Genomic DNA, 56023 nt, shown 5'->3' with positions numbered 1-56023 from the left:
TTGGCGATCTGCTCGGGGCTCTTGATCTGCACCATGGGGACGGGGGCCTTCCTGGACTGAATAGAGGGGACTTCTTCAACCATAAGGGCGGAGGCGGCGCACCCCACCCCACGCAGCAGCCGCGGCCCCCTCACAGGGAGCCGCGGCCTGAGCTACGTACACGAGCCAGGAACGCTGCTACTCGCCGTCCCCGTCACGCTGAAGCGCCTCCATGGCGCGCGCCGTGACCTCTTCGACCTTGCCGAGAGCGGAGATGGTGACGACCAGTCCCTGCGTCTTGTAGTAGTCGATGATCGGCTCGGTCTGCGTGTGGTAGACCTCGAGGCGCTTGCGGACCGTCTCCTCCGAGTCGTCGTCCCGCTGGTACAGCTCGCCGCCGCAGGCGTCGCAGACGCCCTCCTTCTTCGGCCGGCTGTACGTCACGTGGAAGACGTGGCTGGAGTCCTTGCGGCAGATCCGCCGCCCGGCGATCCGCTTGACGACCTCTTCCTCGGGGACCTCGAGGTCCAGGACGGCGTCCAGCTTCATGCTCTCGGACTGGAGCATCTCGTCGAGCGCCTCGGCCTGGGACACATTGCGCGGGAAGCCGTCGAGCAGGAAGCCACCCTCGGCGTCCGGCTTCTCCATGCGGTCCTTGGCCATCCCGATGGTGACCTCGTCCGGCACCAGGTTGCCCGCGTCCATGTAGGACTTCGCGAGCTTCCCGAGCTCCGTCTGCTGGCTGATGTTGGCGCGGAACAGGTCGCCCGTGGAGATGTGCGGGATCGACAGGTTCTTGGCGAGGAACGCAGCCTGCGTTCCCTTACCGGCACCCGGCGGCCCGACGAGGACGATACGCATCAGCGGAGGAACCCTTCGTAATTGCGCTGCTGGAGCTGGCTCTCGATCTGCTTCACCGTTTCGAGACCGACACCCACGATGATCAGGATGCTGGTCCCGCCGAACGGGAAGTTCTGGTTTGCCCCGAAACCAGCCAACGCCATCGTCGGCACGAGAGCGATCAGACCCAAGTACAGCGAGCCCGGCCAAGTGATCCGGTTGAGTACGTACGAAAGGTACTCAGCGGTCGGTCGGCCAGCCCGGATGCCCGGGATGAAGCCACCATACTTCTTCATGTTGTCCGCGACTTCCTCGGGGTTGAACGAGATGGCCACGTAGAAGAACGCGAAGAAGATGATCAGGAAGAAGTACAGCGTGACGTGCAGCGGAGCGTCCGTGAGCGCGAGGTTCTGCTCGATCCAGGTCTTCCAGCCTGCGTTCCCACCGGCGAACTGCGCGATCAGTGCCGGGATGTAGAGCAGGGACGAGGCAAAGATCACAGGGATGATGCCCGCCTGGTTGACCTTCAGCGGAATGTACGTCGAAGTGCCGCCGTAGGAACGGCGGCCGATCATGCGCTTCGCGTACTGAACGGGGATTCGGCGCTGAGCCTGCTCGACGAAGACCACCAGGCCGATCATGACCAGACCCACGGCGACCACGGTGCCGAACTCGATCCAGCCGCCGGCCAGGGAGCCCTGCTTCTTGATGGCCCACAGCGCGGACGGGAAGGTCGCGGCGATCGAGATGAACATCAGGATCGACATGCCGTTGCCGATGCCGCGGTCGGTGATCAGCTCACCGAGCCACATGACCATGGCCGTACCGGCGGTCATGGTGATGACCATCACGATGGTGGTGAAGATCGAGCGGTCCGGCACGATCTGGTTGGCGACCTGGCAGTTCTGGAAGAGCGCACCACTGCGGGCGGTGGCCACCAGGCCGGTGCCCTGCAGTACGGCGAGCGCCACCGTCAGGTACCGGGTGTACTGCGTGATCTTCGCCGTACCGGCCTGGCCTTCCTTCTTCAAGGCTTCCAGGCGCGGGATCACGACGGTCAGCAGCTGCAGGATGATGCTCGCCGTGATGTACGGCATGATGCCGAGAGCGAAGATCGTGATCTGAAGCAGCGCGCCGCCACTGAACATGTTGACCAGACCGAAAAGGCCCTGGTTGGCGTCCGCCTGGTCGATACAGACCTGTACGGCCCGGTAATCGACGCCGGGAATCGGAATATGGGTACCGACCCGGAAGATCACGATGATGCCGAGCGTGAAGAGCAGCTTCTTGCGCAGGTCGGGCGTCTTGAACGCCCGGGCGAACGCGGTGAGCACGGTGCCTCCTGCGACCCCCGCGCTACTGCGTCAAGGGTGACGGTCTTGAGGATCGACTAATAGGAACGACTTAGCTAACGGTCAACTGCCGCTCAGAGTGCCCCACAAGAAGCACTCCGTAAAAGTGGGCAGTGCAGGCCACCTTACCCGCGGGACCGCCCCCCTTGGAACGACCAACCGGGGATACCCCATTTGTGGGGTATCCCCGGTCGGGATCGCTCAAGTCATCGAGACGCCTGATGGATTCAGACGAGCTCGGTGACGCTGCCGCCGGCGGCGGTGATCTTCTCCTTGGCGGAGCCGGAGACGGCGTCGACCGTCACCTGCAGCGCCACGGAGATCTCACCCTGGCCGAGGACCTTGACGAGGCTGTTCTTGCGAACGGCACCCTTCGCCACCAGGCCTTCGACCGTGACCTCGCCACCCTCGGGGTAGAGCGCGGCCAGCTTGTCGAGGTTCACGACCTGGAACTCGGTCTTGAACGGGTTCTTGAAGCCCTTCAGCTTCGGAAGGCGCATGTGGAGGGGCATCTGCCCACCCTCGAAGCGCTCCGGAACCTGGTAACGAGCCTTCGTACCCTTGGTACCACGACCGGCCGTCTTACCCTTCGACGCCTCACCACGACCCACACGGGTCTTGGCGGTCTTGGCGCCCGGGGCGGGACGGAGGTTGTGGATCTTGAGCGGGTTGTTCTCCGCCATGATCAGTCGACCTCCTCGACCGTCACGAGGTGGCGGACGGTGTGCACCATGCCGCGGAACTCGGGGCGGTCCTCCTTGACGACCTGCGTGTTGATCCCCTTGAGACCAAGGGAACGCAGGGTGTCACGGTGGTTCTGCTTGCTGCCGATGTAGGACTTGACCTGCGTAATCTTGAGCTGCGCCATGATTACGCACCCGCCCCGGCACGTGCACGGAGAAGAGCCGCGGGGGCGACGTCCTCGAGCGGCAGACCACGGCGGGCCGCGACCTCCTCGGGACGCTGCAGGCCCTTGAGGGCCGCCACGGTCGCGTGCACGATGTTGATCGCGTTGTCGGAGCCGAGCGACTTCGACAGGATGTCGTGGATACCGGCGCACTCGAGCACGGCACGCACCGGACCACCGGCGATAACACCGGTACCGGGCGACGCGGGCTTGAGCAGTACGACGCCGGCAGCCTTCTCACCCTGGATCGGGTGCGGGATGGTGCCCTGGATACGGGGGACCTTGAAGAAGTGCTTCTTGGCCTCCTCAACACCCTTGGCGATGGCGGCCGGCACCTCCTTGGCCTTGCCGTAACCGACACCCACGGTGCCGTCACCGTCGCCCACCACGACCAGCGCGGTGAAGCTGAAGCGACGACCACCCTTCACAACCTTGGCGACACGGTTGATCGCGACAACGCGCTCAACGTAAGCGGTCTTCTCGGCGGCAGCTGCGCCGCCGTCACGGCCCTTCCGGTCCCGCCGCTCGCCGCCACCGGCACCGCCACCGCGGCGCTGGGGTCCAGCCATTGGAATTACCTCTCTCTGTTTCCGCTAGCTACGGAAGCGGCTCAGAACTTGAGCCCGGCTTCGCGGGCGGCATCCGCCAGGGCAGCAATGCGCCCGGCGTACTGGTTGCCACCACGGTCGAATACGACAGCCTCGACGCCGGCGGCCTTGGCGCGCTCGGCGACCAGGGCGCCGACCTGCTTGGCCTGCGCGGACTTGTCGCCCTCGCCACCGCGGATCGTGGTGTCCAGGGTGGACGCCGACGCAAGGGTGTGACCCTTGATGTCGTCGATCACCTGGGCCACGATGTGGCGGTTCGAGCGGGTAACGACCAGACGCGGACGCTCCGCCGTTCCGTTGATGTGCTTACGGATCCGGATGTGGCGGCGCTTGATCGCGGCGCGCTTGTAGGCGTCGCCCTTAAGGATCTTCTGTCCGTATGCCATGGCTTACTTACCCGCCTTTCCGACCTTGCGGCGGATGACTTCGCCCTCGTACTTGACGCCCTTGGCCTTGTACGGGTCGGGCTTGCGCAGCTTGCGGATGTTGGCCGCAACCTCGCCGACCTTCTGCTTGTCGATGCCCTCGACCGAGAACCGGGTGGGGGCCTCCACCTTGAAGGTGATGCCCTCGGGGGCCTCGACGGTGATCGGGTGGCTGTAGCCCAGAGCGAACTCCAGGTTCGAACCCTTGGCCGTCACGCGGTAACCGACACCGCTGATCTCGAGCTTCTTCACGTAACCCTGGGTCACGCCGGTGATCATGTTCGCCACCAGCGTGCGGGACAGGCCGTGCAGGGCCTTGTTCTGACGCTCGTCGTTCGGGCGAGTGACGTTCAGGACGCCGTCCTCATCCCTGACGATGTCGATCGGCGCGGCAACGGTGTGGGTCAGTTCGCCCTTGGGGCCCTTGACCGAAACCGTACGGCCGTCGATGGTGACGTCCACGCCGGCGGGAACCGTGATGGGGAGCTTGCCAATACGCGACATAGCTGTTTCCTCCGTTCCCTTCCGCTACCAGACGTAGGCGAGGACTTCCCCACCCACGCCCTTCTTGCCGGCCTGCTTGTCGGTGAGGAGCCCGTGCGACGTGGAGATGATCGCCACGCCCAGGCCGCCGAGCACCTTCGGCAGGTTGGTGGACTTCGCGTACACCCGGAGACCGGGCTTGGAGATCCGCTTGATGCCCGCGATGGAGCGCTCACGGTTCGGGCCGAACTTCAGCTCGAGAACGAGGTTCTTGCCGACCTCGGCGTCCTCGACCTTCCAGCCCGTGATGAAGCCCTCCTGCTGGAGGATCTCCGCGATGTGCGACTTGATCTTCGATGCCGGCATCGTCACGGAGTCGTGGTATGCCGAGTTCGCGTTCCGCAGACGCGTAAGCATGTCTGCGATCGGATCAGTCATGGTCATGAATTGGCCTTCGGCCTCTCTCGCCGGGGTTTCCTGGTGCGCCATCCCTCTCCCCGATCCGAGACGGGACGGGTGCGGCGCGGTGGACCTACGGCGTAGTAAGTCGTACGGGCGACCGTCAGGCGCCCAACCCTCCAAGCCTAAGCCATGGAAGGGAGGGCGCCTGACACGCCCAGTGCTTACCGAGAGCCTCTGGAATCCCTAAAAGCGGGACTACCAGGAGCTCTTGGTCACGCCCGGCAGCTCGCCACGGTGAGCCATCTCACGAAGGCACACGCGGCACAGGCCGAACTTGCGGTACACGGAGTGGGGACGGCCACAGCGCTGGCAGCGCGTGTAGCCACGCACGCCGAACTTGGGCTTGCGAGCAGCCTTCGCGATCAGAGCCTTCTTCGCCATCTCGCTCACGCCTCCTTGAAGGGGAAGCCGAGGTGACGAAGGAGCGCGCGGCCCTCAGCGTCGTTGGTCGCCGTGGTCACCACGGTGATGTCCATACCCCGGGTGCGGTCGATCTTGTCCTGGTCGATCTCGTGGAACATGACCTGCTCGGTGAGACCGAAGGTGTAGTTGCCACGGCCGTCGAACTGCTTGGGGGACAGACCACGGAAGTCGCGGATGCGCGGCAGCGCGAGCGACAGGGTGCGGTCCAGGAACTCCCACATGCGGTCGCCACGGAGCGTGACGTGGGCACCGATCGGCTGGCCCTCACGCAGCTTGAACTGCGCGATGGACTTGCGGGCCTTGGTGACGGCCGGCTTCTGACCGGTGATCGTGGTGAGGTCGCGGATGGCGCCCTCGATCAGCTTGGAGTCGCGGGCGGCGTCGCCCACACCCATGTTGACCACGATCTTGACGAGGCCGGGGATCTGCATGACGTTCTCGTACTTGAACTCGTCACGCAGCTTGCCCGCGATCTCCTCGCGGTACTTCAGCTTCAGACGCGGGCTGGTGGTGGTCGTCATCAGATGTCCTCACCCGTCCGCTTGGCAACGCGGATCTTGTTGCCTTCGTCGTCGAAGCGGTAACCGACACGCGTGACGACCTTGTTGCCGTCCTTCTCAACGACCAGCTGGACGTTGGAGACGTGGACAGGCGCCTCAGTCGTGACGATGCCACCGGCCTGCGAACCCTTGGCGGTGGGGCCGGCCTTGGTGTGCTTCTTGACCCGGTTGACACCCTCGACCAGGACACGGTCCTCGCGGGGGTAGGCCGCGATGACCTTGCCCTGCTTGCCCTTGTCCTTGCCGGTGATGACCTGAACCAGGTCGCCCTTCTTGATCTTCATGCTTACAGCACCTCCGGAGCCAGCGAGATGATCTTCATGAACTTCTTCTCGCGCAGCTCACGCCCGACCGGGCCGAAGATGCGGGTGCCGCGAGGGTCGCCGTCGTTCTTCAGAATGACGGCGGCGTTCTCGTCGAAGCGGATGTACGAGCCGTCCGGACGACGGCGCTCCTTGACGGTGCGAACGATGACCGCCTTGATGACGTCACCCTTCTTCACGTTGCCGCCGGGGATCGCGTCCTTGACGGTGGCGACGATGACGTCACCGATGCCCGCGTAGCGGCGACCGGAGCCACCGAGCACACGGATGCAAAGGATCTCCTTCGCACCAGTGTTGTCGGCGACACGCAGTCGCGACTCCTGCTGGATCACGTCTATCTCCTGTTTGTCTGCCGGTTCCCGGCAGGGGCCGCTTCACTGGGAGGCGAGCCCCTGCCGAGCCTGGCGGAACTGACCTGCGGGTTTGCCCGCAGGAAATTACTTGGCCTTCTCGAGGATCTCGACGATGCGCCAGCGCTTGGTCGCCGACAGCGGACGCGTCTCCATCAGGAGGACGCGGTCGCCGACGCCGGCAGCGTTCTGCTCGTCGTGCGCCTTGAGCTTGTTCGTACGGCGGATGACCTTGCCGTACAGCGCGTGCTTGACGCGGTCCTCGACGGCGACGACGACGGTCTTGTCCATCTTGTCGCTGACGACGAGACCCTCACGGGTCTTGCGGAAGCCGCGGGCCTCTGCAGTCTGCTCAGTCACGTTGCTCTCACTCATCAGGCGCTCTCCACCGTCTCGATGCCCAGCTCGCGCTCACGCATCAGGGTGTAGATCCGCGCGATGTCCTTACGGACGGCCTTCAGCCGACCGTGGTTCTCGAGCTGACCAGTCGCCGCCTGGAAGCGGAGGTTGAACAGCTCTTCCTTGGCTTCGCGGAGCTTCGCCAGAAGCTCCTCGTCACCCAGTTCGCGCAGCTCGGACGCCTTGGTACCGGCCGACATCACGCTTCACCTGCCTCGCGCTTGACGATCCGGCACTTCATCGGCAGCTTGTGGGCGGCGCGAGTCAGGGCCTCACGGGCGATCTTCTCGTTGGGGTACGACAGCTCGAACATCACGCGTCCGGGCTTGACGTTGGCGATCCACCACTCCGGGGAACCCTTACCGGAACCCATGCGGGTCTCGGCAGGCTTCTTGGTGAGGGGACGGTCCGGGTAGATGTTGATCCAGACCTTGCCACCACGCTTGATGTGACGCGTCATGGCGATACGAGCGGCCTCGATCTGACGGTTCGTCACGTACGCCGGGGTCAGCGCCTGGATGCCGTACTCGCCGAACGCAACCTGCGTGCCGCCCTTGGCAGCGCCGCTGCGCTTCGGGTGGTGCTGCTTGCGGTGCTTGACCCTACGGGGGATCAGCATTTCGGTCAGGCCTCCGTTCCGGTGCTCTCAGCCGGAGCGGACGCCTGGGCCTCGGCCTTGGGGGCCTCGGCGCCGGCAGCCTGCTGCGGCTTACGACCGCGCCGCTCGCCACCGCGGCCACCACGGGCCGGGCGGTCGGAGCCGCCACCGCGAGCCGGGCGGTTACCCGCACGGGCGGCAGCGTTCTCGGCGCGGACCTCGGCGATGTTCTTGACGTCGCCCTTGTAGATCCAGACCTTCACACCGATGCGGCCGAAGGTCGTCTTGGCCTCGAAGAAGCCGTAGTCCACGTTCGCGCGGAGCGTGTGCAGGGGCACACGGCCCTCGCGGTAGAACTCCGAGCGGGACATCTCGGCGCCACCGAGGCGGCCGCCGCACTGGATCTTGATGCCCTTGGCGCCGGCCTTCATGGCGGACTGCATGCTCTTACGCATGGCCCGACGGAAGGAGACGCGGGAGGAGAGCTGCTCGGCAACGGCCTGTGCGACCAGCTGAGCGTCGGTCTCGGGGTTCTTGACCTCGAGGATGTTCAGCTGGACCTGCTTGCCCGTGAGCTTCTCGAGGTCACCGCGGATGCGGTCGGCCTCGGCGCCACGGCGGCCGATGACGATGCCCGGACGAGCGGTGTGGATGTCCACACGCACGCGGTCACGGGTGCGCTCGATCTCAACCTTCGAGATACCGGCGCGCTCCATGCCGGACGTCATCATCCGACGGATGGCGACGTCTTCCTTGACGTAGTCCTTGTACAGCTTGTCGGCGTACCACCGGGACTTGAAGTCCGTGGTGACACCGAGCCGGAACCCGTGCGGGTTTACCTTCTGGCCCATTACCGGGTTCCTTCCTTGCTGCTGACGACCACAGTGATGTGGCTGGTCCGCTTGCGGATCCGGTAGGCACGGCCCTGGGCACGCGGACGGAACCGCTTCAGGGTCGGGCCCTCGTCGACGTACGCCTCGCTGATGACCAGCGAGGAGGCGTCCGGGTGGTCGTAGTTGTGCGCGGCGTTGGCGATGGCGCTGTCGAGCACCTTGCCGACCGGCACTGAGGCTGCCTGCGGAGCGAATCGCAGAACAGCCTGAGCCTCCGTGGCATCCATGCCACGGATAAGGTCCACCACGCGGCGGGCCTTCATGGGCGTAACGCGGATGTACCGCGCCTGGGCCCTGGCTTCCATGGTTGTCCCTCTCAGTTACTTACGTGTCTGAATGCGATCCGCTACTAGCGGCGCTTCGACTTCCGGTCGTCCTTGACGTGACCCCGGAAGGTGCGCGTCGGCGAGAACTCGCCGAGCTTGTGGCCGACCATCGACTCGGTGACGAACACCGGGATGTGGGTCTTGCCGTTGTGCACCGCGAGCGTGTGGCCGAGCATGGCCGGCACGATCATGGAGCGACGGGACCAGGTCTTGATGACGTTCTTGGTGCCTGCTTCGTTCTGCGTTTCCACCTTCTTGATCAGGTGGTCGTCGACGAAGGGCCCCTTCTTGAGACTGCGCGGCATCTAAACCCGCTCCTAGCGCTTCTTGTTCGTCTTGCGGCGGCGGACGATGTACTTGTTGCTCGCCTTCTTCGGAGCACGAGTACGACCCTCCTTCTGACCCCAGGGGCTGACCGGGTGGCGACCACCGGAGGTCTTGCCCTCACCACCACCGTGGGGGTGGTCAACCGGGTTCATCGCCACACCGCGAACGGTCGGGCGAACGCCCAGCCAGCGCTTACGGCCGGCCTTGCCCCAGTTGATGTTGCTCTGCTCGGCGTTGCCGACCTCGCCGACGGTGGCGCGGCAGCGCACGTCGACCAGGCGGATCTCACCGGAGGGCATGCGGAGGTGGGCCATCGAGCCCTCCTTCGCGAGCAGCTGCACGGAGGCACCGGCGGAGCGGGCGAACTTGGCGCCGCCACCGGGACGGAGCTCGATCGCGTGGATCGTGGTACCGACCGGGATGTTGCGGAGCGCCAGGTTGTTGCCCGGCTTGATGTCGGCCCCGGGACCGTTCTCCACGCGGTCACCCTGCTGCAGGTTGCGCGGGGCGAGGATGTAGCGCTTCTCGCCGTCGGCGTAGTGCAGCAGCGCGATGCGCGCGGTGCGGTTGGGGTCGTACTCGATGTGCGCGACCTTCGCCGGCACGCCGTCCTTGTCGTGACGACGGAAGTCGATCACGCGGTAGGCGCGCTTGTGGCCACCACCCTGGTGGCGGACGGTCACACGACCGGAGTTGTTACGGCCACCCTTGCTGTGCAGGGGGCGGACCAACGACTTCTCCGGCGTGGACCGCGTGACCTCGACGAAGTCGGCGACGCTGGAGCCACGACGGCCCGGCGTAGTCGGCTTGTACTTGCGGATTCCCATTTCTCAGTCCTCGTCCGATATCGGACGATCCGGACCGCCCTCAGGCGGTCGGACCGCCGAAGATGTCGATACGGTCGCCCTCAGCGAGGGTCACGATCGCGCGCTTGGTGGACGCACGCTGGCCGAAGCCCGTGCGGGTCCGCTTGCGCTTGCCCTGGCGGTTGATCGTGTTGACTCCGGTGACCTTGACCTCGAAGACCGTCTCGACGGCCTGCTTGATCTGGGTCTTGTTGCTGCCCGGGGCGACGACGAACGTGTACTTGTTGTCGTCGAGGAGCGCGTAGCTCTTCTCGGACACGACCGGCTTGATCAGGATGTCACGGAGGTCCGTGAACGCCTTGCTCGCCGGCGTGACGACGGTGTTCTTGCCCTCGGTGGCGTGGCGACGCGCCTTGGCGACGCGAGCGGCCTTGGCCTTCTTCGCGGCCTTCGAGGCAATGGCGGGGTGACGGATGGCCATCAGACCTCGCTCCCTTCGGTGTCATTGGCCTTCGGGCCCGACACGAAGGACTCGAACGCGGACTGGGTGAAGACCACGTCGTCCGAGACGAGAACGTCGTACGTGTTCAGCTGGCCCGGCTCCAGGATGTGGACCTGGGGCAGGTTGCGGGCGGACAGCCACGCGGCCTCGTCGGCGCGCTCGACGACCAGGAGCAGGTTCTTGCGCTCCGAGATCTTGCCGAACAGGCTCTTGGCGGCCTTCGTGGACGGGTTGTCGCCCTCGATCACGCCGGAGACGACGTGGATGCGGTTGTTGCGGGCCCGGTCGGTGAGGGCGTGGCGCAGGGCCGCGGCCTTCATCTTCTTCGGGGTCCGCTGCGAGTAGTCACGCGGCACGGGACCGTGCACGACGCCACCACCGGCGAACTGCGGCGCGCGGGTCGAACCCTGACGGGCGCGACCGGTGCCCTTCTGGCGGTAAGGCTTCTTGCCACCACCACGGACTTCACCGCGGGTCTTGGTCTTGTGCGTGCCCTGACGGGCAGCGGCCAGCTGCGCGACGACGACCTGGTGGAGCAGCGGAACGCTGATCTTCTCTACGTCGAAGATCTCCGCGGGGAGCTCGACGGACCCGGCCTTGTCGCCCGCCGGCGAAAGGATGTCAACAGTGCTCATCGGTTACCTCAGGCCCCCTTGGCCGCAGTGCGGACCAGGACGAGGCCGCCGTTCGGACCGGGAACCGCGCCCTTGATGAGCAGCAGACCCTTCTCCGCGTCAACGGCGTGGACGGTCAGGTTCTGGGTGGTGACCCGCTCGTTGCCCATGCGACCCGCCATGCGGAGGCCCTTGAACACACGGCCCGGGGTGGCGCAGCCACCGATGGAACCGGGAGAGCGGTGCTTGCGCTGGGTGCCGTGTCCGGCGCCGAGGCCCTTGAAGTTGTGACGCTTCATGACACCGGCGAAGCCCTTGCCCTTGCTCTTGCCGGTGACGTCGACCTTCACGCCGGCCTCGAACACCTCGGCGGTGACTTCCTGGCCGAGGGTGTACTCGCTGGCGTCAGCGGTACGGATCTCGACGAGGTGGCGGCGGGGGGTCACGTCGGCCTTGGCGAAGTGACCCTTGAGGGGCTTGTTCACCTTGCGCGGGTCGATCTCGCCGAAGGCGATCTGGACCGACTCGTAGCCGTCGACGTCGTTCGTACGGACCTGGGTGACGACATTGGGGCCGGCCTTGACGACGGTGACCGGAACAACACGGTTGTTCGCGTCCCACACCTGCGTCATGCCGAGCTTCTCGCCCAGGATGCCCTTGATCTGCTTAGCCATTCTCAGATCACCGGCCCTCAGAGCTTGATCTCGATGTCGACACCGGCCGGGAGGTCGAGTCGCATCAGAGAGTCAACGGTCTTGGGAGTCGGGTCGAGGATGTCGATCAGGCGCTTGTGCGTGCGCATCTCGAAGTGCTCGCGCGAGTCCTTGTACTTGTGCGGCGACTTGATGACGCAGTACACGTTCTTCTCAGTGGGCAGCGGCACCGGGCCTGCGACCGACGCACCAGTGCGGGTCACCGTCTCGACGATCTTCTTCGCCGAGGAGTCGATGACCTCGTGGTCGTAGGCCTTGAGCCGGATGCGGATCTTCTGTCCCGCCATGGCTACTCAGTAGTCCTGTCTCTCTTACGCTCTGGAACCCGGAGTTCCCTTGACCTCCTCCGACCCACGCGGTCGGGCGTGTCGCGCTCCCGCTGACACAGATGCCCCTTGATCGAACATCCCTGCGTGGGAACACGGCCCTTCCGGAACCGCAAGCCGGGAGCTAGGAGGCCCACCGGGCGCCTGGCCGTTGTCGCGCTCACACTTCCCGGAAGATTCCCGTACGTCCGCCCCAGCGCTGCCTTACGGCAGTTAGGGCGACGAGTACTGTGGGACTCGCTTCCGGTCCTCCCGGCGGGAGGCGCGCAGCATCAACACTCGACCGAGCAACTCGGACAGTCTGCCATATGGGGCAGGGGACTGGCCAATCGAGCCGGAGAGAATACCCCGAGGGTGACGTAGGTCAAACCCGGGCCGCCGGGGCCCGGGACCGGCGGGGTGCGCGGCGGCTGATGCGGTGGCGGATGCGGTGGCGGAGAGACGGGCTGACGGGCCCGCAACCGCAGCGGACCCGTCAGTCACACCAGCATCGGACCACCCGCGTCCGCGTCAGCTCTCCGCTCCCCCCGGACGGGGTCCGGCGAGCTGACCCGTCAGCGGCTCGGAAGGCTTCTGCGGGGCGAGCAGGTGGAGCGCATCCCGGAGCAGCGTGCTTGAGGTCTGCTCGGTGTAGGGGAAGTAGACGACCTCCACCCCCACGCTCGCGAATTCGGTTTCGAGCCTCGTCCAGACGTCCGTGCCGAGCCAGTCGTCACCCTTGAAGATGACGTCGAAACCGACTTCCTTCCAGATCCCCATCTTGTCGTCCACCGTCGCGACGAAGGTCTCGTCCACGTAGCGCACACTGCGGACGATCTGCAGTCGCTCGGCGAGCGGTACCACGGGCGGCCTGCCCTTCAGGCGCACCACGAGGTCGTCCGAGCACACGCCGGCGACGAGCCGGTCGCAGTGCCCGCGGGCCCGGCGCAGGACATTCAGATGGCCCACGTGGAAGAGGTCGAAGACCCCTGGCGCGTAGCCGCGACGTGCCCTCATCGACGCCTTTCCTTCGAAGCCTTCGTGGCCTTCGTGGTGTTGTCGGCGACCGCCGTGACCGTGAGCGCCTGCGATCCGAGCGCGGTGTTCCGGCCGTCGGTGACGGCGATCGTGTACCGGTGGCGCGAACCGGGCGTGACGGTGTCCGTGTACTTCATCGTGGGGCGGTTCCACTCCTGGGACCGGCCCGTCCGCGTGGCCACGAGCCGGCCGTCCCGGTGGATGAGGTACTTCAGCTCCGCGTCGTCCCGGTCCCATGCGGCACGCCAGGTGAGCGTGACCCGGCCGGCGCTGCGGACCGAGGCCGTGAGCCTGGGCGGGTTCTCCGGAGTTCCCCGGTCGGGACCGGCCCCGAATCGCGTCAGGCTCTGCTGCGGACGGTTGTTGACGGTGGTGAACTCGCCGCCCGCCCACAGGATGCCGCCGGCCATCGCCATGGCCCGGGGACCGTTCTGCTCGCCGATCCCCTCGTTCGTGTCGGGGAACCAGTGCAGGATGTGGCGGTTGCGGGTCGACTGGGCCAGGAAGTGCTGGCGGTTGTGGTGCTCCGGGAAACCGCCCGGGGTGGCACTGCAGTTGTGGGCGTGGGACCCGCTGTAGAGAACGCCGTTGTGCAGGGCGAGCGCCTGGGTGGCGCCCAGGCAGGTGTCACGCCACACCAGCTTGCCGGTGCGGAGGCTGGCGGCGATACGGCCGTCGAAAATGCCCGTACCGCTACCCTCGGCCGCCACATAGAACTTCGTCTTGTCGCGGACCAGCGCCTTCACGACCGACCGGGCCGGCAGCCAGTCCGTGTACTGGGCCACCGTCTTCCCCGTGCGGGGGTGCAGGGCGACCAGCGAGGCCTCCAGGTCCTCGTTGACCAACTGGAAGTCGCCTCCGACGATGATCTTGCCGTACTCGGGCGCGGCGCTGATGGCGCGTACCGGAGCCTCGATCTCCGCCTTGAACGGCAGCAGCGCGCCTCGGCGGGTGAACGCCGCGATGCGCTCCCTCTCCCGGCCGTTGACGGCCGTGAAGTCGCCTCCGAGATAGACCGCGCTCTTCGTGACGTCGATGGCCCGCACGGTCGACGACAGGCGCGGGCGGAAGTCCTTGCGCAGCGAGCAGCCGGCCGTGTTGAGCGCGACCGCATGGGACGCCCTGGCCCTGCCCGCGTTGGCGAACGAGCCGCCGACGTAGAGCGTCTTGCCGTCCGCGGTCGCCTTGAGCGCCCGTACGGTGTTTCCGGCGCCGGTGAAGCGGTGGGCGCACGACAGCAGTCTGCCGGTGACGGCGTCGAAGGCCGCGAAGTTCTTGCGTGCGACCTCCCTCTGGCCGGGCTTGGCGCCCGGAGGCCGGACCTTGTTGAAGGTCCCGCCGACGTACACGACGCCGCGTGCGTACTCGATCGACCAGACGATGCCGTCGGTCTGCCAGGTCGCCAAGGGGTCGGCGGTCAGGGTCTTTTCGGCGCTGTCGGCCACCGAGGCCGAAGCGGTGATGAGCGAGGCAGCCGCGAGGAGGGCCGCGACCGAAGCCGCGGTGGCTCCCCGCTTCGTGCTTTTTCTCAGGCGCATGGAACATCCCGGGTTGCAGCAAGGACGGGTGGAAGAAGGGGAGATGGAGCGGCGGTCTCGGTCCCGAGACGGCCTCATGGGGTGCGTTCGCGCAGCACACCGGCGAGTTCACGCACTCCCAAAGGTGTACTAAATCGCCACAAACCTATACCAAATGCGCACAATCCTACGGTGATTGCGACGGCAAGTCCGACGGCCGTGTCACCTGCCAGCAGCCGCGCGGTGACGACAACCGGCGCGGTGAGGCACAGGGCGACGGCAGTCGCCAGCAGGTATCCGCCGTCGATGAAGGTGAAGCCGGGGTGCCGCCGCACCAGCACGGCCGCGACGACGTTCTCCACGACGGCCGCCGCCCCCCAGGACAGGGCCGCGCCGAGGACGCCGAGACGGGGAATGGCGAGGAACCCAACCGTCAGCTGCACCGCGAACGCGACGCCGGTGACCGCCAGATGCCAGGTGCTCTTGCCCGCCATGAGCAGCACCGTCTGGGCGTTTCCCACCCCGACGTTGACCGCCGAGGCGAGACAGAGCAGCACCAGCGCGCCCGCCCCCTGATCGAACTCGGGTCCGAACAGCGACAGAACGGTGCCCGGGAAACTCGTGAGCAGGGCCAGCAGCGGCCAGGAGAACAGCACGATCCAGCGCGTCGAGACGCGGTGCAGATGGGAGGCCTGCGCGAGGTCGCCCAGGGCGAGAAGACGGCTGATCTCGGGTGCGACGGCCAGCCGGATGGCCAGCTGGAGCAGCGTTGCCGCGATGACCACGCGGCCGACGGCGGTGTAGATGCCCGCCTCTTCGCTCGTCGCCAGGGAGGACAGCAGGACGACGCCCAGCCAGACCGCGCTGATGTCGAAGACGGACGAGACGGCCCGGGGCGCGGCGAACGCCCAGAACCCGCGCCGGGTGGCGGTCTCCCGTACGACGGTCTGCCGTACGGGGACATGCCCTGTACTCCGGCGGCGGCACCTGCGCAGGGCGAGACCGGCGATGAGGAAACCGGCCAGCGAGGGCACGAGCCAGGCGGCGGCCAGGCTCAGCACGCCCGGGGCCAGCAGCAGGACCGGTACGGCGATCAGTACGCGCAGGACCGGCTTCCCGATCTGCTCGACGCCGACGTACGGGATCACGGTGCCGTGGCCCTGGGTGGCGCCCAGCAGGATCAGGGTGACCGTGGCCAGGGGGAGGAACACGGCGAACAGCCGGACCAGGGTCACCGCGTCGCCCGGGGCGAGACTCGGCAGCAGCGCGGTGGCCGCCCCGGGCGACAGGAACAGCAGTGCGGCGGCGGTGGTGCTCGCCAGGGCTCCGGGCACGACCGCGCTGCGCAGCAGTGCGCCCACCTTGCGGCCCCCGGTGATGGCCAGGTCACCGGGGACGAAGCGCACCAGCCCGGTGTCGGCGCCGAGCTTGCAGGCGTGGCACAGGATGGTGAAGGCCGCGACGCAGGTGAACACCGCGCCCGCCCCGTAGGCCCCGAGCCCGCGGGTGACCAGGGCGACCAGGACGTAGCCGAAGACCGCGTTGACCGTCGAGCCCAGGAAACCCCACCATCCACCGCGTGCGGTGGCGGCGACCCCGGACCGGACGGTCGACCCGCCGGTGGCCGGGGCAGTCGTGCCGGAGGTGCTCACCGGGAGGTGGTGAGCGTGTCGTCCCGCAGGGGCGCGGTCGGCTTCGCCGTGGCGCCGTCGGCCGGGGCGGACGGTGGCGTGGACGCGTTCCGCTCCCGCAGCCGGCGCAGCGGGTCGCTGTCCAGGACCCGGCGGAGCAAGCCGGACCGGGTGCCGTCGTGGAGCGCCGCGCCCACGAGATGACCGCCCAGGCAGCTGACCAGCTCGTGAACGCGCTTGAGGTCGTCGCGCCTGAGGTCGTCCAGCGCGCCCACCACGAGAACGCCGTCCACGCACGGGGCGAGCACCAGGCCGTCGCCGTGTTCCAGCAGGGGCGGGCTCAGGAAGAGCGTCGACCCGCCGGAATCGGCATCCGGCACGGCACGCGCCGCCGGGACCGCCGGCCCGTCGTCGCCGGTGGTGCCGCGGCTGTGGGGGCAGAGCGTGAACCGCCCGGCCGTGCCCGCGTCGACGACCACTGCGCCCTCGGGTACGTCGTCCGACGTGGGGTCGCCGGCCGACAGGGGCAGACGGGCCCACAGGCCAGGAGTGTGCGCGGTGGCGTCCACCAGTCGTACGTCGTCACCGGACTCGGCGAGGGCGGCGGCGAGATTCACGGCGACGGCCTCGGCACCTCGCTGCTGCCTCGGCGCCACGATCATGAGCCTGCCCAGGGACGTACGGCCGTCACTGTCCCGCAGCCGCAGGCCCAGGGCGCGGTACGCCTCCGCGCGGCTGCCGTCCGCCCGGCCGACCTCCAGCAGGTCCCCCCCGGCGCCGGGGGCCGGGAGGATGCCCAGCACGGGAGCGTGCAGCGCCTCCTGGACCTCGGCGGCCGAGCGGGCCCGCGGCTCCAGGGCGGATCGCAGCCAGGCGAGCACGACCCCGAGGATGAGACCGCCGAGCAGGCCGGCCCCGATGAGCCAGCCCGGACCGGGGCCCGCGGGCCGCGCCGGCGGCTCGGCTCTGCGGACGATGTCGCCGGCGAAGGGGTCGTAGGTCCTGACGTCCGAGATCTTCTTGCGCAGGATGCCGACCTGCTCCCGCATCCCCGCGGCGCCGGCGACGGGCGGGTCGCCCTTCTTCGTGGCGAGCCGCTCGGTCAGCTCGGCGATCTGCCGCTCCAGTCCGGCGGCCATCCGGGCAGCCATGGCCTCGGAGCGGTCCTGGCGATCGGCGAGATAGGCCTGGGCGAACGCGTTGGTGACGCGAGCCGCACGCTGCGCGGTGCCCGCCGTGTACTCGAACCGCAGGACCTGGGTGTCCGGGAGGTCCGTCACGCGCAGGTCCGCCAGCAGCGCGTCGGCGCCCGGCCTGTGCCGCAGTTCCTTCGCCGCCCGGGCCGCGACGGTCGCGCTGAGCGCGATCTGCCGCTCCGTGCCCATGCTCACCTGGCTGTCCGCGCCCACGCCGATCGTGCTGAAGGGGTCGGACCTGGGGCGTACGAGCACCTCGCCGGTGGCGGTGTAACTGCCCGCGCGCAGCAGGACCAACAGCAGTCCGCCGAGCAGCCCCAGGACCACGCCCAGCACGATGGTCGCGCGGTACCTCAGCAGCAGGCGCACCTGGTCGCGCAGCTCGTCGGGGTCGTCGTACCGATCGTCGAAACCGGCGGGGCTGGTCACGGGTGCCTCCTGTGGCCGGGGATGAGTGCGTGGCCCGCGGTGGCGGGTGGCCGCACCGGGGCCGGGAGCCGGGAGGGCCCGGCGGCCCGGGTGAGGAAGAGCGGAACGATCAGGAGCAGCGCGAGGGGCGCGATGATCGCCATGAGGCTGCCGCGCAGGAAGATCAACTGGTAGAAGGCGAAGGCGGGGACCAGCAGAACCGCCAGGGTGCGCTGCCGGTCCCGCAGCCGTGCCCTGATGTCGTCCACCCGCCGTCCGGCCGCTCCCAGCACGCAGAAGACCGCGACGACGCACAGCGGACCGCCCCACAGGTAACTCTCGATCCACAGCGGCGCGGAGAGGTTGTGGAAGTCGTAGCCCGCGTACTCGGCGAATTCGATACCGGTGGCCTGTGGTTTTCCGGGCCACATGGTGCGAGGGATCACGACCAGGACGACGCCGAGCAGGGCCGACGGCGAGAAGCCGTTTTCCTGCACATAGTCGATGCCGGTCTGCATTTGCTGAAATGCGTCGTAGTCCATGGTGGTGCTGAACTGCTCCGCGAGTCCCACGACTTGCAGCGCTTCCCGTTCGTCGTAACGGAAGTAGTCGCTGTACGGGAAAGCGAACAGCACCACGGCCGTGATGGCCATGGCGATACCGCGAAAGGCCCGTGGGGTGTTGAACCGGTGCCATGAGAAAAGCAGCACCAGAAGGACGGTCCCGGCCCAGAAACGCGGCCTGCTGATGGGGTTGTTGACGATCACGTTGAGCGCGAGCAGGGCCGGGAGCAGCATCCGACGGACCGTCCGCAGCAGCCGGTCGCCGTTGGCCCGGCGGGGCAGGTGGACCAGGGCCACCAGGGACCAGAAGGCCGGGACGGCGAGGCACCAGACGCGCAGCGCGTGCGCGGTGTCCGACTGGGTGTCCGACTGCCACAGAGCCTGTCTGCTGGTGAAGTAGGCCCGCAGGCCGCCTTCCTGCCCGGGGATCAGCACGGCCGCGAGCAGCAGCGACAGACCGCACAGCAGCAGCACGGGCAGCGGCGAGAGCGTGCGGGACAGCAGCGGTTCCAGTACGGCCGACCTGCCGCCCTTGCGCCCGGCGGCCAGGGCCGCCCCCGCGGTGTAGGCGAGCAGACCGAGTTCCGTCAGCACGGCGGCGGCGAAAGCGGTCGTCTCATCGCTGCGGTAGCCGAGCGGGTAGGTGTCGGTGGCGAGCATGGCGAGCGGCGCCAGACCGAGCCATACGTAGGAGAAGAGCCAGAATCCGAACGCGACCAGGCGCACCGACGTATCGGTGAGTACCCGGGCCAGCCCGACCCCGGTATGCACCGCCACGACGCACTGCACGGCGAGTGCCGTCCCGAATCGTGTGTCGATGGCCTGGAGAATCAGCGCGGGCAGGAAGGCGACGAAAAAGAAGGTCCAGCAGCACACCGCTGCCACGGAACGCTGTTCACCGCCTCGCACCTGCACCCCCGATCGAGCGAGCAAACGGAATGGACCGACACCGGTAGATTTATAGCCCAAAGGCCAGGCCGATCCCCCGCATTTGGCAGGGCGTTTCACATGACGTGAATTAATATGAAGGCACCATAGTCACGGGCCGACGCGGCTTGCCGTCCGCAGAATTTCCTCGAATTGCGAAGCACACCCCTCCAGGGCGAACTCCCGCTCGGCCAGCGCCCGGCTCTCCTTGCCCAGCGACTCCGCCCGCGCCGGGTCGTTCAGTACCTCCCGGACCCATGCGGCCGCCTCGGACAGCGAGGACTCCTCGGGGGCGAACACCGGCGAGCCGGCCTGCCGGAGCAGCTTCGCCGCCAGGTTGTCCGCCGGCATCAGGCCCAGCACCGGGCGTCCGGCGCACAGGTAGGACAGCGTCTTGGAGGGGACCGAGAACTCTCCCGCGTCCGCCGTCAGCAGCACGACCAGCACATCGCCCGCGCCCAGCACCTCGGGCAGCCGCTCGTAGGGCTGGAAGGGCAACAGGGTCAGGTCGACACCGCGGGCGGCGGCGGCCTGCTTGATGACCGGGACGGCCGGACCGTCGTTGACGACGACGAGGCGGACCCGTTCGCCCTGCTCGCGCAGTGTCTCGGCCAGCCGCACCAGCAGGACGGGGTTGTGCTTGAGGCCGATCGTGCCCGAGTACAGAAGGGTCCTGACGCCGGTGAGGCCGTGCTCCTGCGACCACGCGTTGCCGCGGGCCACGGGGAGGATCTCGTCCAGCGGCGCCCAGTTGGGAATGACGGTCGCCTTGTCCGCGGTGCCCCACTCCCGGTGGACCCGCACGAAGGAGTCGGCGATCACGACGATCGCCGAGGCTCGTCGCGCCGACCACTTCTCGCCCTGCTCGAAGACCCGGGCGGCGACGCCCATCAGCCTCGACACCCCGGCGGCGGCGAAGCTCTTCAGCGCGACCGCGGTGACGTCCTGGTGCCACAGCACCCATGGGATGCGCAGTGCCTTCAGTGCCGACGCGGCCACGACCAGGGTCGGGACCGGCAGGTTCGCCAGCATCGCCACGTCCGGCTGCTCGCGCCGTACCTGCCGTGCCAGCTCCAGACCCAGCCGTGTCTCCTTGAAGAGGCGTCGGACGTAGGCACCCTTGTCCAGGACGACGCGGTCGCCGATGGTGACGAAGCGGAGGCGGGCGACGGTGTCCTCGTCGAGGTTGCCCTTTCCGGAGACGTAGGCCGAGCAGGTCGAGTGGACGACGTCATGACCGCGGTACGCCAGCTCACGGCTGAGCTGGGCCTGGAACGGGTGCCCGCTGTAGTCGTGGACGAGGATCCTCATGTACTGCTCTCCCGGCCGGTTCGAGGGATCAGGAACGAGCGCGCTTGACCTGGTCGAAGACCCAGGCGTAGGTCTTCTCGAGCCCGTCCGCCAGCGGGATCGACGGCTCCCAGCCGTACAGTTCGCGGATCATGCCGTTGTCGGAGTTGCGGCCCCGTACGCCCTGCGGCGCGTCCAGCCGGTAGGCGCGCTCGCAGCGGATGCCCGCGATCTCCTCGACGATGTCGACCAGTTGGTTGATGGTGACCAGCTCGGAGGAGCCGAGGTTGACCGGGACGTTGCCGGTGCCGTTCATGAGCATCCGCGTGCCGTGCAGGCAGTCGTCGATGTACATGAAGGAGCGGGTCTGGCGACCGTCGCCCCAGATGTCGATCCGGTGCTCACCGGAGATGACCGCCTCGGCGATCTTGCGGCACACGGCCGCCGGGGCCTTCTCGCGGCCTCCGGTCCAGGTGCCCGCCGGGCCGTACACGTTGTGGTAGCGCGCGACACGGCAGGTGAACCCGTAGTCCTCCTCGAAGTGGCGGCACATGCGCTCCGAGAAGAGCTTCTCCCAGCCGTAGCCGTCCTCGGGCTGCGCCGGGTAGGCGTCCTCCTCCTTGAGGGCGGTGACCTTCGGGTCGTTCTGTTTGCCGGCGGCGTACACACAGGCGGACGAGGAGTAGAAATAGCGCTCCACGCCGGCCTCATGCGCGGCCTTGAGCATGTGGGTGCTGGTGAGCACCGACATCATGCAGGCGGCCTTGTGGTTCTCGATGAATCCCATGCCGCCCATGTCGGCGGCCAGCATGTACACCTGGCGGGCATTCCGGACTGCGGCGCGGGCGCTTTCCAGGACCGACAGATCGGCGACGACGTTCTCGGCGCCGGAATGCACCTGCTGCCATTCGTGCGGCGGCTTGATGTCGACACACCGCACCGTCAGACCCCGGGACAAAAGGTCGGCCGCGAGATGACCACCGATGAATCCCCCGCCACCCGCGACAACGACATCCACCTGCTTGCTCATGGCAGCTCCTCCTGGAAAGCCGGAATCCGAATGGCAGACTTATCACTGTTTACACCTTTTCATGTGATATGCCGCGCGTTTCCGCATCACAAGGTGCCCGATACCTCCGTCCGAGTTCGCATCAGGAGAGCTCCCGCAGCCACTTGACAAAAAACGCCGGAAGCAGCACGACATGGGCCGCGAGCAGGGCAACGTACAGCGTGAGGAACAGCTTCTGGCTCCCCAGGAACACGAAAATCAGGCAGCACAGCCCGTAATCCACGGGCAACAGGGCCATGCCACGAACACCGGAAGCCGGGGCCGGCGGCCCGGTGGGCGGTTTCACCCTTCGCCTTCTCAGCTGTTCTGTGAGAATCCCTCCGAAGAACAGCAGGACAGCGGCGAACTGGAAGATGACCGGGAGCAGCAGCGCGGGCTGCGCCAGGTCGAAGAAGCGGTAGAAGGAAATCAGCACCGCCGCGTGAATACCCAGGATTTTCGCGCAGTCCACCACATGGTCCAGCCACTCCCCGGAAAGGCTGGACGACCGGTGCAGCCTGGCCAGCTGACCGTCCGCGGAATCGAGCGCGAACCCGAGAAGCAGCGCGAGTGCGACGCACTGTCCCAACACATGGGAAGGCGGGCGGAGAGCAATCGCGAAAACGGCTGCGAAGGTGACCAGCGCGCTGACGGCCGTCACATGGTTGGGCGAGAGTCCGATACGGTACGCCGCTGCCGCGAGCAGTCTCCCGGCCGGCCGGTTGACGAACCGTGTGTAGAAGGAAACCCCCTGGGCGGGTTTCTGCACCGTCGAGAGCTGCTGCAGCGTGCTGGAGAATTCCATTACCTGACCTCGTGCGTGAACGGGCGACGGGAGGAGCAACCGCGTACCGAATTCTCGGAGTCGTCCGCGCGCGAGCTAATCCCGAGAGGGGGCGTGACACACGCCCCGATAGATCGCCTCCAGGCGATCCGTCACCGCATGAATCGAGAACGCCTCCCGGACGGCGCGATGCCCCGCCTCCACGAGGGCGTCCCGCTGCGCGTCGTCGGCCAGCACACCGCACACCGCGTCGGCCAGCTGTTCCGGACTGCCGTCGGTGACCATCGCCGCGCCCCGGCGAGCCAGCTCGTCCGCGATGCCGCAGCTGTCCGTGCACACCACGGGGGTGCCCGCGGAGAGGGCCTCCATCACGGTCATCGGGAACGGTTCGTCGACGCTGGGCAGCACGTAGACCGCCGCCCTCGCATACGCCCGTACTGCCTCCGGGTGCCGCAGCGCCCCGCCGTAGGAGACGGTGCCCTGCAGCCCATGGGCGGCGATCAGCCGGCGTACCGTCGGCAGCATGCCCTCGTCCGCCCCGTGAATGATGAACCGGGCTTCGGGCATCCGCCGGTGCACCAGAGCCGCCATCTCGACGAACGCCTCGGGGCGCTTGCGCGGGTGCAGTCTGGCGAGGAAGAGCACCTCCCGCTCGCACCGCGGGTGCTCCGCCGCTCCCCCGGGCTCGGGACGCACGCCGTTGGGCAAGGTCATCAGCGGTGGACCGTCGGCACCGATGACCTCGGCGACGGCCCTGCGCTCGTGCTCGGTGAGAACCAGGCAGCCTTGCGCCCGCCGCAGCAGCGGCACGTAGAGGCGGTCGAAGAGCCTGGCGACGGCCGCGCGCCGGGGCTGCACCATGCCATGCGTCTGCGCGAAGAACTTCTTGCGGCGCAGCGCGGCGACGGCGAGCGCCGCGAGGGAGACAAGGTCGCGCCCCGCGTGCACATGAACCACGTCGGCCCTGCCCATCGACACCCACAGGTCCCTGACCAGCAGCGGATGCATGAGCCCGGTGAAACGCCCCGGGAGCAGCGAGCGCGCCGGACGCGTCCGCAGCGGCACCGAGCCGAGCCGTTTCGGCGCCGAGGACCTGCCGCGCCACAGCGACACCAGCGTGACCTCATGGCCACGGGCGGCGCACTCCTCGAGATGCCCGGCGGCCACGCTCGTGGGACCGCCGTACGCTCCGTCGTCGCTCACGAGCGTCACCACATGGACGACCCTCATGCCGCTGCCCCACGGGTGATGACGTCACCGGGAGCGACGTCCCGGTGGGCGACCGCCGAGGCACCGACCACCGCGGCCCGGCCGACGGTCACGCCGCGCAGTACGACGGCCCGGGCCGCGACCCACGATCCGGGCTCCAGACGGATCGGCCCGTTGTCGAACTCCATGGTGGGACTGCGGTGTTGATGGCTTCCGGTGCACAGGAACGCGTCCTGCGAGACACACACATCGCTGCCGATGGTGATCGGCTGCAGGTTCAGCAACCAGGCACCCTCACCGATCCATACGTCGTCGCCGACAGCCAGCCGCCAGGGCCAGTGCACCCGGACACCGTGCCGGATCAGCACCCGCCGCCCGATCCGCGCACCGAACACCCGCAGCACCGCCGGCCGCCAGCGGGCCGGGAACCACCACTTGCGGAACACGAGATGCAGTACGGCGAACCACGCAGCCTGGACCAGCCAGGGCCGCCCCTTGTCGTAGCCCGCCCCGGTGAAACCCCGCAGGGAACGCTCGACGGCGGCCCTGTGGTCGGGCCCGCCTGAGAGGGTGCCCGAATCAGGCGGCGCAGCGGTCTCTGACATGGCGGACCCTTCCCAGAATGGGGAGAAACTGTATTTAGGTGTATTTACTATGACCGCATTTCAAATAACCAGCACATACTTGCGTGTTGCCGACGGCCTCGACCCGCCTGGCGCACACAGCAAAGAGGCCCGTACGACAGAAGTCGTACGGGCCCCTTCAGGAGCTCGCGCTGGAGCTACCAGGTCAAACCAACAAGACTACTTGTTGATCTTGGTGACCTGGCCGGCGCCGACCGTCCGGCCACCCTCACGGATGGCGAACTTCAGGCCCTCTTCCATGGCGACGGGCTGGATGAGCTCCACCTTCATCTCGGTGTTGTCACCCGGCATGACCATCTCGGTGCCCTCGGGGAGGGTCACAACGCCGGTCACGTCCGTCGTACGGAAGTAGAACTGCGGACGGTAGTTGTTGAAGAACGGCGTGTGGCGGCCACCCTCGTCCTTGGACAGGATGTAGGCCTGGGCCTCGAACTCGGTGTGCGGCGTGACCGAACCGGGCTTGATGATGACCTGGCCGCGCTCGACGTCCTCGCGCTTGATGCCGCGGAGCAGCAGACCGACGTTCTCACCGGCCTGGCCCTCGTCGAGCAGCTTGCGGAACATCTCGATGCCGGTGACCGTGGTGGTGGTCTTCTCCTGCTTGATGCCCACGATGTCGACGGTCTCGTTGACCTTCAGGACACCACGCTCGATACGGCCGGTGACGACCGTACCGCGACCGGTGATCGTGAAGACGTCCTCGATCGGCATCAGGAACGGCTTGTCGACGTCACGCTCGGGCTGCGGGATGTTCTCGTCCACGGCCTTCATGAGCTCGAGGACGGTGTTGCCCCACTCCTTGTCGCCCTCAAGGGCCTTGAGCGCCGAGACCTTGACGACCGGCAGGTCGTCGCCCGGGAACTCGTACTCGGAGAGCAGCTCACGAACCTCGAGCTCGACGAGCTCCAGGATCTCCTCGTCGTCCACCATGTCGGCCTTGTTCAGGGCGACGACGATGTACGGAACGCCGACCTGGCGGGCCAGGAGCACGTGCTCCTTGGTCTGCGGCATCGGGCCGTCGGTGGCGGCGACCACGAGGATGGCGCCGTCCATCTGGGCAGCACCGGTGATCATGTTCTTGATGTAGTCCGCGTGACCGGGGCAGTCGACGTGGGCGTAGTGACGCGTCTCGGTCTGGTACTCGACGTGCGCGATGGAGATGGTGATACCGCGCTGGCGCTCCTCGGGAGCCTTGTCGATCTGGTCGAAGGCCGAGGCCTCGTTCAGGTCCGGGTACGCGTCGTGCAGCACCTTGGTAATGGCGGCCGTAAGGGTCGTCTTACCGTGGTCGATGTGACCGATGGTGCCGATGTTGACGTGGGGCTTAGTCCGCTCGAACTTCGCCTTCGCCACGGGGTCCTCCTGTGGAGTGGTTCTGAACGCCTTGCTTCATCGGCGCCAGGTGATCTTTGCTGGAAAGCCCGGGCCTCGGGGCAAACATCCGCGTTTGCGGGTGTTTGCCCCTCAAGGCTCCGGAGTCAAGCCTAAAGCGTGTGAACGCGGTGCGTTACTCGCCCTTGGCCTTCGCGATGATCTCCTCGGCGACGTTCCGCGGAACCTCGGCGTAGGAGTCGAACTGCATGGAGTAGCTGGCACGGCCGGACGTCTTGCTGCGCAGGTCGCCGACGTAACCGAACATCTCCGAGAGGGGCACGAGGCCCTTCACGACGCGAGCACCCGCCCGCTCCTCCATGGCCTGGATCTGGCCACGGCGGGAGTTGATGTCGCCGATGACCTCGCCCATGTAGTCCTCGGGCGTGGTGACCTCGACGGCCATCATCGGCTCGAGGAGCACGGGGCTGGCCTTGCGCGCGGCCTCCTTGAAGGCCTGCGAACCGGCGATCTTGAAGGCGAGCTCCGAGGAGTCGACCTCGTGGTAGCCACCGTCGATGAGGGTGACGCGCACGCCGGTCATCTCGTAACCGGCGAGGATGCCGAACTGCATGGCCTCCTGCGCACCGGCGTCGACCGAAGGGATGTACTCCTTCGGGATACGACCACCGGTCACCTTGTTCACGAACTCGTACGAGGCGTCGCCGCCCTCGATCGGCTCGATCGCGATCTGCACCTTGGCGAACTGGCCGGTACCACCAGTCTGCTTCTTGTGCGTGTAGTCGACGCGCTCGACGGCCTTGCGGATCGTCTCGCGGTAGGCGACCTGCGGCTTGCCGACGTTGGCCTCGACCTTGAACTCACGGCGCATACGGTCGACCAGCACCTCGAGGTGCAGCTCGCCCATACCACCGATGATGGTCTGGCCGGTCTCCTCGTCCGAGTGGACCTGGAAGGACGGGTCCTCCTCGGCCAGGCGCTGGATCGCGACGCCCAGCTTCTCCTGGTCGCCCTTGGACTTGGGCTCGATGGCGACCTGGATGACCGGCGCCGGGAAGTCCATGGACTCCAGGATGACCGGGTTCTTGTCGTCGGACAGCGTCTCACCGGTGGTGGTCTGCTTCAGGCCCATGACGGCGATGATGTCGCCGGCGCCCACCGAGTCGATCTCCTCACGCTTGTTCGCGTGCATGCGGTAGATCTTGCCGATGCGCTCCTTCTTGCCCTTGACGGAGTTCAGCACGGCGGTGCCGGACTCCAGGCGGCCCGAGTAAACCCGGACGAAGGTGAGCTTGCCGAGGTGCGGGTCGCTCATGATCTTGAACGCCAGCGCGGACAGCGGCTCGTCGTCGGACGGCTTGCGCTTGACGACCAGCTCGGGGTCCTTCACGTCGTGGCCCTCGATGGCCTCGACGTCGAGCGGGGTCGGCAGGTAGCGCACGACCGCGTCGAGCAGGGGCTGGACGCCCTTGTTCTTGAACGCGGTGCCACAGAACACCGGGGTGACCGTGGTGTCGCTGGACTTGCCGGACGCGATGGTGATGCGACGGATCGCGGCGTACAGCTGCTCCTCGGTGGGCTCCTGGCCCTCCAGGTACAGCTCCATGATCTCTTCGTCGTTCTCGGCGACGCCCTCGATCAGCTTGCCGCGGTACTCCTCGGCAGCCTCGGTGTGCGTGGCCGGGATGTCGACGACGTCGTACATCTCGCCCTTGGCGGCCTCGGCGGACCACACGAGCGCCTTCATGCGGACCAGGTCCACAACGCCCTTGAAGTCGGCCTCGGCACCGATCGGAAGCTGCATGACGAGCGGCTGGGCGCCCAGGCGGTCCGAGATCATGTCCACGCAGCGGTGGAACTCGGCGCCGGTACGGTCCAGCTTGTTGACGAAGCAGATACGGGGCACGCCGTAACGGTCGGCCTGACGCCACACCGTCTCGGACTGCGGCTCGACACCGGCGACACCGTCGAACACCGTCACGGCACCGTCGAGCACACGCAGGGAGCGCTCCACCTCAACGGTGAAGTCGACGTGCCCCGGGGTGTCGATGATGTTGATGGTGTAGTCGTTGTCCTCGAGCGGCCAGTGACAGGTGGTCGCAGCAGACGTGATCGTGATGCCACGCTCCTGCTCCTGCTCCATCCAGTCCATGGTGGCAGCGCCGTCGTGGACCTCACCGATCTTGTAAGACACACCGGTGTAGAACAGGATCCGCTCGGTGGTGGTCGTCTTGCCCGCGTCGATGTGGGCCATGATCCCAATGTTGCGGACCTTGGCCAGGTCAAGTGAAGTGGTAGCCATAAGGCTTCAGTCTTCTCTCGGTCTCGATGTGGGTAGCGACTACCAGCGGTAGTGCGCGAAGGCCTTGTTGGACTCGGCCATCTTGTGCGTGTCCTCGCGCTTCTTGACGGCCGCACCGAGGCCGTTCGAAGCGTCGAGAAGCTCGTTGAGCAGACGCTCGGTCATGGTCTTCTCGCGACGGGCGCGGGAGTAGCCGACGAGCCAGCGCAGCGCGAGCGTGTTGGCACGACCGGGCTTGACCTCGATCGGAACCTGGTACGTCGCACCACCGACACGGCGGGACTTGACCTCGAGGGTCGGCTTGATGTTCTCCAGCGCGCGCTTCAGCGTGATGATCGGGTCGTTGCCCGTCTTCTCACGCAGACCTTCCATGGCGCCGTAGACGATGCGCTCGGCGGTGGAGCGCTTGCCGTTCAGCAGCACCTTGTTGATGAGCGACGTCACCAGAGGAGAACCGTAGACCGGGTCGATGATGACCGGGCGCTTCGGGGCGGGGCCCTTACGAGGCATTTCTACTTCTCCTTCTTGGCGCCGTAGCGGGAACGGGCCTGCTTGCGGTTCTTGACACCCTGGGTGTCGAGGGAGCCACGGATGATCTTGTAGCGAACACCCGGCAGGTCCTTCACACGGCCGCCGCGCACGAGCACGATGGAGTGCTCCTGCAGGTTGTGTCCCTCACCCGGAATGTAAGCGGTGACCTCGATCCCGCTGGTCAGACGCACACGCGCGACCTTACGCAGGGCCGAGTTCGGCTTCTTCGGGGTGGTCGTGAACACACGCGTGCAGACGCCACGACGCTGAGGGGAACCCTCAAGTGCGGGCGTCTTGTTCTTCTCGACCTTGTCCTGCCGGCCCTTACGGACCAGCTGCTGGATCGTAGGCACTACTTCTCCGGTTTCTGTGTGCCGAATGGTGAAGCTAACCTGGAACGTCGCCGACCCACGCGGTCGGGTGTGTCGAATCCGGCGGACTCCCGCCGCAAGGCGAAAACAGCACAGATTACGGTGGCCGCTCACAGCTCGCGATGCGGGTGAAGGCACGCACGAGAGCCAGGGCACACCCCAGGCACAAGGTCTGAGCGTACCTACCTCATTCGCTGCGGTCAAAACAAATGGGCCTCGCCCGCATCGCCATACGGCCGATGTCAAGACCGTACGCCGTGTTTGATCTTCGAATCGGCGATCCTGGCATGTCAGCGCCACATCACAGGATCGACGGGACGAGCGCCCTCAGCCGTCATGCGGACACGGCGGCAGCGACGATCATCAGCGTCAGCATGGCCGCCCAGGCCGCGGTCGACAGCCACCCCAGCACCAGGCCGGTGAGGGCGAGCGCGTCGCCGCCCTCGCCGGTTCGGCGGATCTCGGCGCGTGCGGCGTGCCCCAGGGCGACGGCCGGAATGCCGGTCAGGCCGAAGCTCACGAGGCACAGCACCCCGCAGACCGCCGAACCGACAGCCTTGCCGTTCGTCGGCGGCCGGGGCGTCGCCAGGAACGTCGGTGGTACGGGCATCACGGGCGCCGGGTGCGGCATGGGGCCCTGGGGCAGGTCGGCGACGAGCAGGGCCAGCTCCCCCACCGTACGGGCCGTGTAGGCCCGCGAGACCCGCTGCTCGAACTCGGGCTGCTCCAGCCGCCCCTCGCCGTAGCCGGCTCTGAGCACGTCCACGGCGCGCTCACGGTCGGCGTGCGAGGCGAGCATCGACGGCGCGCTCGGGCCCGTCCATGGCTGCGGGGCACCGGCGCCGGACCACGGCTGCGGCGCGCTGCTGCCCTTCCATGGCTGCCACGGCTGCCCCGGCTGCCACGACGGATGCGTCATGGAGCACCTCCCCCGTTGTGGTCGGAGTCCCTCCATGATGCGCCGAACCGGCAGCGAGGGCATCGGGGTCTGCCCGGAGAAAACCCGGAGACTGCCGAGACGGCCCGGAAACAAGCCACACACGCCGAAGGGCGGCCACCCCGGAAGGTGACCGCCCTCGACTGTGCCTGACTCAGGCTGCTCGCTTACTGGTTGTACGGACCGTAGTCGTAGTCCTCCAGCGGAACGGCCTGGCCGGAGCCGGTGCCGAACGGCGAGTAGTCGATGTCGTCGTAGCCGACGGCCGAGTACATCGCGGCCTTGGCCTCCTCGGTCGGCTCGACCCGGATGTTGCGGTAGCGGGACAGACCCGTACCGGCCGGGATGAGCTTACCGATGATGACGTTCTCCTTGAGGCCGATGAGGCTGTCGGACTTGGCGTTGATCGCCGCGTCCGTCAGAACTCGGGTCGTCTCCTGGAAGGAGGCGGCCGACAGCCAGGATTCCGTCGCCAGCGAGGCCTTGGTGATACCCATCAGCTGCGGACGACCGGAGGCCGGGTGACCGCCCTCCTGGACCACACGACGGTTCTCGGTCTCGAACTTCGACCGCTCGACCAGCTCGCCGGGCAGCAGCTCGGCGTCGCCGGACTCGATGATCGTCACGCGGCGCAGCATCTGCCGGATGATGATCTCGATGTGCTTGTCGTGGATCGACACACCCTGCGAGTTGTAGACCTTCTGGACCTCGCCGACCAGGTGGACCTGGACGGCACGCTGACCCAGGATGCGCAGCACGTCGTGCGGGTTGGTGGCACCCACGGTGAGCTTCTGGCCCACCTCGACGTGCTCGCCCTCGCTGACCAGGAGTCGGGCACGCTTCGAGATCGGGAACGCCGTCTCGTCGCTGCCGTCGTCCGGGGTGACGACGAGCTTCTTGGTCTTCTCGGTCTCCTCGATCCGGACGCGGCCGGTGGCCTCGGAGATCGGGGCGACACCCTTCGGGGTACGGGCCTCGAAGAGCTCGACGACACGCGGCAGACCCTGGGTGATGTCGTCACCGGCCACACCACCGGTGTGGAAGGTACGCATCGTCAGCTGGGTACCGGGCTCACCGATGGACTGGGCGGCGATGATGCCGACCGCCTCACCGATGTCGACCAGCTTGCCGGTGGCGAGCGAGCGGCCGTAGCACATGGCGCAGGTGCCGACGGCGGACTCACAGGTCAGGACCGAGCGGGTCTTGACCTCCTCGATGCCGGCCTTGACCAGCTGGTCGATGAGGACGTCACCGAGGTCGACGCCCGCGGGGGCGAGCACCTTGCCGTCGACGACGATGTCCTCGGCGAGGCAGCGCGCGTACACGCTGGTCTCGGCGTTGTCCGCCTTGCGCAGCACGCCGTCCGCGCCGCGCTCGGCGATGGCCAGCTTGAGGCCACGCTCCGTGCCGCAGTCCTCCTCGCGAATGATGACGTCCTGGGAGACGTCGACCAGACGACGGGTGAGGTAACCCGAGTCGGCGGTACGAAGGGCGGTGTCCGCCAGACCCTTACGGGCACCGTGCGTGGAGATGAAGTACTCCAGCACGGACAGGCCCTCACGGAACGAGGCCTTGATCGGACGCGGGATCGTCTCGTTCTTCGCGTTCGACACCAGACCACGCATACCGGCAATCTGACGCATCTGCATCATGTTGCCTCGTGCACCCGAGTTCACCATCATGAAGATCGGGTTGGTCTTCGGGAAGTTGTCGTTCATCGCCTCGGCAACCTCGTTGGTCGCCTTGGTCCAGATCGCGATGAGCTCCTGCGTGCGCTCGTCCTTGGTGATCAGACCGCGCTCGTACTGCTTCTGGACCTTCTCGTCCTGCGCCTCGTAGCCCTTGACGATCTCCTTCTTCGCCTCGGGAACGACGACGTCGGAGATGGCGACGGTGACGCCGGAACGGGTGGCCCAGTAGAAGCCGGACGCCTTCAGGTTGTCGAGCGTCGCCGCCACGATGACCTTCGGGTAGCGCTCGGCGAGGTCGTTGACGATCTCGGAGAGCTGCTTCTTGCCGACCTCGTAGTCGACGAACGGGTAGTCCTCGGGCAGCAGCTCGTTGAAGAGCGCACGGCCGAGCGTGGTCTTCAGACGGAAGCTGTCACCCTGCTGCCACTCCGGCTCGCCCTCTTCCTGGGCGGGCGGCGTCCAGCCACGCGGCGGGATGGTGCCCACCGGGAAGCGGATGTCGATCTTCGACTGGAGCGAGAGCTCGCCGGCGTCGAAGGCCATGATCGCCTCGGCCACGGACGAGAAGCCGCGGTCCGCGCCCTTCACGTTCCGCATCTCGCTGTCGGTGGTGAGGAAGAACAGACCGAGGACCATGTCCTGGGTCGGCATCGTCACCGGACGGCCGTCGGCGGGCTTGAGGATGTTGTTCGAGGACAGCATCAGGATGCGCGCCTCGGCCTGCGCCTCCGCGGACAGCGGCAGGTGCACGGCCATCTGGTCACCGTCGAAGTCCGCGTTGAACGCGGTGCAGACGAGCGGGTGGATCTGGATGGCCTTGCCCTCGACCAGCTGCGGCTCGAAGGCCTGGATGCCGAGGCGGTGCAGGGTGGGAGCACGGTTCAGCAGAACCGGGTGCTCGGCGATGACCTCTTCGAGGACGTCGTACACGACCGTACGGCCGCGCTCCACCATGCGCTTGGCGCTCTTGATGTTCTGCGCGTGGTTCAGGTCGACCAGGCGCTTCATCACGAACGGCTTGAAGAGCTCCAGCGCCATCGCCTTGGGCAGACCGCACTGGTGCAGCTTCAGCTGCGGACCGACGACGATCACGGAACGCGCGGAGTAGTCCACACGCTTACCGAGCAGGTTCTGACGGAATCGACCCTGCTTACCCTTCAGCATGTCGCTGAGGGACTTCAGCGGACGGTTACCGGGACCGGTGACCGGGCGACCACGACGACCGTTGTCGAACAGCGCGTCGACGGCCTCCTGGAGCATGCGCTTCTCGTTGTTCACGATGATCTCGGGCGCACCGAGGTCGAGAAGGCGCTTCAGTCGGTTGTTCCGGTTGATCACACGGCGGTACAGGTCGTTCAGGTCGGAGGTCGCGAAGCGGCCACCGTCCAGCTGCACCATCGGGCGAAGGTCCGGCGGGATGACCGGCACGCAGTCGAGCACCATGCCCTTGGGGCTGTTGCTGGTCTGCAGGAACGCGGAGACGACCTTCAGGCGCTTGAGCGCACGGGTCTTCTTCTGGCCCTTGCCGGTACGGATGATCTCGCGGAGCTTCTCGGCTTCCTCGTCGAGGTCGAAGGACTCCAGGCGCTTCTGCAGCGCCGCGGCACCCATCGAGCCGTCGAAGTACGTGCCGAAGCGGTCACGCAGCTCGCGGTAGAGCAGCTCGTCGCCCTCGAGGTCCTGGACCTTGAGGTTCTTGAACCGCGTCCACACCTCGTCGAGACGGTCGATCTCGCGCTGCGCACGGTCACGCAGCTGCTTCATCTCGCGCTCGGCACCCTCGCGCACCTTGCGGCGCACGTCGGCCTTGGCGCCCTCGGCCTCCAGCTCGGCCAGGTCGGTCTCGAGCTTCTTGGCGCGGGCCTCCAGGTCGGCGTCGCGACGGTTCTCGACCTGCTGACGCTCCACGGAGACGTGCGCCTCCAGGGAGGGCAGGTCGCGGGTGCGGCGCTCCTCGTCGACGTACGTGATCATGTACGCCGCGAAGTAGATGACCTTCTCGAGGTCCTTGGGAGCCAGGTCGAGCAGGTAGCCCAACCGGCTCGGGACACCCTTGAAGTACCAGATGTGGGTGACAGGCGCGGCCAGCTCGATGTGGCCCATCCGCTCACGGCGCACCTTGGCGCGAGTCACCTCGACGCCGCAGCGCTCACAGATGATGCCCTTGAAGCGGACACGCTTGTACTTGCCGCAGTAGCACTCCCAGTCCCGGGTCGGACCGAAGATCTTCTCGCAGAAGAGTCCGTCCTTTTCGGGCTTGAGGGTGCGGTAGTTGATGGTCTCGGGCTTCTTGACCTCGCCGTGGCTCCACTGACGGATGTCGTCAGCGGTGGCCAGACCGATCCGGAGCTCATCGAAGAAGTTGACGTCGAGCACTATGCGTCAATCCCTCTCAGGGTTGTAAGTCTTGGGGTCTGAAACGGGGGCCTGGGGGTCGGCGGAGCCCTGTGGGTAAGGGCCCCGCCGGACTCCCGTCAGACCTCTTCGACGCTGCTCGGCTCGCGCCGGGACAGGTCGATGCCGAGCTCCTCCGCAGCGCGGAAGACGTCCTCGTCGGTGTCACGCATCTCGATGGACATACCGTCGCTGGACAGCACCTCCACGTTCAGGCAGAGCGACTGCATCTCCTTGATGAGCACCTTGAAGGACTCGGGGATGCCGGGCTCGGGGATGTTCTCGCCCTTGACGATGGCCTCGTAGACCTTCACGCGGCCGGTGACGTCGTCGGACTTGATGGTCAGCAGCTCCTGGAGGGCGTACGCGGCGCCGTATGCCTCCAGCGCCCACACCTCCATCTCACCGAAGCGCTGGCCACCGAACTGGGCCTTACCACCCAGCGGCTGCTGGGTGATCATGCTGTACGGGCCGGTCGAACGGGCGTGCAGCTTGTCGTCGACCAGGTGGTGCAGCTTCAGGATGTACATGTAGCCGACCGAGATCGGCTCCGGGAACGGCTCACCCGAGCGGCCGTCGAACAGCGGGGCCTTACCGGTCGGGAGCACCATGCGCTCGCCGTCGCGGTTCGGGATCGTGTGCTCGAGCAGACCGGCGAGCTCGTCCTCACGCGCACCGTCGAAGACCGGGGTCGCGACGTTGGTGCCGGGGGCGACGGAGTCGGCGCCGATCACCTGGAGGCGCTGCGCCCACTCCTCCGCGAGGCCGGAGACGTCCCAGCCGCGGCTGGCGAGCCAGCCGAGGTGGATCTCCAGGACCTGTCCCGGGTTCATTCGGGACGGCACACCCAGCGGGTTGAGGATGATGTCGACCGGAGTCCCGTCCTCGAGGAACGGCATGTCCTCGATGGGCAGGATCTTGGAGATGACACCCTTGTTGCCGTGTCGGCCGGCGAGCTTGTCACCGTCGGTGATCTTGCGCTTCTGCGCCACGTACACGCGCACCAGCTGGTTCACACCGGGGGGAAGCTCGTCGCCCTCCTCGCGGTCGAAGACGCGGACGCCGATGACCTTGCCGGTCTCGCCGTGCGGCACCTTCAGCGAGGTGTCACGGACCTCACGGGCCTTCTCACCGAAGATCGCGCGCAGCAGGCGCTCCTCCGGCGTCAGCTCGGTCTCACCCTTGGGCGTGACCTTGCCGACGAGGATGTCACCGGCGATGACCTCGGCACCGATACGGATGATGCCGCGCTCGTCGAGGTCGGCGAGGACCTCCTCGGAGACGTTCGGGATGTCCCGGGTGATCTCCTCGGGGCCGAGCTTGGTGTCACGGGCGTCGACCTCGTGCTCCTCGATGTGGATCGAGGAGAGGACGTCGTCCTGCACGAGGCGCTGCGACAGGATGATCGCGTCCTCGTAGTTGTGACCCTCCCACGGCATGAACGCCACGAGCAGGTTCTTGCCCAGCGCCATCTCGCCGTTCTGGGTGGCGGGACCGTCGGCGAGCACCTGGCCCGTGATGATCCGGTCGCCCTCGTTGACGATGACCTTCTGGTTGACCGAGGTGCCCTGGTTGGACCGGGAGAACTTGGCCAGGCGGTACGTGATGTACGTGCCGTCGTCGTTGGCGGTGGTGATGTAGTCCGCGGAGACCTCCTGGACCACACCGTCCTTCTCGGCCTTGACCACGTCGCCGGCGTCGACCGCGGAGCGGTACTCCATGCCGGTGCCGACGAGCGGGGACTCGGACTTGATCAGCGGCACGGCCTGACGCATCATGTTCGCGCCCATGAGGGCACGGTTGGCGTCGTCGTGCTCGAGGAACGGGATCATGGCGGTCGCGACCGACACCATCTGGCGCGGCGAGACGTCCATGTAGTCCACGTCGTCACCCGCGACGTAGTCGACCTCACCACCACGGCGACGGACGAGGACGCGGTTCTCGGCGAACCGCATGTCGTCCGAGAGCGTGGCGTTGGCCTGCGCGATGACGAAGCGGTCCTCTTCGTCGGCCGTCAGGTAGTCGACCTCGTCGGTGACGACACCGTCGGTGACCCGGCGGTACGGCGTCTCGACGAAACCGAACGCGTTGACGCGGCCGTACGAGGCCAGCGAACCGATCAGACCGATGTTCGGGCCTTCGGGAGTCTCGATCGGGCACATACGGCCGTAGTGAGACGGGTGCACGTCACGGACCTCGAAGCCGGCCCGCTCACGGGAGAGACCACCCGGGCCAAGAGCCGACAGACGGCGCTTGTGGGTGAGACCCGACAGCGGGTTGTTCTGGTCCATGAACTGCGACAGCTGGCTGGTGCCGAAGAACTCCTTGATGGAGGCGACGACCGGCCGGATGTTGATCAGGGTCTGCGGCGTGATCGCCTCGACGTCCTGGGTCGTCATGCGCTCGCGGACGACTCGCTCCATACGCGCCAGACCCGTACGGACCTGGTTCTGGATGAGCTCGCCGACGCTGCGCAGACGACGGTTGCCGAAGTGGTCGATGTCGTCGGTCTCGACGACGATCGTGCCGCCGCTGTCCCCGGTGGTCTCGGTCTCGCCGGCGTGCAGCTTCACCAGGTACTTGATCGTCGAGATGATGTCCTCGACGGTCAGGATGCCCGCGTCCAGCGGAGCGTCCGCACCCAGCTTCTTGTTGACCTTGTAGCGGCCGACCTTGGCGAGGTCGTAACGCTTCGGGTTGAAGTACAGGTTCTCCAGAAGCGTCTGCGCGGCCTCACGCGTGGGGGGCTCGCCCGGACGCAGCTTGCGGTAGATGTCGAGCAGCGCGTCGTCCTGGCCCTGGGTGTGGTCCTTCTCCAGGGTGGCGCGCATGGACTCGTACTCGCCGAACTCCTCGAGGATCTGCTCGGTCGTCCAACCGAGAGCCTTGAGCAGAACGGTCACGGACTGCTTGCGCTTGCGGTCGATGCGCACACCGACCATGTCGCGCTTGTCGATCTCCATCTCCAGCCAGGCACCCCGGGACGGGATGATCTTGGCGGAGAAGATGTCCTTGTCGGACGTCTTGTCGATGGAGGAGTCGAAGTAGACACCCGGCGAACGGACCAGCTGGGACACCACGACACGCTCGGTGCCGTTGATGACGAAGGTGCCCTTGTTCGTCATGAGCGGGAAGTCGCCCATGAAGACGGTCTGGGACTTGATCTCGCCGGTCTCGTTGTTGGTGAACTCGGCCGTGACGAAGAGCGGAGCCGCGTACGTGAAGTCGCGCTCCTTGCACTCGTCGATGCTGTTCTTCGGCGGCTCGAAACGGTGGTCGCGGAACGTCAGCGACATCGACCCGGAGAAGTCCTCGATCGGGGAGATCTCCTCGAAGATCTCCTCCAGACCGGACTTGGTGGGGACGTCCTGACCGGACTCCAGAGCCGCCTCGACCCGACTCTGCCAGGCGGTGTTGCCGAGCAGCCAGTCAAAGCTCTCGGTCTGCAGCGCGAGCAGGTTGGGAACCTCGAGGGGCTCCTTGATCTTTGCAAAGGAGATGCGCAGCGGGGCGGTGCTTGCGCCGTTGTTCGTATTCGCGGTCGAGGCAGTGCGCGAGGCGGCCAAGAGGGGGTCCTTCCGAGGGCTCGGACTCACTACGCGCGTACCGGCCCCTCACAGGGACACAGAGACAGGCGTTTCCTTCTCCGACCAAAGAATGGCCAGGTCAGGGAGGTCCGGTCATCGGTGCTCAAGCGAGGGCATGCCCCTGGTGACGGGCAGGGGACAGCTAACAGGCAGCGCAAAGGGTCAGTGTAGCCACTTGGCACACTGATGTCCAGTGCGGGTTTTTCGCGACCCTCGTTGTTCTCAACGCCCTCGTTCTCAACGCCCTCGGCATGCTCGCCCTCAACGCACGTTGATACTGCCCTCTTCGCCGCCGATCCATGCCTCGGATTCGGATCCTTGTGACGACGCGTCCTGAGAATTGCGCGCTGCGTGCGGTTCGTCAAGGCCCCCATGCCCCACGCTGAGGCGCCCAGGGACACGACGAAGATCACCATACCCCTCGCCGTAGCGGGCGCAAGGCAACCGTGGCCGCGCCCCCAGGAACGCCGAAGAGCGACCACCCGAATGGATGATCGCTCTTCGGTGCGACTGCGTTACAGCCCCGGAGGACTGTCTTTCAGCAAGCGCGAAGGTCGTGGTCGACCAGTAGGACCGGGAAGGTCTTACTTGACCTCGACGGAGGCGCCGGCGCCCTTGAGGGACTCGGCGGCCTTCTCGGCGGCGTCCTTGGCGACCTTCTCGAGAACGGGCTTCGGGGCGCCGTCCACGAGGTCCTTGGCCTCCTTCAGACCCAGGGAGGTCAGCTCACGCACGACCTTGATGACCTGGATCTTCTTGTCGCCGGCGCCGGTGAGGATGACGTCGAACTCGTCCTTCTCCTCGACGGCCTCGGCGGCGGCGCCACCAGCGGCACCACCGGCGACGACGACCGGCGCGGCAGCGGCGGCGGTGACGTCGAACTTCTCCTCGAACGCCTTCACGAACTCGGAGAGCTCGATGAGGGTCATCTCCTCGAACTGCGCGAGCAGGTCTTCCTGGCTGAGCTTCGCCATGATGGCGGTCCTTCCACTAAATCGGCAGGTGCCGGATGTACTGGGTGTGGCGGGCGTACGTCGGCCCGCTGTGGCCTCCGCGTTCAGGCAGCGGGTGCCAGTGTGCGAGCCGAGTTACTCGGCACCGCCCTGCTCGTCCTGCTTGGCACGGAGCGCGTCCACGGTGCGGACGAGCTTCGACGGCAGCGCCTGGAAGACAGAGGCAGCCTGGGACTGCTTGCCCTTCATGGCACCGGCCAGCTTGGAGAGCAGAACCTCGCGGGACTCGAGGTCCGCAAGCTTCTTGATGTCGTCGGCGGACAGCGCCTTGCCGTCAAGGACACCGCCCTTGATGACGAGGTTGGGGTTGTCCTTGGCGAAGTCGCGCAGACCCTTCGCCGCCTCGACCGGGTCGCCGGTCACGAAGGCGACGGCCGACGAACCCGTGAAGAGGTCGTCGATCGTGTTGATCCCGGCCTCATTGGCCGCAATCTTGGTCAGCGTGTTCTTCGCCACACGGTAGTTAGCGTTCTCACCGAGTGAACGACGCAGCTGCTGCAGCTGCGCCACGGTGAGACCGGTGTACGCGGTAACGACGGCGCCGTTGGAGTTGCGGAACTTGTCCCGCATCTCCTCGACGGCATCGACCTTGTCTGGCCTCGCCATGAGCCTCGGCCTCCTTCCGGGTGATTCGGACCGCGCGGACCCGAAGGAGGACTGGGGAAAACGAAACGCCCCGGCGCAGGCGCACGGGGCGGACTCGACCGGCGGCACATACGGGACGTACGCACTCCGGGAGTTCTTCCACAGTCACCTGCGCGGGTCGCCCGCAATTTTCAGCGGATCCTTCGGCCACCGCACCCTCTCGCGAGCGCACGGCAACGACCAGCGGTCTTTGGCTTCTGTAGGAGAGTACGGGACGGAATCGCCGTCAGGCAAATCCGTCCCTACGGTGCTCAGCTCCCGTTCTCCTTCAGGGGCTTGCGCAGGTCCGCGGTGTCGTCGGCGCGTGGCGCCCTGACCGTCACCGCCTTGCCGTGGTCGAGGAAGGTGAAGGTGAGGTCGAGCGTGCCGTGGCGCCCGAAGCCCTGGGTGCGGAGCCGCTTGATGTGGTCGTCGCCGTCGATCCACACATCGAGGGTGAGCTCGTCCACGCCCAGGTTCCCGTACTGGTCGAGGCTGTTCTCGCGCCCCTCCCGGGCGGTCTTGTCCTTCACCTCGCTCAGGGAGGCGCGGAGTTCGTCGACGGTCGCCGTCCCCGAGTAGCGCGTGGTGCCCGCGCCGTCGACCTTCTCGGAGCCGATCTGCTTCACGTCATCGGCGGCTGTCAGGAAGGCGGCTTCCCGGGCCGGGTTGCGGCTGACCTGGTCGCGCAGGCCGCCGACGTCCATGCGCAGACCGCCGTGCGTGGTGAACTCGGCCTTCGGGCCGTAGCTGACCCAGTGCCGGCCGCCCATCTCCTTGACCATGTCGTCGGTCGCGCTGCCGTACAGCACCCCGTCGACCAACCTCAGCTCGGACTCGCCCTGCTGATCGCCACTCAGATTGGCCGTCCTGAGGCGCGCCGCCACCGGCTGCGTCGTACGGACGGTCGCCTCGTCCGCTATTCGCCCTCGCTCGGGAAACTGGCCGGTGACCCGATAGCTGAGGGATGTGACGCCCTCGGACTTCTCCACGGCCCGCGCGACGGCGCCGGCGGCCGATGAGCCCGCGGACGACTCCGAGTCGACTCCCGTCCCGCAGCCGGCCAGCAGCACCGCGGCAAGGCCGACGCCCACCGCCGAGCGCGGCACGAAGGCGCGCACGCCAAGCCGCGTTGATTCCCCCATTGGTTCCCCCAAGGAACGGTCTTCGAATTCACGGCTCATGTGTCGGAGCCAAAAGCCGGCAGTCAGCGGCGCTCGGAGTTCTTCAGCAGCTCCTTGAGGTCCGCTGTGTCCCCCGCCGCAGGTCTCTCGACCTCGGTCTTCACTCCGTAGTCGCTGTAGTACGCGGTCTGGGTCATCGCTCCCGTGGCCGTCCGGCCCTTCTCGACCTTTTTGACCAGCAGGTCCCGGTCGTCGACCCATATGTCGACGGTATGCTCCGCGACGCCTTGCCCCTTTACCGTGCCGGAGTAGTGCCTGGTGTGCTCGCCGCTCACCGTCTCCTCGCCGACCTTGCGTGCGTCCGTGGAGGACAGCAGCAGCTTCACGGACGTATGCGGCGCGGTCCCCCGCATCTGGTCCGCGAGAGCGGCTCCGGAGCTGCCGGCGAGGTCGTCCAGGTCTTCGTAGGCGTACTTGATCCAGTGCTTGCCGTCGGTCTTCTCGGCGAACTTGTCGCCCATGCGCGCGTAGTAGGCGTCGGGGAGGTAGCGGGCCTCCATCGACGTGGTGCCGAGGCGGCGCATCGCCTCTGCCGTCGTGCCGCCGGTGTAGGTGATCGTCAGAGTGCCGGTGAGGCCGTCGCTCCAGGCGAGGGTGCCGTCGGCCTTCATGGACAGCGAGGAGCCCATGGTGGTCGTGGACCTGACGCGGGCGGACTCGGCCTGTCCGGTGGACCGCTCGACGGTGCGCAGGGCTGCCGTCACGGCGCGGGCGGGCGCGGTGCGGTCCGCCTCGCCGGGGCCGTCGGAAGACGTACAGGCGGGCAGGGCCGTCAGCGCGGTCAGCAGCGCGACCCACAACGCCGGCCGGCGCGCCCTCGTGCTCGTCATTCGTCCCCCCTGTGCGAATCCCGTGAATGCACGTTAACCCAGGGCACTGACAAACAGAGGAGACAAACGGGAAGACAGGTACGGGCCCCGCACCCGGGAAGGGTGCGGGGCCCGTCTCGAGCCTGGTGAGCCGTTGGCTCAGACCGCGGCCGGGTCCTCCTCGACGAGGAGGTTGCGGGTGCGGTTCGGGTCGACCGGAACGCCGGGGCCCATCGTGGTGGTGATGGCGGCCTTCTTGATGTAGCGACCCTTGGCGGCGGACGGCTTCAGACGGAGGATCTCCTCCAGCGCGGCGCCGTAGTTCTCCACCAGCTTGGTGTCGTCGAAGGACGCCTTGCCGATGATGAAGTGCAGGTTCGAGTGCTTGTCGACGCGGAACTCGATCTTGCCGCCCTTGATCTCGGTGACGGCCTTGGCAACGTCGGGGGTGACGGTGCCGGTCTTCGGGTTCGGCATCAGACCACGCGGACCGAGCACGCGGCCGAGGCGGCCGACCTTGCCCATGAGGTCCGGGGTGGCGACGACGGCGTCGAAGTCCAGACGGCCCTTCGACACCTCGTCGATGAGCTCGTCGGAGCCGACGATGTCGGCGCCCGCGGCAGTCGCGGCCTCGGCACGGTCACCGGTCGCGAAGACCAGGACCCGGGCGGTCTTACCGGTGCCGTGCGGAAGGTTCACGGTGCCACGGACCATCTGGTCGGCCTTGCGCGGGTCGACACCCAGACGGAAGGCGACCTCGACGGTGCCGTCGAACTTGGTCGCGGACGTCTCCTTGGCGAGACGGACGGCCTCGAGCGGGGCGTAGAGCTTGTCCCGGTCGATCTTGGCGTCCGCAGCGCGGAGAGTCTTGCTGCGCTTGCTCACTACTGCTCCTGGGTTTCTTAGGAGTTGTGGTCCGGGCCGAGCAGGCCCTGCCACTCACTTCTGCTGGGAAGGTGGGGATCAGCCCTCGACCGTGATGCCCATGGAACGGGCGGTGCCGGCGATGATCTTCGCGGCGGCGTCCAGGTCGTTGGCGTTGAGGTCGGGCATCTTCGTGGTGGCGATCTCGCGGACCTGCGCCTCGGTGATCTTGGCGACCTTGGTCTTGTGCGGCTCGCCGGAGCCCTTCTCAACACCCGCAGCCTTGAGGATCATCTTGGCGGCCGGCGGAGTCTTGGTGATGAAGGTGAAGGAACGGTCCTCGTAGACCGTGATCTCCACCGGGATGACCCAACCGCGCTGCGACTCGGTCGCGGCGTTGTAGGCCTTGCAGAACTCCATGATGTTGACGCCGTGCTGACCCAGCGCGGGGCCGACCGGCGGAGCCGGGTTGGCCGCGCCGGCCTGGATCTGGAGCTTGATGAGCCCCGTGACCTTCTTCTTCTTGGGAGGCATGTGCTCTCTCTCCGGGTCTTAGTGAGAGTGTTCAGCCATCCAGTCCGGATCATCCGGATGGAGGCATACCGCACTACGATAACGGGTATCCATGCGCGGCCAAAAACCGAGCAGGTCAGAGCAGCTACGAGAGCCGATCTGACCTGCTCGGAAGCGGTGTGTCCAGAAGGGACCGAAGCAGCCCGTAAGGGGCTAGTTCTTCTGGAAGTGGTGACCCGATTCTGTCACGTGCGGCGGGCCACTGTAGCTGGCTTCCTGACCTGCACGGATGCCGGTGCTAGTTGTCATCATCTGTCAGCCTCGGTTCACCTCGAACAGCCCAGAGACGGCCCGGCCACCACTGCACACGAAACGCAGCATTCCTACTACAGCGGCTCCCCAGCGAAGCTAGCGTGCTCCAAGTGTCGAGGACTCAGCCTGTCAGGCTTTCGGACCCTGCTGCCCTAGGGTCTGCCCTCTTGGCCGGCGCCGTGACGCTGGCCCTAGGAGAAGGTAGATATGACCTCTTCGACTTAGGGATCGGTCTCTCCCTGGCCTGCCTGCTTGCCGGGTACTACAGACCATCCCGGCTCTCTTCGTGGAGTTTGCGAGGCTCCTGCGACTGGGCCACTCAAGCCATCGCCTTCGGCGCCATAGCTGGGCTTCTGGCTGCCATGATCTGCTCCTGGTCGATCCAAAAGAAGGTCGGGACACCGGCGGAGTGTTCAGCGCCCTGGAAGGACGGCTCGTACGGGATGCCCCTCCCGTACGTGGAAGTCGAGATCGACAACTGCGCAGGAGAAGCTGCCGATCACTACGTCCTGCTGGTGTGGCTGGTGATCGGAGTGTTTTCCCTGTTCGTACACCTCTACTTCACCCGTCCAATTCCCTCAGACACGAGCCTGGCCCCCGACGGCGTCACAGATCCGGCTCCGGTCCCTGGCCCCAGTCCGGCTCCTGACAGAACCGCTGACCCCACTCCAGACACGGGCACGTCATCCGTTCCGTGACAGCCAGTGCTATGCGCCCGTCCCACGACCGGACTAGGTCGGCGGAACGGCTTTGGGCTGGAGCTGCTTTGGGGCGAGTGATCATGGCCCCTTAAGCTTCCGGCGAGTCGGGCAGTCTGTGGACCTGCCCGTTAAAGCACGACGTTGGGGCCATGATCTTAGAGGCTCGCCCCAAAGTGGCTGCCTAAAGCCGTGGAGCCGACCGCCCCAGCCACGACGTGTTCTGACCTCGTGCCGCTGGCCAACCCTCACCAGGGCGCGCGTCGGCGCAGCCCGCGCGAAGCGGGCCGAAGGCAGGAGCGTCGCGCGGAGCGGAGCCGGGAAGCGCGCCCGGCGGAGCGGAGCGCAGCCGGGGCTTGATGAGGTAGGGAAACCTGTAACCGGCTCTGGCTGCTCACTCTTCTAAAACTGACGATCATCGTTGACACCTGGGTCTCTGATCACTAGGAGATCCACATGTCGAAGACACCCCCGCTCGATCGTGAGGCAAAGCGGCGCCTGGCGGTCATACGCCATGTCGAAGAGGTCAGCGGCAACGTCGCGGGGAGGCACCTCACGAGCGATGCTGGGGACTTCGATGCGGGCCACCTTGCCCTGCTTCTTGGCTTCGAGCCTGAAGGGGATAAGGCCCGTCTCGCGGTTCTTCAGTGAGTAGCGGTCGCTGCCAAACCGGAAGAGTCGCTGTGGTTCTCGCACGAACACACCGCGCCCATGGCGGGCTGTCACCAAGCCTTGCTCAGCAAGGAGTCGGATCGCCTCGGCTTCGACCGCTGGCAGGAACAGGTCCGCCGTACCGGCGGCTGCGCGCACCCGATCCGCCTCCAGGGCCAGACCGTCACCCGCGACGCGAAGACCGGGGACGTCCTGTACTCGTACAGCACCGAGCAGGAGCCGGGCGGCACGCTCCGGGTCGCCTGCGGAAACCGCCGGGCCTCCCGCTGCCCGGCCTGCGCCTGGACGTACGCGGGGGACACCTACCACCTGATCCGTGCCGGGATCACCGGCGACGTGAACAAGGGCGTGTCTCCGGTCGTGCGGGATCACCCCCGGGTCTTCGCCACGCTCACCGCCCCGTCGTTCGGGCCCATGCACAACCGGCCTGAGTCCGGCCGCTGCCGGTGCGGGAGCTCCCACGCCGACGATGATCCGGCGCTCGGTACGGCGCTCGCTCCGGACCGGTACGACTACGCCGGGGCGGTGCTGTTCAACAACTTCGCCGGTGATCTGTGGCGCCGGTTCACGATCTACCTCCGGCGGGAGATCGCCGCTCGCGCGGGCCTGACCCAGTCGGCCATGAAGGAGGTGTGCCGGGTCTCCTTCGGCAAGGTCGCCGAGTTCCAGAAGCGCGGCTCTGTGCACTTCCACGCCGTGGTGCGCCTGGACGGTCCCGACGGGCCGGACACGCCTCCGCCAGCGTGGGCCACTGTCGCGCTCCTGGACGACGCGATCAAGGCGGCTGCCGGACGGGTGTCCGTGCCAGTGCCTGCCTCCGGCGACTTCCCTGCCCGCACGCTGCGGTGGGGCACCCAGGTCGACGTGCAACCGATCGGCGCCCTCGGTCACGAGGAACTGACCGAACAGGCAGTGGCCTCGTACGTGGCCAAGTACGCCACCAAGGCAGCCGAGACCACCGGCACCGTGGACCGCCGCATCGGGGAACTGGCCGAACTCGACAAGCTGTCCCTGCCCGACCACACACGACGACTCATTGAAGCCTGCTGGGACCCCGACGACGCCTACCCGGAACGCATGCTGGCCCGCTGGGCTCACATGCTCGGCTTCCGCGGGCACTTCTCCACCAAGTCCCGCAGCTACTCCACCACCCTGGGCGCCCTGCGCCAGGTGCGCGCCGACTACCGGGCCCGACAGGAACGCCGTGAGCGTGGGCTCTCCAAGGACCTCGACGACTCGGAGGGCTCCACGCTCGTGCTCGCCCACTGGACCTACGCCGGACAAGGCCACACGCCGGGCGAGTCCTGGCTGGCCGCATCGATCGCAGATCCGACTGAACCGAGAGATCGCACGAGAAGCCCTCGCCGACCTGGACGACTGGGAGGTGTGCGCATGAAGCGGTCACTTCCCATTCAGTACCTCACCCCCGAAGACCTCGTGGTCATGCTGCGGCTGCCGAGCGTCGACACCGTGTACCAGTGGCGCCGCAAGGGCACCGGGCCTCGCGGCTTCCGCGTCGGCCGGCACCTCCGCTTCGACCCCGAGGACGTACAGGCCTGGGTCGAGTCCCTGATGGAAGGGGCCGCCTGATGGCCGGACACATCCAAGACCGCTGGTACAAGACCGAGACCGGACCGAACGGCAAAACGGTCAAGGTCAAAACCGAGCGCTACGGCACGGGCATGCGCTACCGCGCTCGCTACATCGGCCCGGACGGTTCCGAGAAGTCCAAGAGCTTCCCTGATCGACAGAAGCGGTTGGCCGAGACGTGGCTTAGCCACATCGAGGCCGACATGGCGCGCGGGCAGTACATCGATCCCAAGGCCGGAAAGATCACGTTCAAGCAGTACGCCGACGACTGGGTTGCCTCACAGACAACTGATCCGGCTACCCGCGTCGCGGTCGAGAGTCGACTGCGGCTTCATGCCTTCCCATATCTGGGCACTCGGCCGCTGGCTTCCTTCCAGCCTTCGCATATCCGCGCTTGGGCTCGGCTCCTGGAGGACACGGGAGCCGCCAGCTCGTACCGACGCGTGATCTTCGGGAACGTGTCTGCCGTGCTATCGGCCGCCGTGGATGACGGCTACCTCGCTCGCAACCCGTGCCGTGCTGGCTCGGTCCGACCGCCCAAGCCGTCCCCTGGAAGGGTCACACCCTGGACGCCTGATCGGGTCTTCGCGGTTCGAGCCGGGATGCCTGATCGACTCGGGGCCATGATCGACGTCGGCGCGGGCTGTGGCCTTCGACAGGGCGAGATCTTCGGGCTCGCCGTGGATGACGTGGATGCGCTGGCCGGTGTGCTACATGTCACCCAACAGGTGAAGCTGGTGAACGGTCACCTGATCTTCGCACCGCCCAAGAACAACAAGCTGCGTGACGTTCCCCTCCCCGACGCAGTGGCGGCTGTACTCGCAACGCACATGACTGCCATCCCGCCGGTTGAGGTCACGTTGCCTTGGCTGCGCTCGGACGGACCGTCGGTGACCAAACTCCTGTACTTCACCACTCAGGAGGGCGGCGCGCTCCGCCGGAACGACTTCAACGCCCACGTTTGGAAACCCGCGTTGGCTGCGGCCGGTGTGATCCCGGCGCCTGGTCCTGGCGAGCGGTACAAGGAAGCCCGCGAAGACGGCATGCACGCGCTCAGGCACTTCTACGCCTCGGTGCTCCTGGATGCCGGAGAGAGCGTCAAGGCCGTGAGCACCTACCTGGGACATGGCGATCCCGGGTTCACCCTCCGGACGTACACGCACCTGATGCCGACCAGCGAGACCCGGACTCGCAAGGCCGTGGATGCGGTCTACCGCAAGGCCCGGGGCGTCCGACGGCCCAGTGACGGCCCGCTGGACACGAGAGAGCCCCTGCCCAACGGGAAACCGCTGGTCAGGGGCTCTTTCGGATGATCGTTGACCTAGTTCTTCTGGATCTGGTCGAAGCTGAGCTCGACCGGGGTCTCGCGGCCGAAGATCTCGACGAGGCCCTTGACCTTCTTCGAGTCGGCGTTGATCTCGTTGATCGTGGCCTGCAGCGTGGCGAACGGGCCGTCGGTGACGGTGACCGAGTCGCCGACCTCGAAGTCCAGCACCTGGACCTCGACCTTGCGCTGCGGAGCGGGCTTGCCCTCGGCCTCGGCGGCCTCGCGGGCGGCCTTCTCCTCGGCCTCCGGGGCGAGCATCTTGACGATCTCGTCCAGGGTCAGCGGGTACGGGTCGTAGGCGTTGCCCACGAAGCCGGTGACGCCGGGGGTGTTGCGGACGACGCCCCAGGACTCGTTGGTCAGGTCCATGCGGACCAGGACGTAGCCCGGCAGCTTGTTCTGCTTGATCGTCTTGCGGTCGCCGTTCTTGATCTGGACGACCTCTTCCTGCGGCACCTCGGCCTGGAAGATGTAGTCCTCGACGTTCAGCGAGACGGCGCGCTGCTCCAGGTTGGTCTTCACGCGGTTCTCGTAGCCGGCGTAGGTGTGGATCACGTACCACTCGCCGGGCAGCGTGCGGAGCTCCTCGCGCAGGGCGGCGACGGGGTCGACGGGCTCGGCCTCCTCCTCGGGGGCCTCTTCCTCGTCCTCGACGTGCAGCGCGGCTTCCTCGGCGGGCTCGCCCGCCTCGGCATCGGCAGCCTCGACCTCGTCCAGGTCCTCGTCCGCGCCCTCGACGATGTCGAGCTCGTCTTCCACGGACTCGTCCGGCTCGACGGCGTCGTTCAGGTTCTGGTCAGACACGGTGGCTGCTTCTTCCTGGATACATAGGGGTGGAACATGCGAAAGGGGCGCCGGTAACCACGGCGCCCTTCGCTCTTGGCTCAGCCGAAGACGTACTTGGCGGCGTTGTCGAGCCCATAGTCAATCACGGTCACGAGACCGATCATGATGACGACGAAGATGATCACCACTGTGGTGTACGTCGTCAGCTGGTTACGCGTCGGCCAGACAACCTTGCGGAGTTCCGCGACGATCTGGCGGTAGAAGAGCGCGAGTCGCTTCAGCGGGCCCTTCTTGGCGCGCTTACCACCCTTGCGAGTCTTCTTGGACTCAGGCGCCTCGTCCTGGGCATCAGGCATGTCGATGGAGCCCACGGCGTCCGTCACTCGTCCTCACCTGATTCCGGGTCGTGGCCGTGCCGCGCCCGGTCTGAGCCGCACGGCGGTGCATTGCTGTACGTACATGCGCACACATCCTGGCGAAGGTGTGTGTAGCAGGGCCGGAGGGACTTGAACCCCCAACCGCTGGTTTTGGAGACCAGTGCTCTACCAATTGAGCTACGACCCTTTGTGTCTGTCCACCAACGTACCGCATCCGGACGGGTGCTCGGTGTACACCCTGCGACTGCGGACCGCTGAAGGCCAACGAGGTGAGAGTGTACGTGGTCCTGGGCGCGCCGTCGAACAGAAAGTGCCCGTGGGAGGCTTGGTCGGCGAAAGATCGGCCGAAGATCACCGGCCGCCGAACACAAGATCCGCTGGCCGAGGCCGCGATCCGCACGGTTGTTCAACTGATGTTCAGTCCGTGAAACCCCCGTGCCGGGCGCGTTTCCTGTCTGAAACGATGGGCCCATGAGCCCTGCAACCCCTCCGACCGAGCGCCGGGTCTCCACCCGAGTCGGCGCGATCTCCGAGTCCGCCACCCTCGCCGTGGACGCCAAGGCCAAGGCCCTCAAGGCCGCCGGGCGTCCGGTGATCGGCTTCGGCGCCGGTGAGCCCGACTTCCCGACCCCGGACTACATCGTCGAGGCCGCCATCGAGGCCTGCAAGAACCCGAAGTACCACCGCTACACCCCCGCCGGCGGTCTGCCCGAGCTGAAGGCCGCGATCGCCGCGAAGACGCTGCGCGACTCCGGCTACGAGCCCGACGTGTCGCAGATCCTGATCACCAACGGTGGCAAGCAGGCCATCTACGAGGCCTTCGCCGCGATCCTCGACCCGGGCGACGAGGTCATCGTCCCGGCCCCGTACTGGACGACGTACCCGGAGTCGATCCGTCTCGCGGGCGGCGTCCCGGTCGACGTCGTCGCCGACGAGACGACCGGCTACCGCGTCTCCGTGGAGCAGCTGGAGGCGGCCCGTACGGAGAAGACGAAGGTCGTCCTCTTCGTGTCGCCGTCCAATCCGACGGGCGCGGTCTACAGCGAGGCCGAGACCGAGGCCATCGGCCGCTGGGCCGTCGAGCACGGCCTGTGGGTGCTGACGGACGAGATCTACGAGCACCTGGTCTACGGCGACACGGTGTCCGTGTCGCTGCCCGCGGTCCTGCCGGAGCTGCGCGACAAGTGCATCGTGGTCAACGGTGTCGCCAAGACGTACGCCATGACGGGCTGGCGGGTCGGCTGGATCATCGGCCCGAAGGACGTGGTGAAGGCCGCGACCAACCTGCAGTCGCACGCCACGTCGAACGTCTCGAACGTCGCCCAGGTCGCCGCGCTGGCCGCGGTGTCCGGTGACCTGGACGCGGTCGCGAAGATGCGGGAGGCCTTCGACCGCCGCCGCAAGACGATCGTGCGGATGCTCAACGAGATCGACGGCGTGCTCTGCCCGGAGCCCGAGGGTGCCTTCTACGCGTACCCGTCGGTCAAGGCCCTGCTCGGCAAGGAGATCCGCGGCAAGCGCCCGCAGGACACGGTCGAGCTGGCCGCGCTGATCCTGGAGGAGGCCGAGGTCGCGGTGGTGCCGGGCGAGGCCTTCGGCACGCCGGGGTATCTGCGCCTGTCGTACGCGCTCGGGGACGAGGACCTCGTCGAGGGCGTGAGCCGCATCCAGAAGCTGCTGGCGGAGGCCAGGGACTGACGTCCGCCTTCCGTTCTCATGGGTCGCCTCCGGTTTTCCGGAGGCGACCCATTTTTCGTGGGTGACCCATTTGTTTGTGCGAGCAAGACCACTAAAGGGGAAACCGCTACCGGGACGGCGGACACGTACGGCAGGATCCTGGAATGGAGCGTGTACGTGATGTCTCTGAACTGCCGAAAGCCCATCTGCACCTGCACTTCACCGGCTCGATGCGGCCGGCGACCCTGCTGGAACTGGCCGACAAGTACGGCGTGCGCCTGCCCGAGGCGCTGACCGACGCGCTGACGCGTGGGGAGTCGCCGAAACTGCGGGCGACGGACGAGCGGGGCTGGTTCCGCTTCCAGCGCCTGTACGACGCCGCCCGCTCGTGCCTGCGGCAGCCGGAGGACATCCAGCGGCTGGTCAGAGAGGCCGCGGAGGAGGACGTCAGGGACGGTTCCGGCTGGCTGGAGATCCAGGTCGACCCGACGTCGTACGCGCCCCGGCTGGGCGGTCTGATTCCGACGCTGGAGATCATCCTGGACGCGGTGGAGGCGGCCGCGCGGGACACGGGGATCGGGATGCGCGTCCTGGTCGCCGCGAACCGGATGAAGCACCCCCTGGACGCCCGCACGCTGGCGCGGCTCGCGGTGCGGTACGCCGACCGGGGCGTGGTCGGCTTCGGGCTGTCGAACGACGAGCGCCGGGGCATGGCGCGGGACTTCGACCGTGCCTTCCACATCGCCCGTGAGGGCGGCCTGCTGTCGGCTCCGCACGGCGGCGAGCTGACCGGCCCGTCCTCGGTCCGTGACTGCCTGGACGACCTCGACGCGAACCGGATCGGCCACGGGGTGCGCGCCGCCGAGGACCCGCGGCTGCTGAAGCGCCTCGCCGACAGGGGCGTGACGTGCGAGGTCTGCCCCGCGTCGAACGTCGCCCTCGGCGTCTACGAGAAGCCGGAGGACATCCCGCTGCGGACGCTGTACGAGGCCGGGGTTCCGATGGCTCTGGGCGCCGACGACCCCCTGCTCTTCGGCTCGCGTCTGGCCGCCCAGTACGACATCGCCCGCCGGCACCATGCCTTCACGGACGAGGAACTGGCGGAACTGGCGCGGCAGTCGGTGCGAGGGTCGGCGGCGCCGGACGAGGTGAAGGCGAAGCTGTTGGCCGGGGTGGACGACTGGCTCGCCTAGGGCGCTCGTCCACGGCCGTTATCAGTCGGCGATACCGGCCAGCAGCGTGCGGGCCAGCCGGGCGGCGAACTCGTCCACCGGCGGCCGTACGGCCTCCTTCGTCGCGTCATAGGCGAACGCCCGCTGTGCGCAGGCTCCCATCAGCAGCGACGCCGCCGCGAACGTGTCCGTGTCCGTGCTGACCCGGCCCAGTTCCTGCTCGGCCCGCAGGTAGGTGTCGAGTTCCTGGATCGGCACGTGCGGGCCCGACCCCATCTGCCGGATGGCGTCGTCGTGCCGCCGCTTGAGCTCGGTCTGCGCGTACAGCGACGCGGCGATCGGGAAGCTCTGTTCGTAGAACAGAGCCGCCTGGCGGGCGATCTCGGTGAGGTTCTCCTCGAGGGAGCGTCGGCCCGGCTCGGCGGCGAGGCTGCTGAGCAGGGGGCGCAGTGGGGGCAGGCGCTCGGTGAGCACCCGGATGAACAGCTCTTCCTTGCTGTCGAAGTGCTTGTAGAGCGCCGCCTCGGAACATCCGGCCGCCCGCGCGATCTCCTTCGTCGTCGCCCGAGCCAGCCCGACCGTGAGCATCAGCTCGTGGGCGGCGTCGAGGAGCCGGACCCGGGTCGGCTTGTTCTCCATGGCTTGTCCAATCGCCCTTGACGGGTGGGTGAGTACTTACTCACTCTAGAGGTGTGCAGGGGTGAGTGAATACTCACCCACCTGCCGGGGCGACCCTGCCCCGCAATCCAACGACCTGTCTCATGCGTACGGGAGCTCTCATGAAACTCACCGTTTTCGGCGCCACCGGCGGTATCGGCAAGGAGATCGTCCGCCAGGCCCTGGACGCCGGTCACGAGGTCACGGCCGTCGTACGGGACCCCGCGCGTCTCCCCCTCACCGGTGACCGTCTGGAGGTGTTCCGAGCAGATCTCACCGACCCCGGTACGCTGCGGCCCGCCGTCGCCGGACGGGATGCCGTGCTGTCCGGCCTCGGGGCCCGCGGGCGCAAGGATGCGGGCGTCGCGGCACGGCTGACCCGGACGGTGCTTGCGGCCCTGGAGGCCGAGGAGGTGCGGCGGCTGCTCGTGGTCAGCGCCGCGCCGGTCGGACCCGCGCCGGAGGGGGACGGGGTCCTGGACCGTGCCGTTCTCGGTGTCGTGTCGGCGGTCCTCAAGGACATATACGCCGACCTGCGGGAGATGGAGGCCGAGGTGGCCGCCAGCGGCACGGACTGGACGGTCGTACGGCCGCCGCGCCTCCAGGACAAGCCGCTCACCGGCAGGTACCGGACGGTGGTTGGCGGGTTCCCGGGCAAGGGGCGCTTCGTCGGGCGGGCGGATGTGGCGCACGCGATGCTGGGGATGGTGGGGGATCCGGCGACGGTGAAGCAGGGGGTGGGGGTGGCCTACTGAGGGCCCGGCTACGGCAGCATCCGGGGGCTAGAGACTGACTCCGACCGTCACCGGCTCGTTGACCAGCGTGACGCCGAAGGCCTCGCGCACTCCGGCTACGACCTCGCGGGCGAGCGCGAGGAGGTCCTCGGTGGTCGCTGCGCCGCGGTTGGTGAGGGCGAGGGTGTGCTTGGTGGAGATGCGGGCGGGGCCGGTGCCGTAGCCCTTGGTGAAGCCTGCCTTGTCGATGAGCCATGCCGCGGAGGTCTTGGTGTGCCCCTCCCCCGCCGGGTACGCGGGCGGCTCCACGTCGGCGCCGAGGTGCTGGCGCACGCGCGCGTGAAAGGCCGTGAACTGCTCGTCGGTGAGGATCGGGTTGGTGAAGAAGGAGCCGGCCGACCAGGTGTCGTGGTCCTCGGCGTCCAGGACCATGCCCTTCCCGGTACGCAGCTTCAGCACGGTCTCGCGTGCGGCGGCGAGAGGTACGCGGTCGCCGGGCTCGACGCCGAGGACGCGGGCGGTCTCGGCGTACTTGATGGGGGCGGAGAGGCCTTCGGCGTTCTCCAGCTGGAAGCGGACGCGCAGCACGACGTAGCGGTCTGGGTCGGCCTTGAAGCGGCTGTGGCGGTAGGAGAAGGCGCAGTCGGCGTTCGGGAGGACGACGGTCCGGCCTGCCTGCCGGTCGTACGCGATCACCTCGGTGATCGTCGAGGAGACCTCCTGGCCGTACGCGCCGACGTTCTGGATCGGCGTGGCGCCTGCGGAGCCGGGGATCCCGGCGAGGCACTCGATACCGGCGAGGCCGGCTTCCACGGTGCGGGCGACGGCGTCGGTCCAGACTTCACCGGCGGCCAGCTCGAGCGTGGTGCCGTCCAGCTCGAAGCCCTTCGTGGCGATGACGAGCGCGGTGCCGTCGAAGCCCTTGTCCCCGATGACCAGGTTCGATCCACCGCCGATGATCAACAGCGGGGTGCCGTCGGCGTCGGCTTCGCGCACGACGTCGATCACTTCGGCGTCGGTGGTGGCGGTGACCAGCCGGGTGGCGGGGCCGCCCAGGCGGAAGGTGGTGAGGGGGGCGAGGGGGGCGTCGTGGAGTTCCTGCACGGGCTCAAGAGTACGAGACGGTGGGGGCGGGGGTGCCTGCGGCGGCCTGTGGCTGTCCGGTGGGGGTTCGCGTAGCGCCTGCTGTTTCGTTGTGGGTCGGGGCCGAGCCGGGGGGTGTCCGTCCTCGGACCGGCGGTTGGGGTCGGGCAGGGAGGGCTCCGTTCCTTGACGCCGGCCACTGCGGGCGGACACCCCCCGGCACGTCCCCTTACCGCCGTGGGCGGGTGCGGCGCCGCGGGGGTACGCGCCTTCTTATGCGCCGGTCCCGGCATTCCAGCCCGTCCGGCGATTGAGGACGAGGCCGTTCAGGCCGATGGGGGGGTCCAGGGGGCGCAGCCCCCTGGCGGGGTCGAAGGGGCGGAGCTCCTGGGGGTGGGACGGGTAGGGGCGGCGGGGGCGAGAACTGGTATCGGCTACGCCCCCGCCGCGGTCAGCCGGCGACCGCCTCCAGCGTCGGCGCCTGCTCCGGCGCCCGCACACCCCCGTCGCCCCGGCTCCGGCCCCGCCCCGGGATCAGCAGTGCAGCCACCCCCGCGAGAGCCACCACCCCCGCACCGGTGACCAGCGCAGGCCGCAGCCCGTCGACGAAGGTCTGGCCGGTCTCGTACCCGCCCTGCGCGGAGAAGATCGACGCCATGACGGCGATGCCGAGCGCGCCGCCGACCTCGCGCAGCGCGTTGTTCGCGCCGGACGCGATGCCCTGCTCCGAGACGCGGACGCTGGACATGACCAAGTGGGCGGCCGGGGCGAAGAACAGGGCCATGCCGATGCCGCTGATGATCAGGCCGGGCAGCTGGGCGGCGTAGGAGACGTCGACGGTGGCCACGGACGCCATGTAGGCGAGGCCGGCGGCCTGGAGGAACAGTCCGGTGGCCACGACGGGCCGGCCACCGATGCGGTCGGCGAGGATGCCCGCGATCGGCGCGACGAGCATCGGCATGCCGGTCCACGGCAGCATCCGCAGCCCAGCCTCCGTCGGCGAGTAGCCGAGCACGATCTGCATGTACTGGCTGAGCAGGAAGATCGACCCGAACATGCCCAGGAACATCAGCATGCTCGCGGCATTGATCCCGGAGAACGCCCGGGAGCGGAACAGCCGCATCGGCAGCATCGGGTTCTGGGCGCGCGTGCTGTAGAGGACGAACCCGACCAGCAGCGCGCCTCCGGCGAACAGGCCGGTCAGGACCAGGCCTCCGGTCCAGCCGTCGGCGGGGCCGCGCACCAGGCCGTACACGATCCCGAAGAGACCGCCGCTGGCGAGCAGGGTGCCGGGGATGTCGAGCCGGACGCCGACGCCGTACGACTCGGCGAGGCGCAGCCGGGCGAGCGGCAGCAGGGCCAGACCCAGCGGAACGTTCAGCCAGAAGATCCACTGCCAGGAGATGTGCTCGGTGAGGCTGCCGCCGATCAGCGGCCCGGACGCGATCGCGAGCCCGTTGACGGCACCCCAGATGCCGTACGCCATCCCGCGCTTGGCCGCGGGCACGGCGGCCGTCAGCAAGGTCAGCGTCAGCGGCATCATGATCGCCGCACCGGCGCCCTGCACCGCGCGGGCGGCGATCAGGGAGTCGATGCCGGGCGCGAGGGCCGCGGCGGCGGACGCGGCGGTGAAGATCGAGATGCCGACGAGGAAGAGCCGGCGGCGCCCGAAGCGGTCGCCGAGTGCCGCGCCGAACATCAGCAGGACGGCGAAGGTGAGTGTGTACGCACTCACCGTCCACTCCAGGTCGTGCAGCCCGCCGCCCAGGTCCTCGCGAATGGCGGGCAGTGCGGTGGTGACGACGAGGTTGTCGAGCGCCGCCATGAACCCGGCGACGCTGGTGATGATCAGGGCCCAGGCAGCCCCGCCACGGCGCGCGGTCCGCGCGTTCTGTTCGGTCTGGTGTGACATCGCTCCCCCAGAGGTGATGCGTTCCGGTTCCTGCGTCGAACTGCTTGAGTAGTTATTAGTCACTAACTTTCGAGATCATGAAGAATTCAGGTGAGCCACCTCACCCTGCTTCTACGCCTGCTGCTCCCCGGCCGGCTTCGGCGGTTCCATCCCCGCCCAGACTCGGTGGTCGGGAGGGAAACCCATGGTGACGAGGCAGTTGATGAGCATCCCGTACGCCATGAAGGTCGTCGTCTCATGGACGTCCGCCCCCAGCGGCAGATGGACGGTGTCCCACAGCCGCATCCAGCCGGCACGTACGGCCTCACCGAACTCGTGGTCGCCCTCCTGCTCGGCGGCCGCGACGGCGAGGTACATCTGCATCTGCATCATCAGCCGCTCGGGCTGGTCGGAGACGACCTTCCGGTACGCGGCACCCATGGCG

General features: G+C 67.4%; 59 protein-coding genes, 1 tRNA gene and 1 pseudogene (2 of these 61 running past the window's edge). 7 read left to right on the top strand and 54 right to left on the bottom strand.

Annotation, left to right across the window (positions count from 1 at the left end):
• The 47 genes from map to rplK all read right to left on the bottom strand — a co-directional run.
• On the bottom strand, window positions 1–35 hold the 5' portion of the coding sequence (gene map / locus ACWGDB_RS19450; RefSeq protein ID WP_453823507.1) for a type I methionyl aminopeptidase. Its footprint begins 802 nt before the window's first position; 35 of the gene's 837 nt are visible here — the first part of the coding sequence; it begins with the start codon at window positions 33–35; its stop codon lies beyond the left edge, outside the window.
• A gap of 142 nt (window positions 36–177) precedes the next feature.
• Entirely contained in the window at window positions 178–840 is a 663-nt protein-coding gene (locus ACWGDB_RS19445; RefSeq protein WP_453823506.1) for an adenylate kinase, read from the bottom strand.
• A complete protein-coding gene (gene secY / locus ACWGDB_RS19440) occupies window positions 840–2153 on the bottom strand; it encodes a preprotein translocase subunit SecY (RefSeq protein ID WP_383615439.1) in 1314 nt (437 codons plus the stop codon). The genes ACWGDB_RS19445 and secY overlap by 1 nt, the downstream gene beginning before the upstream one ends.
• 245 nt (window positions 2154–2398) lie before the next feature.
• Window positions 2399–2854, bottom strand: a complete 456-nt coding sequence (gene rplO, locus ACWGDB_RS19435; RefSeq protein ID WP_031141307.1) for a 50S ribosomal protein L15 — start codon at window positions 2852–2854, stop codon at window positions 2399–2401.
• Between the two features lie 2 nt (window positions 2855–2856).
• Entirely contained in the window at window positions 2857–3039 is a 183-nt protein-coding gene (gene rpmD / locus ACWGDB_RS19430; protein ID WP_003974250.1) for a 50S ribosomal protein L30, read from the bottom strand.
• 2 nt (window positions 3040–3041) lie between these two features.
• A complete protein-coding gene (gene rpsE / locus ACWGDB_RS19425) occupies window positions 3042–3647 on the bottom strand; it encodes a 30S ribosomal protein S5 (protein WP_007494753.1) in 606 nt (201 codons plus the stop codon).
• Between the two features lie 41 nt (window positions 3648–3688).
• A complete protein-coding gene (gene rplR, locus ACWGDB_RS19420; RefSeq protein WP_055622533.1) occupies window positions 3689–4072 on the bottom strand; it encodes a 50S ribosomal protein L18 in 384 nt (127 codons plus the stop codon).
• 3 nt (window positions 4073–4075) lie between these two features.
• Entirely contained in the window at window positions 4076–4615 is a 540-nt protein-coding gene (gene rplF / locus ACWGDB_RS19415) for a 50S ribosomal protein L6 (protein ID WP_328879904.1), read from the bottom strand.
• Window positions 4616–4639: 24 nt separating this feature from the next.
• Window positions 4640–5038 carry a 30S ribosomal protein S8 gene (gene rpsH / locus ACWGDB_RS19410; protein WP_007384075.1) on the bottom strand — a complete coding sequence of 133 codons (399 nt, stop codon included), beginning with the start codon at window positions 5036–5038 and terminating at the stop codon, window positions 4640–4642.
• A 213-nt stretch (window positions 5039–5251) separates the two neighbouring features.
• Window positions 5252–5437, bottom strand: coding sequence for a type Z 30S ribosomal protein S14 (locus tag ACWGDB_RS19405; protein ID WP_003948630.1), 186 nt, complete (start codon window positions 5435–5437; stop codon window positions 5252–5254).
• Between the two features lie 5 nt (window positions 5438–5442).
• Window positions 5443–6000 carry a 50S ribosomal protein L5 gene (gene rplE / locus ACWGDB_RS19400; RefSeq protein ID WP_030967305.1) on the bottom strand — a complete coding sequence of 186 codons (558 nt, stop codon included), beginning with the start codon at window positions 5998–6000 and terminating at the stop codon, window positions 5443–5445.
• Complete coding sequence (gene rplX / locus ACWGDB_RS19395; protein WP_107904101.1) at window positions 6000–6323, bottom strand: 50S ribosomal protein L24; 324 nt, start codon at window positions 6321–6323, stop codon at window positions 6000–6002. The genes rplE and rplX overlap by 1 nt, the downstream gene beginning before the upstream one ends.
• 2 nt (window positions 6324–6325) lie before the next feature.
• Complete coding sequence (gene rplN, locus ACWGDB_RS19390; RefSeq protein WP_003992364.1) at window positions 6326–6694, bottom strand: 50S ribosomal protein L14; 369 nt, start codon at window positions 6692–6694, stop codon at window positions 6326–6328.
• Window positions 6695–6799: 105 nt separating this feature from the next.
• Window positions 6800–7087 carry a 30S ribosomal protein S17 gene (gene rpsQ / locus ACWGDB_RS19385; RefSeq protein ID WP_053753927.1) on the bottom strand — a complete coding sequence of 96 codons (288 nt, stop codon included), beginning with the start codon at window positions 7085–7087 and terminating at the stop codon, window positions 6800–6802.
• The gene (gene rpmC / locus ACWGDB_RS19380) at window positions 7087–7311 is read right to left on the bottom strand and encodes a 50S ribosomal protein L29 (protein WP_003998824.1); all 225 of its coding nucleotides are present in this window, start codon (window positions 7309–7311) and stop codon (window positions 7087–7089) included. Before rpmC ends, rpsQ begins: the two co-directional genes overlap by 1 nt.
• Complete coding sequence (gene rplP / locus ACWGDB_RS19375; protein ID WP_009327094.1) at window positions 7311–7730, bottom strand: 50S ribosomal protein L16; 420 nt, start codon at window positions 7728–7730, stop codon at window positions 7311–7313. Before rplP ends, rpmC begins: the two co-directional genes overlap by 1 nt.
• Window positions 7731–7735: 5 nt before the next feature.
• Complete coding sequence (gene rpsC, locus ACWGDB_RS19370; RefSeq protein WP_369272859.1) at window positions 7736–8560, bottom strand: 30S ribosomal protein S3; 825 nt, start codon at window positions 8558–8560, stop codon at window positions 7736–7738.
• Window positions 8560–8907: a 50S ribosomal protein L22 gene (gene rplV / locus ACWGDB_RS19365; RefSeq protein ID WP_026290933.1), complete on the bottom strand. Its 348-nt coding sequence runs from the start codon at window positions 8905–8907 to the stop codon at window positions 8560–8562. The genes rpsC and rplV overlap by 1 nt, the downstream gene beginning before the upstream one ends.
• Before the next feature lie 44 nt (window positions 8908–8951).
• Window positions 8952–9233 (bottom strand): 30S ribosomal protein S19, encoded by a 282-nt coding sequence (gene rpsS / locus ACWGDB_RS19360; protein ID WP_147995160.1) that lies wholly within the window; start codon window positions 9231–9233, stop codon window positions 8952–8954.
• A 12-nt stretch (window positions 9234–9245) separates the two neighbouring features.
• Complete coding sequence (gene rplB, locus ACWGDB_RS19355) at window positions 9246–10082, bottom strand: 50S ribosomal protein L2 (RefSeq protein ID WP_062706768.1); 837 nt, start codon at window positions 10080–10082, stop codon at window positions 9246–9248.
• Between the two features lie 40 nt (window positions 10083–10122).
• The gene (gene rplW / locus ACWGDB_RS19350) at window positions 10123–10542 is read right to left on the bottom strand and encodes a 50S ribosomal protein L23 (protein ID WP_453823505.1); all 420 of its coding nucleotides are present in this window, start codon (window positions 10540–10542) and stop codon (window positions 10123–10125) included.
• Window positions 10542–11198, bottom strand: a complete 657-nt coding sequence (gene rplD / locus ACWGDB_RS19345; protein ID WP_383615449.1) for a 50S ribosomal protein L4 — start codon at window positions 11196–11198, stop codon at window positions 10542–10544. Before rplD ends, rplW begins: the two co-directional genes overlap by 1 nt.
• A gap of 8 nt (window positions 11199–11206) precedes the next feature.
• Window positions 11207–11851, bottom strand: coding sequence for a 50S ribosomal protein L3 (rplC, locus tag ACWGDB_RS19340; protein WP_055622540.1), 645 nt, complete (start codon window positions 11849–11851; stop codon window positions 11207–11209).
• A gap of 17 nt (window positions 11852–11868) precedes the next feature.
• Complete coding sequence (rpsJ, locus tag ACWGDB_RS19335) at window positions 11869–12177, bottom strand: 30S ribosomal protein S10 (RefSeq protein WP_003948644.1); 309 nt, start codon at window positions 12175–12177, stop codon at window positions 11869–11871.
• 549 nt (window positions 12178–12726) lie between these two features.
• Window positions 12727–13212, bottom strand: coding sequence for an adenylyltransferase/cytidyltransferase family protein (locus ACWGDB_RS19330; protein ID WP_453823504.1), 486 nt, complete (start codon window positions 13210–13212; stop codon window positions 12727–12729).
• Complete coding sequence (locus tag ACWGDB_RS19325; RefSeq protein WP_453823503.1) at window positions 13209–14771, bottom strand: fibronectin type III domain-containing protein; 1563 nt, start codon at window positions 14769–14771, stop codon at window positions 13209–13211. Before ACWGDB_RS19325 ends, ACWGDB_RS19330 begins: the two co-directional genes overlap by 4 nt.
• A gap of 74 nt (window positions 14772–14845) precedes the next feature.
• Window positions 14846–16402 (bottom strand): oligosaccharide flippase family protein, encoded by a 1557-nt coding sequence (locus tag ACWGDB_RS19320; RefSeq protein ID WP_453823502.1) that lies wholly within the window; start codon window positions 16400–16402, stop codon window positions 14846–14848.
• Window positions 16399–18006 (bottom strand): hypothetical protein, encoded by a 1608-nt coding sequence (locus ACWGDB_RS19315; RefSeq protein WP_453823501.1) that lies wholly within the window; start codon window positions 18004–18006, stop codon window positions 16399–16401. Before ACWGDB_RS19315 ends, ACWGDB_RS19320 begins: the two co-directional genes overlap by 4 nt.
• Window positions 18003–19433, bottom strand: a complete 1431-nt coding sequence (locus ACWGDB_RS19310) for a hypothetical protein (protein WP_453823500.1) — start codon at window positions 19431–19433, stop codon at window positions 18003–18005. Before ACWGDB_RS19310 ends, ACWGDB_RS19315 begins: the two co-directional genes overlap by 4 nt.
• Before the next feature lie 153 nt (window positions 19434–19586).
• On the bottom strand, window positions 19587–20786 hold the full coding sequence (locus ACWGDB_RS19305; protein WP_453823499.1) for a glycosyltransferase family 4 protein: 1200 nt from the start codon (window positions 20784–20786) through the stop codon (window positions 19587–19589).
• A 28-nt stretch (window positions 20787–20814) separates the two neighbouring features.
• Window positions 20815–21795, bottom strand: coding sequence for an NAD-dependent epimerase/dehydratase family protein (locus ACWGDB_RS19300; RefSeq protein ID WP_453823498.1), 981 nt, complete (start codon window positions 21793–21795; stop codon window positions 20815–20817).
• 121 nt (window positions 21796–21916) lie between these two features.
• Window positions 21917–22618: a CDP-alcohol phosphatidyltransferase family protein gene (locus ACWGDB_RS19295; RefSeq protein ID WP_453823497.1), complete on the bottom strand. Its 702-nt coding sequence runs from the start codon at window positions 22616–22618 to the stop codon at window positions 21917–21919.
• Between the two features lie 75 nt (window positions 22619–22693).
• A complete protein-coding gene (locus tag ACWGDB_RS19290; protein ID WP_453823496.1) occupies window positions 22694–23800 on the bottom strand; it encodes a glycosyltransferase in 1107 nt (368 codons plus the stop codon).
• A 23-nt stretch (window positions 23801–23823) separates the two neighbouring features.
• Window positions 23824–24411: a putative colanic acid biosynthesis acetyltransferase gene (locus ACWGDB_RS19285; RefSeq protein ID WP_453823495.1), complete on the bottom strand. Its 588-nt coding sequence runs from the start codon at window positions 24409–24411 to the stop codon at window positions 23824–23826.
• A gap of 198 nt (window positions 24412–24609) precedes the next feature.
• Window positions 24610–25803 carry an elongation factor Tu gene (gene tuf, locus ACWGDB_RS19280; RefSeq protein WP_030046358.1) on the bottom strand — a complete coding sequence of 398 codons (1194 nt, stop codon included), beginning with the start codon at window positions 25801–25803 and terminating at the stop codon, window positions 24610–24612.
• A 154-nt stretch (window positions 25804–25957) separates the two neighbouring features.
• The gene (gene fusA, locus ACWGDB_RS19275) at window positions 25958–28084 is read right to left on the bottom strand and encodes an elongation factor G (protein WP_190073629.1); all 2127 of its coding nucleotides are present in this window, start codon (window positions 28082–28084) and stop codon (window positions 25958–25960) included.
• Between the two features lie 39 nt (window positions 28085–28123).
• Window positions 28124–28594: a 30S ribosomal protein S7 gene (rpsG, locus tag ACWGDB_RS19270; RefSeq protein WP_003992340.1), complete on the bottom strand. Its 471-nt coding sequence runs from the start codon at window positions 28592–28594 to the stop codon at window positions 28124–28126.
• 2 nt (window positions 28595–28596) lie between these two features.
• The gene (gene rpsL / locus ACWGDB_RS19265) at window positions 28597–28968 is read right to left on the bottom strand and encodes a 30S ribosomal protein S12 (RefSeq protein WP_003948652.1); all 372 of its coding nucleotides are present in this window, start codon (window positions 28966–28968) and stop codon (window positions 28597–28599) included.
• A gap of 352 nt (window positions 28969–29320) precedes the next feature.
• Window positions 29321–29785: a DUF1707 and DUF4190 domain-containing protein gene (locus ACWGDB_RS19260; RefSeq protein WP_453823515.1), complete on the bottom strand. Its 465-nt coding sequence runs from the start codon at window positions 29783–29785 to the stop codon at window positions 29321–29323.
• A 305-nt stretch (window positions 29786–30090) separates the two neighbouring features.
• Window positions 30091–33990, bottom strand: a complete 3900-nt coding sequence (locus ACWGDB_RS19255) for a DNA-directed RNA polymerase subunit beta' (RefSeq protein WP_427840383.1) — start codon at window positions 33988–33990, stop codon at window positions 30091–30093.
• Between the two features lie 98 nt (window positions 33991–34088).
• Window positions 34089–37574: a DNA-directed RNA polymerase subunit beta gene (rpoB, locus tag ACWGDB_RS19250; protein WP_427840384.1), complete on the bottom strand. Its 3486-nt coding sequence runs from the start codon at window positions 37572–37574 to the stop codon at window positions 34089–34091.
• 605 nt (window positions 37575–38179) lie between these two features.
• Window positions 38180–38569, bottom strand: coding sequence for a 50S ribosomal protein L7/L12 (gene rplL, locus ACWGDB_RS19245; RefSeq protein ID WP_062706819.1), 390 nt, complete (start codon window positions 38567–38569; stop codon window positions 38180–38182).
• Between the two features lie 114 nt (window positions 38570–38683).
• Entirely contained in the window at window positions 38684–39214 is a 531-nt protein-coding gene (gene rplJ / locus ACWGDB_RS19240) for a 50S ribosomal protein L10 (protein WP_215119470.1), read from the bottom strand.
• A 290-nt stretch (window positions 39215–39504) separates the two neighbouring features.
• Window positions 39505–40353 carry a hypothetical protein gene (locus ACWGDB_RS19235; RefSeq protein ID WP_453823494.1) on the bottom strand — a complete coding sequence of 283 codons (849 nt, stop codon included), beginning with the start codon at window positions 40351–40353 and terminating at the stop codon, window positions 39505–39507.
• An 86-nt stretch (window positions 40354–40439) separates the two neighbouring features.
• A complete protein-coding gene (locus ACWGDB_RS19230; protein ID WP_453823493.1) occupies window positions 40440–41246 on the bottom strand; it encodes a hypothetical protein in 807 nt (268 codons plus the stop codon).
• A 138-nt stretch (window positions 41247–41384) separates the two neighbouring features.
• The gene (rplA, locus tag ACWGDB_RS19225; protein WP_383615500.1) at window positions 41385–42110 is read right to left on the bottom strand and encodes a 50S ribosomal protein L1; all 726 of its coding nucleotides are present in this window, start codon (window positions 42108–42110) and stop codon (window positions 41385–41387) included.
• A gap of 78 nt (window positions 42111–42188) precedes the next feature.
• Window positions 42189–42623, bottom strand: coding sequence for a 50S ribosomal protein L11 (gene rplK / locus ACWGDB_RS19220; RefSeq protein ID WP_028805116.1), 435 nt, complete (start codon window positions 42621–42623; stop codon window positions 42189–42191).
• Between the two features lie 1445 nt (window positions 42624–44068).
• Here rplK and ACWGDB_RS19215 point away from each other — a divergent pair.
• The 4 genes and pseudogenes from ACWGDB_RS19215 (at window position 44069) to ACWGDB_RS19200 (ending at window position 47187) form a co-directional block, all read left to right on the top strand.
• The gene (locus ACWGDB_RS19215; protein ID WP_453823517.1) at window positions 44069–44263 is read left to right on the top strand and encodes a hypothetical protein; all 195 of its coding nucleotides are present in this window, start codon (window positions 44069–44071) and stop codon (window positions 44261–44263) included.
• A gap of 60 nt (window positions 44264–44323) precedes the next feature.
• Window positions 44324–45680 (top strand): annotated as a pseudogene (gene repSA / locus ACWGDB_RS19210) (replication initiator protein RepSA).
• Entirely contained in the window at window positions 45677–45874 is a 198-nt protein-coding gene (locus ACWGDB_RS19205) for a helix-turn-helix transcriptional regulator (protein ID WP_453823492.1), read from the top strand. The pseudogene repSA and the gene ACWGDB_RS19205 overlap by 4 nt, the downstream one beginning before the upstream one ends.
• Window positions 45874–47187 carry a tyrosine-type recombinase/integrase gene (locus ACWGDB_RS19200; protein ID WP_453823491.1) on the top strand — a complete coding sequence of 438 codons (1314 nt, stop codon included), beginning with the start codon at window positions 45874–45876 and terminating at the stop codon, window positions 47185–47187. The genes ACWGDB_RS19205 and ACWGDB_RS19200 overlap by 1 nt, the downstream gene beginning before the upstream one ends.
• Window positions 47188–47195: 8 nt before the next feature.
• On the opposite strand, the gene nusG is transcribed toward ACWGDB_RS19200, so the two are convergent.
• The 3 genes from nusG to ACWGDB_RS19185 all read right to left on the bottom strand — a co-directional run bounded on the left by nusG (window position 47196) and on the right by ACWGDB_RS19185 (window position 48551).
• Window positions 47196–48005 (bottom strand): transcription termination/antitermination protein NusG, encoded by an 810-nt coding sequence (gene nusG / locus ACWGDB_RS19195; protein ID WP_369272840.1) that lies wholly within the window; start codon window positions 48003–48005, stop codon window positions 47196–47198.
• Between the two features lie 80 nt (window positions 48006–48085).
• A complete protein-coding gene (gene secE, locus ACWGDB_RS19190) occupies window positions 48086–48370 on the bottom strand; it encodes a preprotein translocase subunit SecE (protein ID WP_234761724.1) in 285 nt (94 codons plus the stop codon).
• A gap of 108 nt (window positions 48371–48478) precedes the next feature.
• Window positions 48479–48551 (bottom strand) — tRNA-Trp (locus ACWGDB_RS19185).
• Between the two features lie 284 nt (window positions 48552–48835).
• Between ACWGDB_RS19185 and ACWGDB_RS19180 the strand changes: the two genes are divergently transcribed.
• Window positions 48836–50062, top strand: coding sequence for a pyridoxal phosphate-dependent aminotransferase (locus ACWGDB_RS19180; protein ID WP_453823490.1), 1227 nt, complete (start codon window positions 48836–48838; stop codon window positions 50060–50062).
• Window positions 50063–50205: 143 nt separating this feature from the next.
• Window positions 50206–51234 (top strand): adenosine deaminase, encoded by a 1029-nt coding sequence (locus ACWGDB_RS19175; protein ID WP_427840388.1) that lies wholly within the window; start codon window positions 50206–50208, stop codon window positions 51232–51234.
• Window positions 51235–51255: 21 nt separating this feature from the next.
• On the opposite strand, the gene ACWGDB_RS19170 is transcribed toward ACWGDB_RS19175, so the two are convergent.
• On the bottom strand, window positions 51256–51852 hold the full coding sequence (locus ACWGDB_RS19170; protein ID WP_406198551.1) for a TetR/AcrR family transcriptional regulator: 597 nt from the start codon (window positions 51850–51852) through the stop codon (window positions 51256–51258).
• 140 nt (window positions 51853–51992) lie between these two features.
• On the opposite strand from ACWGDB_RS19170, the gene ACWGDB_RS19165 reads away from it, so the two are divergent.
• A complete protein-coding gene (locus ACWGDB_RS19165) occupies window positions 51993–52625 on the top strand; it encodes an NAD(P)-dependent oxidoreductase (protein ID WP_453823489.1) in 633 nt (210 codons plus the stop codon).
• 27 nt (window positions 52626–52652) lie between these two features.
• Here the strand turns inward: ACWGDB_RS19165 and ACWGDB_RS19160 are convergent, their stop codons facing one another.
• The 3 genes from ACWGDB_RS19160 to ACWGDB_RS19150 form a co-directional block, all read right to left on the bottom strand.
• Complete coding sequence (locus ACWGDB_RS19160; protein ID WP_453823488.1) at window positions 52653–53708, bottom strand: UDP-N-acetylmuramate dehydrogenase; 1056 nt, start codon at window positions 53706–53708, stop codon at window positions 52653–52655.
• Between the two features lie 430 nt (window positions 53709–54138).
• The gene (locus tag ACWGDB_RS19155) at window positions 54139–55599 is read right to left on the bottom strand and encodes an MFS transporter (protein WP_453823487.1); all 1461 of its coding nucleotides are present in this window, start codon (window positions 55597–55599) and stop codon (window positions 54139–54141) included.
• 111 nt (window positions 55600–55710) lie between these two features.
• Window positions 55711–56023, bottom strand: partial view of a TetR/AcrR family transcriptional regulator gene (locus ACWGDB_RS19150; protein ID WP_453823486.1) — the 3' portion only. It continues 254 nt past the right edge of the window; the window shows 313 of its 567 coding nt (coding positions 255–567); the start codon falls outside the window, past its right edge; the stop codon is at window positions 55711–55713.

It is taken from the genome of Streptomyces sp. NPDC055013 (genome assembly GCF_053608645.1).
This window is presented reverse-complemented; position numbering and strand designations above follow the sequence as displayed.

Bases quoted from the DNA above. Each gene is read 5' to 3' on its own strand.
- rplW (WP_453823505.1), bottom strand. From the start codon at position 10,542: ATGGCCATCCGTCACCCCGCCATTGCCTCGAAGGCCGCGAAGAAGGCC.
- ACWGDB_RS19175 (WP_427840388.1), top strand. From the start codon at position 50,206: ATGGAGCGTGTACGTGATGTCTCTGAACTGCCGAAAGCCCATCTGCAC.
- ACWGDB_RS19300 (WP_453823498.1), bottom strand. From the start codon at position 21,795: ATGAGCAAGCAGGTGGATGTCGTTGTCGCGGGTGGCGGGGGATTCATC.
- rpsG (WP_003992340.1), bottom strand. From the start codon at position 28,594: ATGCCTCGTAAGGGCCCCGCCCCGAAGCGCCCGGTCATCATCGACCCG.
- rplE (WP_030967305.1), bottom strand. From the start codon at position 6,000: ATGACGACCACCACCAGCCCGCGTCTGAAGCTGAAGTACCGCGAGGAG.
- ACWGDB_RS19180 (WP_453823490.1), top strand. From the start codon at position 48,836: ATGAGCCCTGCAACCCCTCCGACCGAGCGCCGGGTCTCCACCCGAGTC.
- rplR (WP_055622533.1), bottom strand. From the start codon at position 4,072: ATGGCATACGGACAGAAGATCCTTAAGGGCGACGCCTACAAGCGCGCC.
- rplF (WP_328879904.1), bottom strand. From the start codon at position 4,615: ATGTCGCGTATTGGCAAGCTCCCCATCACGGTTCCCGCCGGCGTGGAC.
- rplX (WP_107904101.1), bottom strand. From the start codon at position 6,323: ATGAAGATCAAGAAGGGCGACCTGGTTCAGGTCATCACCGGCAAGGAC.
- ACWGDB_RS19215 (WP_453823517.1), top strand. From the start codon at position 44,069: ATGTCGAAGACACCCCCGCTCGATCGTGAGGCAAAGCGGCGCCTGGCG.
- rplL (WP_062706819.1), bottom strand. From the start codon at position 38,569: ATGGCGAAGCTCAGCCAGGAAGACCTGCTCGCGCAGTTCGAGGAGATG.
- fusA (WP_190073629.1), bottom strand. From the start codon at position 28,084: ATGGCTACCACTTCACTTGACCTGGCCAAGGTCCGCAACATTGGGATC.
- rplO (WP_031141307.1), bottom strand. From the start codon at position 2,854: ATGGCGGAGAACAACCCGCTCAAGATCCACAACCTCCGTCCCGCCCCG.
- ACWGDB_RS19155 (WP_453823487.1), bottom strand. From the start codon at position 55,599: ATGTCACACCAGACCGAACAGAACGCGCGGACCGCGCGCCGTGGCGGG.
- rplK (WP_028805116.1), bottom strand. From the start codon at position 42,623: ATGCCTCCCAAGAAGAAGAAGGTCACGGGGCTCATCAAGCTCCAGATC.
- rpsH (WP_007384075.1), bottom strand. From the start codon at position 5,038: ATGACCATGACTGATCCGATCGCAGACATGCTTACGCGTCTGCGGAAC.
- ACWGDB_RS19445 (WP_453823506.1), bottom strand. From the start codon at position 840: ATGCGTATCGTCCTCGTCGGGCCGCCGGGTGCCGGTAAGGGAACGCAG.
- rpmD (WP_003974250.1), bottom strand. From the start codon at position 3,039: ATGGCGCAGCTCAAGATTACGCAGGTCAAGTCCTACATCGGCAGCAAG.
- rpmC (WP_003998824.1), bottom strand. From the start codon at position 7,311: ATGTCGGCCGGTACCAAGGCGTCCGAGCTGCGCGAACTGGGTGACGAG.
- ACWGDB_RS19230 (WP_453823493.1), bottom strand. From the start codon at position 41,246: ATGACGAGCACGAGGGCGCGCCGGCCGGCGTTGTGGGTCGCGCTGCTG.
- ACWGDB_RS19325 (WP_453823503.1), bottom strand. From the start codon at position 14,771: ATGCGCCTGAGAAAAAGCACGAAGCGGGGAGCCACCGCGGCTTCGGTC.
- ACWGDB_RS19285 (WP_453823495.1), bottom strand. From the start codon at position 24,411: ATGTCAGAGACCGCTGCGCCGCCTGATTCGGGCACCCTCTCAGGCGGG.
- rpsQ (WP_053753927.1), bottom strand. From the start codon at position 7,087: ATGAGTGAGAGCAACGTGACTGAGCAGACTGCAGAGGCCCGCGGCTTC.
- ACWGDB_RS19200 (WP_453823491.1), top strand. From the start codon at position 45,874: ATGGCCGGACACATCCAAGACCGCTGGTACAAGACCGAGACCGGACCG.
- ACWGDB_RS19305 (WP_453823499.1), bottom strand. From the start codon at position 20,786: ATGAGGATCCTCGTCCACGACTACAGCGGGCACCCGTTCCAGGCCCAG.
- rpsC (WP_369272859.1), bottom strand. From the start codon at position 8,560: ATGGGCCAGAAGGTAAACCCGCACGGGTTCCGGCTCGGTGTCACCACG.
- ACWGDB_RS19405 (WP_003948630.1), bottom strand. From the start codon at position 5,437: ATGGCGAAGAAGGCTCTGATCGCGAAGGCTGCTCGCAAGCCCAAGTTC.
- ACWGDB_RS19330 (WP_453823504.1), bottom strand. From the start codon at position 13,212: ATGAGGGCACGTCGCGGCTACGCGCCAGGGGTCTTCGACCTCTTCCAC.
- rplB (WP_062706768.1), bottom strand. From the start codon at position 10,082: ATGGGAATCCGCAAGTACAAGCCGACTACGCCGGGCCGTCGTGGCTCC.
- rplV (WP_026290933.1), bottom strand. From the start codon at position 8,907: ATGGAAGCCAGGGCCCAGGCGCGGTACATCCGCGTTACGCCCATGAAG.
- rpsJ (WP_003948644.1), bottom strand. From the start codon at position 12,177: ATGGCGGGACAGAAGATCCGCATCCGGCTCAAGGCCTACGACCACGAG.
- rplJ (WP_215119470.1), bottom strand. From the start codon at position 39,214: ATGGCGAGGCCAGACAAGGTCGATGCCGTCGAGGAGATGCGGGACAAG.
- ACWGDB_RS19205 (WP_453823492.1), top strand. From the start codon at position 45,677: ATGAAGCGGTCACTTCCCATTCAGTACCTCACCCCCGAAGACCTCGTG.
- ACWGDB_RS19165 (WP_453823489.1), top strand. From the start codon at position 51,993: ATGAAACTCACCGTTTTCGGCGCCACCGGCGGTATCGGCAAGGAGATC.
- rpsE (WP_007494753.1), bottom strand. From the start codon at position 3,647: ATGGCTGGACCCCAGCGCCGCGGTGGCGGTGCCGGTGGCGGCGAGCGG.
- ACWGDB_RS19170 (WP_406198551.1), bottom strand. From the start codon at position 51,852: ATGGAGAACAAGCCGACCCGGGTCCGGCTCCTCGACGCCGCCCACGAG.
- ACWGDB_RS19295 (WP_453823497.1), bottom strand. From the start codon at position 22,618: ATGGAATTCTCCAGCACGCTGCAGCAGCTCTCGACGGTGCAGAAACCC.
- ACWGDB_RS19260 (WP_453823515.1), bottom strand. From the start codon at position 29,785: ATGCTCGCCTCGCACGCCGACCGTGAGCGCGCCGTGGACGTGCTCAGA.
- rplC (WP_055622540.1), bottom strand. From the start codon at position 11,851: ATGGCTAAGCAGATCAAGGGCATCCTGGGCGAGAAGCTCGGCATGACG.
- rpsS (WP_147995160.1), bottom strand. From the start codon at position 9,233: ATGCCGCGCAGTCTCAAGAAGGGGCCCTTCGTCGACGACCACCTGATC.
- rplD (WP_383615449.1), bottom strand. From the start codon at position 11,198: ATGAGCACTGTTGACATCCTTTCGCCGGCGGGCGACAAGGCCGGGTCC.
- rplP (WP_009327094.1), bottom strand. From the start codon at position 7,730: ATGCTGATCCCCCGTAGGGTCAAGCACCGCAAGCAGCACCACCCGAAG.